The sequence below is a fragment of the Streptomyces odontomachi genome, from assembly GCF_024435355.1.
Taxonomy (GTDB): domain Bacteria; phylum Actinomycetota; class Actinomycetes; order Streptomycetales; family Streptomycetaceae; genus Streptomyces; species Streptomyces odontomachi.
Map to the genome: position 1 here is coordinate 172240 of NZ_JAMJWG010000015.1, position 57671 is coordinate 229910.

49 protein-coding genes and 2 pseudogenes (2 of these 51 only partly in view) are annotated in these 57671 nt (G+C 69.5%); 27 read left to right on the plus strand and 24 right to left on the minus strand.

Going from position 1 to position 57671, the window contains the following annotated elements:
- The 5 genes from NQO67_RS28120 to NQO67_RS28135 form a co-directional block, all read left to right on the plus strand.
- Nucleotides 1-3106: the 3' portion of a putative T7SS-secreted protein gene (locus NQO67_RS28120; protein ID WP_255953081.1), read on the plus strand. Its footprint begins 1907 nt before the window's first position; the window shows 3106 of its 5013 coding nt (coding positions 1908-5013); its start codon lies off the left edge, out of view; its stop codon occupies nt 3104-3106.
- Nucleotides 3107-3112: 6 nt separating this feature from the next.
- On the plus strand, nt 3113-3502 hold the full coding sequence (locus tag NQO67_RS28125) for a DUF7919 family protein (RefSeq protein ID WP_445195106.1): 390 nt from the start codon (nt 3113-3115) through the stop codon (nt 3500-3502).
- Nucleotides 3503-3532: 30 nt separating this feature from the next.
- Nucleotides 3533-3796 carry a YxzC family protein gene (locus tag NQO67_RS44885; RefSeq protein WP_508493676.1) on the plus strand — a complete coding sequence of 88 codons (264 nt, stop codon included), beginning with the start codon at nt 3533-3535 and terminating at the stop codon, nt 3794-3796.
- Nucleotides 3797-4123: 327 nt separating this feature from the next.
- Nucleotides 4124-4612 carry a hypothetical protein gene (locus NQO67_RS28130; protein WP_255953083.1) on the plus strand — a complete coding sequence of 163 codons (489 nt, stop codon included), beginning with the start codon at nt 4124-4126 and terminating at the stop codon, nt 4610-4612.
- Nucleotides 4613-4958: 346 nt separating this feature from the next.
- Nucleotides 4959-6017 carry an LLM class flavin-dependent oxidoreductase gene (locus tag NQO67_RS28135; protein WP_255953084.1) on the plus strand — a complete coding sequence of 353 codons (1059 nt, stop codon included), beginning with the start codon at nt 4959-4961 and terminating at the stop codon, nt 6015-6017.
- 26 nt (nt 6018-6043) lie between these two features.
- Here NQO67_RS28135 and NQO67_RS28140 read toward each other — a convergent pair whose 3' ends face one another.
- Entirely contained in the window at nt 6044-6523 is a 480-nt protein-coding gene (locus NQO67_RS28140) for a GNAT family N-acetyltransferase (RefSeq protein WP_374119180.1), read from the minus strand.
- Nucleotides 6524-6691: 168 nt separating this feature from the next.
- On the opposite strand from NQO67_RS28140, the gene NQO67_RS28145 reads away from it, so the two are divergent.
- Nucleotides 6692-7543, plus strand: coding sequence for a class I SAM-dependent methyltransferase (locus NQO67_RS28145; RefSeq protein WP_308295707.1), 852 nt, complete (start codon nt 6692-6694; stop codon nt 7541-7543).
- 237 nt (nt 7544-7780) lie between these two features.
- Here the strand turns inward: NQO67_RS28145 and NQO67_RS28150 are convergent, their stop codons facing one another.
- Nucleotides 7781-8467: an HAD family hydrolase gene (locus tag NQO67_RS28150; protein ID WP_255953086.1), complete on the minus strand. Its 687-nt coding sequence runs from the start codon at nt 8465-8467 to the stop codon at nt 7781-7783.
- A gap of 111 nt (nt 8468-8578) precedes the next feature.
- Complete coding sequence (locus NQO67_RS28155) at nt 8579-9106, minus strand: hypothetical protein (protein ID WP_255953087.1); 528 nt, start codon at nt 9104-9106, stop codon at nt 8579-8581.
- A gap of 282 nt (nt 9107-9388) precedes the next feature.
- Between NQO67_RS28155 and NQO67_RS28160 the strand changes: the two genes are divergently transcribed.
- Nucleotides 9389-9673: a DUF6881 domain-containing protein gene (locus tag NQO67_RS28160; RefSeq protein WP_255953088.1), complete on the plus strand. Its 285-nt coding sequence runs from the start codon at nt 9389-9391 to the stop codon at nt 9671-9673.
- 82 nt (nt 9674-9755) lie between these two features.
- Here the strand turns inward: NQO67_RS28160 and NQO67_RS28165 are convergent, their stop codons facing one another.
- Nucleotides 9756-9962, minus strand: coding sequence for a DUF397 domain-containing protein (locus NQO67_RS28165; RefSeq protein ID WP_308295708.1), 207 nt, complete (start codon nt 9960-9962; stop codon nt 9756-9758).
- Nucleotides 9959-10807, minus strand: a complete 849-nt coding sequence (locus NQO67_RS28170) for a helix-turn-helix domain-containing protein (protein ID WP_255953089.1) — start codon at nt 10805-10807, stop codon at nt 9959-9961. The genes NQO67_RS28165 and NQO67_RS28170 overlap by 4 nt, the downstream gene beginning before the upstream one ends.
- A gap of 303 nt (nt 10808-11110) precedes the next feature.
- Here NQO67_RS28170 and NQO67_RS28175 point away from each other — a divergent pair, with 303 nt between their 5' ends.
- Nucleotides 11111-11689 (plus strand): ATP-binding protein, encoded by a 579-nt coding sequence (locus tag NQO67_RS28175; RefSeq protein ID WP_374119177.1) that lies wholly within the window; start codon nt 11111-11113, stop codon nt 11687-11689.
- Between the two features lie 115 nt (nt 11690-11804).
- Here the strand turns inward: NQO67_RS28175 and NQO67_RS28180 are convergent, their stop codons facing one another.
- The 5 genes from NQO67_RS28180 to NQO67_RS28200 form a co-directional block, all read right to left on the minus strand.
- Nucleotides 11805-12203, minus strand: coding sequence for a hypothetical protein (locus NQO67_RS28180; RefSeq protein ID WP_255953090.1), 399 nt, complete (start codon nt 12201-12203; stop codon nt 11805-11807).
- A 162-nt stretch (nt 12204-12365) separates the two neighbouring features.
- The gene (htpG, locus tag NQO67_RS28185; protein WP_255953091.1) at nt 12366-14312 is read right to left on the minus strand and encodes a molecular chaperone HtpG; all 1947 of its coding nucleotides are present in this window, start codon (nt 14310-14312) and stop codon (nt 12366-12368) included.
- A 153-nt stretch (nt 14313-14465) separates the two neighbouring features.
- Entirely contained in the window at nt 14466-16436 is a 1971-nt protein-coding gene (locus NQO67_RS28190) for a caspase, EACC1-associated type (protein ID WP_255953092.1), read from the minus strand.
- Nucleotides 16433-16819 carry an effector-associated constant component EACC1 gene (locus NQO67_RS28195; RefSeq protein WP_255953093.1) on the minus strand — a complete coding sequence of 129 codons (387 nt, stop codon included), beginning with the start codon at nt 16817-16819 and terminating at the stop codon, nt 16433-16435. The genes NQO67_RS28190 and NQO67_RS28195 overlap by 4 nt, the downstream gene beginning before the upstream one ends.
- A 396-nt stretch (nt 16820-17215) precedes the next feature.
- On the minus strand, nt 17216-18727 hold the full coding sequence (locus NQO67_RS28200; protein WP_255953094.1) for a polysaccharide lyase 6 family protein: 1512 nt from the start codon (nt 18725-18727) through the stop codon (nt 17216-17218).
- 262 nt (nt 18728-18989) lie between these two features.
- On the opposite strand from NQO67_RS28200, the gene NQO67_RS28205 reads away from it, so the two are divergent.
- Entirely contained in the window at nt 18990-19583 is a 594-nt protein-coding gene (locus NQO67_RS28205; RefSeq protein WP_255953095.1) for a DUF459 domain-containing protein, read from the plus strand.
- A 46-nt stretch (nt 19584-19629) separates the two neighbouring features.
- On the opposite strand, the gene NQO67_RS28210 is transcribed toward NQO67_RS28205, so the two are convergent.
- Nucleotides 19630-19851, minus strand: coding sequence for a helix-turn-helix domain-containing protein (locus tag NQO67_RS28210; RefSeq protein WP_255953096.1), 222 nt, complete (start codon nt 19849-19851; stop codon nt 19630-19632).
- Nucleotides 19851-20342, minus strand: coding sequence for a DUF2975 domain-containing protein (locus tag NQO67_RS28215; protein WP_255953097.1), 492 nt, complete (start codon nt 20340-20342; stop codon nt 19851-19853). The genes NQO67_RS28210 and NQO67_RS28215 overlap by 1 nt, the downstream gene beginning before the upstream one ends.
- A 323-nt stretch (nt 20343-20665) precedes the next feature.
- On the opposite strand from NQO67_RS28215, the gene NQO67_RS28220 reads away from it, so the two are divergent.
- From NQO67_RS28220 to NQO67_RS28240, 5 genes are all read left to right on the plus strand, one after another.
- Complete coding sequence (locus NQO67_RS28220) at nt 20666-21523, plus strand: alpha/beta fold hydrolase (protein ID WP_255953098.1); 858 nt, start codon at nt 20666-20668, stop codon at nt 21521-21523.
- 531 nt (nt 21524-22054) lie between these two features.
- Entirely contained in the window at nt 22055-22684 is a 630-nt protein-coding gene (locus NQO67_RS28225) for a hypothetical protein (protein ID WP_255953099.1), read from the plus strand.
- 33 nt (nt 22685-22717) lie between these two features.
- Nucleotides 22718-23374, plus strand: coding sequence for a hypothetical protein (locus tag NQO67_RS28230; protein ID WP_255953100.1), 657 nt, complete (start codon nt 22718-22720; stop codon nt 23372-23374).
- A complete protein-coding gene (locus NQO67_RS28235; protein ID WP_255953101.1) occupies nt 23374-28200 on the plus strand; it encodes a putative T7SS-secreted protein in 4827 nt (1608 codons plus the stop codon). The genes NQO67_RS28230 and NQO67_RS28235 overlap by 1 nt, the downstream gene beginning before the upstream one ends.
- 58 nt (nt 28201-28258) lie before the next feature.
- Nucleotides 28259-28612, plus strand: a complete 354-nt coding sequence (locus NQO67_RS28240) for a hypothetical protein (RefSeq protein ID WP_255953102.1) — start codon at nt 28259-28261, stop codon at nt 28610-28612.
- A 149-nt stretch (nt 28613-28761) separates the two neighbouring features.
- On the opposite strand, the gene NQO67_RS28245 is transcribed toward NQO67_RS28240, so the two are convergent.
- Complete coding sequence (locus NQO67_RS28245; RefSeq protein WP_255953103.1) at nt 28762-29814, minus strand: SEC-C domain-containing protein; 1053 nt, start codon at nt 29812-29814, stop codon at nt 28762-28764.
- Between the two features lie 229 nt (nt 29815-30043).
- Here NQO67_RS28245 and NQO67_RS28250 point away from each other — a divergent pair, with 229 nt between their 5' ends.
- The 3 genes from NQO67_RS28250 to NQO67_RS28260 all read left to right on the plus strand — a co-directional run bounded on the left by NQO67_RS28250 (nt 30044) and on the right by NQO67_RS28260 (nt 32527).
- A complete protein-coding gene (locus NQO67_RS28250; protein ID WP_255953104.1) occupies nt 30044-30394 on the plus strand; it encodes a DUF6412 domain-containing protein in 351 nt (116 codons plus the stop codon).
- 344 nt (nt 30395-30738) lie between these two features.
- Nucleotides 30739-31533, plus strand: coding sequence for a YidC/Oxa1 family membrane protein insertase (locus NQO67_RS28255; protein ID WP_255953105.1), 795 nt, complete (start codon nt 30739-30741; stop codon nt 31531-31533).
- A gap of 124 nt (nt 31534-31657) precedes the next feature.
- Nucleotides 31658-32527 carry a fumarylacetoacetate hydrolase family protein gene (locus tag NQO67_RS28260; protein ID WP_255953106.1) on the plus strand — a complete coding sequence of 290 codons (870 nt, stop codon included), beginning with the start codon at nt 31658-31660 and terminating at the stop codon, nt 32525-32527.
- Nucleotides 32528-32788: 261 nt separating this feature from the next.
- On the opposite strand, the gene NQO67_RS28265 is transcribed toward NQO67_RS28260, so the two are convergent.
- Entirely contained in the window at nt 32789-33958 is a 1170-nt protein-coding gene (locus NQO67_RS28265) for a Gfo/Idh/MocA family protein (protein WP_255953107.1), read from the minus strand.
- 177 nt (nt 33959-34135) lie between these two features.
- Between NQO67_RS28265 and NQO67_RS28270 the strand changes: the two genes are divergently transcribed.
- Nucleotides 34136-34948: a hypothetical protein gene (locus NQO67_RS28270; RefSeq protein ID WP_255953108.1), complete on the plus strand. Its 813-nt coding sequence runs from the start codon at nt 34136-34138 to the stop codon at nt 34946-34948.
- Between the two features lie 102 nt (nt 34949-35050).
- Here NQO67_RS28270 and NQO67_RS28275 read toward each other — a convergent pair whose 3' ends face one another.
- Nucleotides 35051-35830 (minus strand): HAD-IIA family hydrolase, encoded by a 780-nt coding sequence (locus tag NQO67_RS28275; RefSeq protein ID WP_255953109.1) that lies wholly within the window; start codon nt 35828-35830, stop codon nt 35051-35053.
- Nucleotides 35831-36094: 264 nt separating this feature from the next.
- Between NQO67_RS28275 and NQO67_RS28280 the strand changes: the two genes are divergently transcribed.
- Nucleotides 36095-37996 (plus strand): serine/threonine-protein kinase, encoded by a 1902-nt coding sequence (locus tag NQO67_RS28280; protein ID WP_255953110.1) that lies wholly within the window; start codon nt 36095-36097, stop codon nt 37994-37996.
- Nucleotides 37993-40356, plus strand: a complete 2364-nt coding sequence (locus NQO67_RS28285; protein WP_255953111.1) for a serine/threonine-protein kinase — start codon at nt 37993-37995, stop codon at nt 40354-40356. Before NQO67_RS28280 ends, NQO67_RS28285 begins: the two co-directional genes overlap by 4 nt.
- A 90-nt stretch (nt 40357-40446) precedes the next feature.
- On the opposite strand, the gene NQO67_RS28290 is transcribed toward NQO67_RS28285, so the two are convergent.
- The gene (locus NQO67_RS28290) at nt 40447-42093 is read right to left on the minus strand and encodes an MFS transporter (protein ID WP_255953112.1); all 1647 of its coding nucleotides are present in this window, start codon (nt 42091-42093) and stop codon (nt 40447-40449) included.
- 249 nt (nt 42094-42342) lie between these two features.
- Here NQO67_RS28290 and NQO67_RS28295 point away from each other — a divergent pair, with 249 nt between their 5' ends.
- The 3 genes and pseudogenes from NQO67_RS28295 to NQO67_RS28305 form a co-directional block, all read left to right on the plus strand.
- A complete protein-coding gene (locus NQO67_RS28295; protein WP_255953113.1) occupies nt 42343-43296 on the plus strand; it encodes a DUF5996 family protein in 954 nt (317 codons plus the stop codon).
- 211 nt (nt 43297-43507) lie between these two features.
- A pseudogene (locus tag NQO67_RS28300) lies at nt 43508-44122 on the plus strand (SPFH domain-containing protein); the annotation flags it as partial.
- 165 nt (nt 44123-44287) lie between these two features.
- A pseudogene (locus tag NQO67_RS28305) lies at nt 44288-45112 on the plus strand (serine/threonine-protein kinase); the annotation flags it as partial.
- On the opposite strand, the gene NQO67_RS28310 reads toward NQO67_RS28305, so the two are convergent.
- Nucleotides 45109-45624, minus strand: coding sequence for an SMI1/KNR4 family protein (locus NQO67_RS28310; RefSeq protein WP_255953114.1), 516 nt, complete (start codon nt 45622-45624; stop codon nt 45109-45111). The pseudogene NQO67_RS28305 and the gene NQO67_RS28310 overlap by 4 nt on opposite strands.
- A 416-nt stretch (nt 45625-46040) precedes the next feature.
- Nucleotides 46041-47009 carry an AraC-like ligand-binding domain-containing protein gene (locus NQO67_RS28315; protein ID WP_308295709.1) on the minus strand — a complete coding sequence of 323 codons (969 nt, stop codon included), beginning with the start codon at nt 47007-47009 and terminating at the stop codon, nt 46041-46043.
- Nucleotides 47010-47295: 286 nt separating this feature from the next.
- On the opposite strand from NQO67_RS28315, the gene NQO67_RS28320 reads away from it, so the two are divergent.
- Entirely contained in the window at nt 47296-47679 is a 384-nt protein-coding gene (locus NQO67_RS28320) for a hypothetical protein (RefSeq protein WP_255953116.1), read from the plus strand.
- 535 nt (nt 47680-48214) lie between these two features.
- Here NQO67_RS28320 and NQO67_RS28325 read toward each other — a convergent pair.
- From NQO67_RS28325 to NQO67_RS28345, 5 genes are all read right to left on the minus strand, one after another.
- Entirely contained in the window at nt 48215-48946 is a 732-nt protein-coding gene (locus NQO67_RS28325) for a DUF7873 family protein (protein ID WP_255953118.1), read from the minus strand.
- A 120-nt stretch (nt 48947-49066) separates the two neighbouring features.
- Entirely contained in the window at nt 49067-51055 is a 1989-nt protein-coding gene (locus tag NQO67_RS28330) for a serine/threonine-protein kinase (protein ID WP_255953119.1), read from the minus strand.
- 148 nt (nt 51056-51203) lie between these two features.
- Nucleotides 51204-52976 carry a serine/threonine-protein kinase gene (locus tag NQO67_RS28335; RefSeq protein WP_255953120.1) on the minus strand — a complete coding sequence of 591 codons (1773 nt, stop codon included), beginning with the start codon at nt 52974-52976 and terminating at the stop codon, nt 51204-51206.
- Between the two features lie 381 nt (nt 52977-53357).
- Nucleotides 53358-53543 (minus strand): DUF397 domain-containing protein, encoded by a 186-nt coding sequence (locus NQO67_RS28340; protein ID WP_255953121.1) that lies wholly within the window; start codon nt 53541-53543, stop codon nt 53358-53360.
- On the minus strand, nt 53540-54364 hold the full coding sequence (locus NQO67_RS28345; protein WP_255953122.1) for a helix-turn-helix domain-containing protein: 825 nt from the start codon (nt 54362-54364) through the stop codon (nt 53540-53542). The genes NQO67_RS28340 and NQO67_RS28345 overlap by 4 nt, the downstream gene beginning before the upstream one ends.
- A 101-nt stretch (nt 54365-54465) precedes the next feature.
- Here NQO67_RS28345 and NQO67_RS28350 point away from each other — a divergent pair, with 101 nt between their 5' ends.
- Nucleotides 54466-55065: a hypothetical protein gene (locus tag NQO67_RS28350; protein ID WP_255953123.1), complete on the plus strand. Its 600-nt coding sequence runs from the start codon at nt 54466-54468 to the stop codon at nt 55063-55065.
- 48 nt (nt 55066-55113) lie between these two features.
- Here NQO67_RS28350 and NQO67_RS28355 read toward each other — a convergent pair whose 3' ends face one another.
- Nucleotides 55114-55848, minus strand: a complete 735-nt coding sequence (locus tag NQO67_RS28355; RefSeq protein WP_255953124.1) for a dienelactone hydrolase family protein — start codon at nt 55846-55848, stop codon at nt 55114-55116.
- A gap of 376 nt (nt 55849-56224) precedes the next feature.
- On the opposite strand from NQO67_RS28355, the gene NQO67_RS28360 reads away from it, so the two are divergent.
- Nucleotides 56225-56905, plus strand: coding sequence for a nucleoside-triphosphatase (locus NQO67_RS28360; RefSeq protein WP_255953125.1), 681 nt, complete (start codon nt 56225-56227; stop codon nt 56903-56905).
- 187 nt (nt 56906-57092) lie between these two features.
- On the plus strand, nt 57093-57671 hold the 5' portion of the coding sequence (locus NQO67_RS28365; RefSeq protein ID WP_255953126.1) for an endonuclease I family protein. The gene runs 264 nt beyond the window's last position; only the first 579 of its 843 coding nucleotides appear in the window; the start codon lies at nt 57093-57095; the stop codon falls past the right edge of the window.

The following is a 57671-nucleotide window of genomic DNA, read 5'->3' on the forward strand; positions in this document are numbered from 1 at the left end:
GGGCAAGCCGCTGCGCTTCACCTACGACACGGCACGCCGGGTCACGTCCTGGACGGACACCAACGCCCGCTCGTACACGTACGAGTACGACGACGAGGACCGCTGCGTCGCCGAAGCCGGCTCCGCCGGCCACATGAGCCTGCGCCTGACCTACGGCACCGACCCGGAATCCGGCCTCCGGGTCACCAGAACCACCACAGCCGACGGCCACACCCGCCACTTCCTGATCAACACGGCCAGCCAGGTCATCGCCGAGTCCGACCCGCTCGGCGCGGTCACCCGCTACCAGCGCGACCGCGCCAACCGCCTGCTGAGCCAGACGGACCCGCTCGGTCATACGACCGAGCTGCGTTATGACGCGGCGGGACGACTGACGGCGGTGGTCCGGCCGGACGGGCGGGAGACGCGGGCGGAGTACGAGCCGCTTCCGGGCTCGGGCCCGGAGTCGGGGGCGGATTTGCCCTCGGGCTCGGACGTGGGCACGGGTTGGCGCCCAGACGGCGGCTTACCCGTACGGGTCACCGGCCCCGACGGCCTGACGTGGCACCAGTCCTACGACACCCGCGGCAACCGCACCAGCGTCACCGACCCCACCGGTGCCACGACCACGTACGCCTACGACGAGGCGGGCCACCTCGCGTCGGTCACCGACGCCGCAGGTCACCGCACCCTGGTCCGCTGTGACCGGGCCGGCCTGCCCCTGGAGGTCGTCGACCCTTTGGGTGCGGTGACCCGGTATGAGCGGGACGCCTTCGGCCGCCCCGTCACGCTGACGGACCCACTCGGCGGGACGACGCGCCTGGAGTGGACGGTGGAGGGCCACCTGTCCCGTCGCACGGCGCCCGACGGCACGGTCGAGTCCTGGACGTACGACGGCGAAGGCAACTGCACCACGCACACCGACCCGCAGGGCGCCGTCACCCGCTTCGAGTACGGCCACTTCGACGTCCTCACGGCCCGCACCGACCCCGACGGCGTCCGCTACACCTTCGACCACGACACGGAACTACGCCTCACCCGCGTCACGAATCCCCAGGGCCTCACCTGGGACTACGCCTACGACCCGGCGGGCCACCTCATATCGGAAACGGACTTCGACGGCAGGATCCTGACGTACGAGTACGACCCGGCGGGCCGCCTGACGTCCCGTACGACGCCGCTGGGCGACCGCGTCACGTTCGACCGGAACGCGCTGGGCCAGGTCGTCCGCAAGACGGTGACCGCGGAGGCCACCGGCGCCGGCACGTCCGTCTCCACCTACACGTACGACCTCACCGACCAACTCGCGGAGGCCACCGCCCCCGGCACGAGCCTGACCCTTCTTCGGGACCGCTACGGTCGCCTGCGCTCGGAGACGGTCGACGGCCGCACGATCGCGTACGCCTACGACGAGTTGGGGCGCCGCACGGGGCGTACGACACCGTCGGGTGCGGAGTCCGTGTGGACGTACGACGCGGTGGGGCGCCCGGCCTCGTTGACGACGTCGGGCCGCAGGTTGACGTTCGAGAGGGACGTGGCGGGGCGCGAGGTGGGGCGGCGCATCGGGGAGGCGGCGTCCCTCCACAACACCTTCGACCCGTTGGGCCGCCTGACGACCCAGTCCGTGTACGCCGGGTACGGGGCGGACGGGGAGCAGACGGCCCACCGCACCTACACCTACCGCGCGGACGGCCACGTCACCGCGATCGACGATGCCCGCACCGGCGTCCGCCGCTTCGACCTGGACACGGCAGGCCGCGTGACGGCGGTGCACGCGGCGAACTGGTCGGAGCGGTACGCGTACGACGAGGCGGGCAACCAGACGCAGGCGACGTGGCCGGAGAAGCACCCCGGCCACGAGGCCCGCGGCCCGCGCACGTACGCGGGCACCCGCATCACCCGAGCCGGGGACGTCCACTACGAACACGACGCGGCGGGCCGCATCACGCTACGCCGCAAGACCCGCCTCTCCCGCAAGCCGGACGTCTGGCACTACGAGTGGGACCCCGAGGACCGCCTCACCGCGGTGGTGACCCCGGACGGCACCCGCTGGCGCTACACGTACGACCCGCTGGGCCGCCGTACGGCGAAGCAACGGATGGCCGCCGATGGCGAGACGGTGACCGAGGAAACCGTCTTCACGTGGGACGCCACGACCCTCTGCGAACAGGTAACACGCGGCGAGCCGCACCCGAACGCGATAACCCTGACGTGGGACCACGCGGGCCTACACCCGCTGACGCAGACGGAACGCATCACATCGGGGACCCCAGTCGTCTCCGCCCCTGACACCCCCACGTCCTCCCTGGCCACCCTCGACGGCCCTTCGCCGGCAACGGCATCGGAAGCCACCACGGAGGAAATAGCCTCCCGCTTCTTCGCCATTATCACGGACCTGGTGGGCACCCCCACCGAACTCGTAGACGACCAGGGCACGATCGCCTGGCACAGCCGCACGACGTTGTGGGGCACGACAACGTGGAACAGATCGGCGACGACGTACACCCCGTTGCGCTTCCCGGGCCAGTACTTCGACCCGGAATCGGGCCTGCACTACAACTACTTCAGGACGTATGACCCGGAGACGGCGCGGTATCTGACGCCGGATCCACTCGGACTGACTCCCGCTCCTAACCCAGTTTCCTATGTAGACAACCCGCACGTGTGGGCAGACCCGGAGGGGCTAAGCCCCTGCCCGTCCGAAATGGATCGTCGTCCCCGGCCCCCTTCATACGGACAGGGAAATGGAAACGACTGGGCGAGGAGTGTTTCTCGGCAAGGGCGATCTGACAACTCGGCGGTCATATCCGGACACGGATATTATGAATTTGGCGTTGGGGACATGCAGGTCCCAGGTGGAACCTGGCTCAAATTTTATGTGAAGGACGGCGAAAGGCTGTCTGATTCAATAGGTCATGCGATTGAAGTGGGAGAAAATAGGCTGCCGGCGGACACGTACGGTCCCGGAAAGATGCTCCCAGACTATATTGTGGACCGACCGAATGGTCTACGTATCAGTGGTAGGTCTATTACGGTGAATGCCCCAACCCGTCTTAGCGAGATCGTTAGTGAGGGTATGGGGGCCGTGCATGTAGTTATTTGTCGAGAACATATCAAACCCTGGTGAAGGTAAATGGCGTACTTTGCAGATCTAACTCCGTACGAATATTCTGACACTCGGGAAGGAATGGTGAATATCGGATGGCTCTCGCGTGACCACGCTTATCCTGTTGGAGATCCTCCGGAGGGGCTGGTCCCGGTGTTGGGCGAGTTGATTAAGAATCCGAGCAACGTGTATCGCGGGATGCATTTTTGCGAATTGTGTCCATCCTTTGAAGTAGCCAAAGAGACTACTTCTTGGAATGGGTATTTTGTTGGAAGCGGCGAGATTCGTGTGCCGGGCTTGGGTGGCATCGTGTACGTTGCCCCGGTAATGGTGGTGCACTATGTTGCTGATCATCACTATCTTCCGCCTTTGGAATTCCGTCAGGCGGCTAATCCGAGTTCGATATTGGAAATTTGAATGGCGTCGCGATCTTGAGGCTAATCTACCATGGTGAATAATGGAATATGTGATCAGATTCGAATCCACTTGAGTCGGCTCGTGGAAGGAGAAATTTCCCCCGAAGAGGCATCCAATTGGGCTTTGAGTGTCATGGAGCAGTATACTTCCGAGTCGATTGACCCGAAAGTGTGGCACGCCCTGGATCAACTCGCTGGCGCGGACTTGCTTGAGTCTCCTGGAAATTTTCTCCATGACGCGAAGGATTTCTCTAAATGGTATGAGGACTTTTCGCGGTCGGCTTCGGTTGATTAGGTTCATATTGAGATGGCTGTCCCCCCTGCGAGGCCGAATCTACCTAGTTCTTTAGGTCGATAAGCTGGATGCGAAGTTCGAAATCCACACGGCATCGGGGGTCGAGGCGCAGTGATTGGCCCTAAGTGCTTACTCGCGGTGGCGATGTTATTGCAGCTGGTGAGGCAGAAATAGCGGGTGGTTCCGGACCTATTTGGGAATGGAAATCAACAATATGAGCGGGCATTGTGGGCCGTCACTGGAAAGTCTCCAGAAAGGGCGAGAGGCGTTTGAACGTGCCGGAATCATATTTTTCCTAAGGAGTCCGAAGGTGACGAGAAGCAGCGTGTGAGGATCGAAGACCTTATTTATGGTTCCCTGGAGGAGCTGGAAATCGTGGTGTCCGGTGCATTGCCTCGGACTCTGAATGTTGATGGCTGGGAGACGTTGCGGGAGCTGTGCGCGGGAAAGATGATGCGCGGTGATGTGCCTCTGGATGTGAGGCAGCGCTGGGCCCGACTTGCGCTCGAAATTATTGATCGTCAGTACGTCGAAGCCGACGAGCGGAAGAAGGTGGCAGAAGCCGCCTACATCCGCGCATTCATGATTCGGGAGTTCGGTGCCGGAAGCTCGGGGCCCGCTACGGACCCTGCTGGGCTTCTGAGAGATGTAAGTGACGCCATTGGCGTGACAATTGAGGAGGCGCGGAACGAGGCGGAGAACTGGCGTTCACTAGAACCGGCTCGAATGCTGCGCTTGCGACGCATCAAGAATATGCTCACTGACACTCAAGGGCATGGAAGGGTTTGTGAGCCCAGACGACCCTCTCCGCCATGAAGCAGAGGGATGGCAATCATTGATTTCTGACCTTCCGTGAGGCGGCGCGTGGGGGGCCAAGATACCTGCGTCGCGGGATCGGAGCGTCTGCCGCAGCTGCTGGCTGGCTCCCGCGCAGGAAGCGCAGTCATCGGTCCGCGTTCCATATCTCAGGAAAGCAGGCTCCGTAGCCTGTACCACCTTGACAACATAGTCGTCGACACTCCGCGATATCATAAGGAGGTACGGCCCGGACCGCGTCAAGCCGTCCCGGTGTTTCGCCGACGCCGTTACGGCCATGGGCGTCAGCCCTGGGACCTTCCGGCATGAATAGACTCGATTCGTTCCTCGTACTCTCGGAGGTTTGATGCGTGCAGGCGTCGTGGTCGCCGCGCAACCCGGAGTGGAGGATCTCGCGGTGCGGGCCGAGGAATTGGGCTTGTGCAGCTTCTGGGTCAACGACACCCCGATGGTCCACGGCGACCCCTTCGTCGCCTTGAGCCTGTGTGCGAAGGCCACCCGTCGCATCCGGCTCGGTGTGGGCGTGACCTCACCCGCTTTGCGTTCGGCACCGGCCGCGGCGAGCGCCTTCGCCAGCCTCAATGCCCTGGCACCGGGCCGGATCATCTGCGGGGTCGGCACCGGAAACACCGCGAGGCGCACGCTGGGCATGCAGCCGGCCACGGCGGCCGCGCTGGAGAACTTCACCGCGGCACTACAGGATCTGTGTGCCGGGCGCTCGACCGCGTACCGCGAAGGTGATGAGGTCCGAGGCATCCGGTTCCTGCACAGCGGGGCGCACGTGAACACCGCCGATGCGATCGAGTTCGTCGTGGCCGCACTGCACGGGCCCAAGGCCGCCGCCGTCGCCGGCCGCCGCGGCGCCGGCCTCATCTCTTTCGGCCTGCTAGACCCCACCGCCTGGCACGCCCTGCACGACGCCCGCCGCACAGCCGCCCGCGACACGCTCCACGACCCCGCTGCTGCCCATCGGGACTCGTACGTGGTCACCGCGCTCCACCTGCTGCGCGATGACGAGGACTCCGACAGCGACGCGGCCCGGGATGCCACGGGTCACCTCGTTCTGTCGCTGCTGGACTTCGCCGCCGACACACCCGCCGTCGCCGGGCAACTGGGCCCCGACGAACGCGAGGCGGTGCGACGACTCCTCGACCGGCGTGGCACCACCGCCACCGCGCCGGACCGGTACACCAAGATCTACCCCAACTACCTCGGACGCATCGCACCGCAGGACCGGGACCTGATCCTGCCCTCGCTGATGAACAGCGTGGCCCTTGTCGGCACCCGCGACGACCTCCGCACCCGCATCGCCGCCCTGGAACGGGCAGGCCTTGACGAGCTCCTCATCCAGCCGGTGATCGACCCGCCCACCGAGATGGCCCAACTCGCCGAACTGCTCACCTGAGCGCGCCCGCCTGACGGCGATTTGCGTCAGCCTCCGGGGCGGTATTCCATGAGGACGTTCGCGCCGTCGCGCGACACCTCCTGGAAGCCGGCCTTCTCCCATGCACGCACTGCTCGAACGTTCCCCGTCTCGGGGTCGACGGTCACGCGCCGCCATCCGAGTTCCCCACAGAGATGCGCGGTGAGCGCGCGAGCGGCATCCGGTCCCAGGCCCCGGCCTTGCGCCTTCGGGGTCAGCGCCATGTCGATGCCACCTTCGGCCGGGCCAGCGTGCCAGTACTGGGCGTATCCCACCGGCACGCCTTGGGCCAGTACGAGGAAGGACTCCACACGCGGCCGGCGCCGCCCCACATACTTCTCGGCCACCTCAGCACGCGGTATCGGTACTCCACCCCAGTGCCGGACGAAGTCCGGGGCTGCGAACCATTCGGCCAACAGATCCAGGTCGTCCTCAGTCGTCGGGACAAGACGAGTCAGCACTTTGTCGAGAGCACATTTACCAACCATCCGCCGCTCCATCTGGGGATCTGCTCCACTTCGTGTGGTCGCGTACACAGGGTGACTCTTGATCTTCGCCGCATGGTGGGTGGTCTTGCTGGTCGTAGGCGGTCAGTGCGCGCATGAACCTGGCTCACCCCATCAGGCCCCTTGGAATCGGTCATCTAGGCTGGCGCGGTGACTGGTGAGCAGGAGCGGGTGCAGCCGTCGGGAGTGTGGGCCACGGCGGTGGGGGTGGCCAGGGTGCGGGCGTTGGAGAGCGAGCGGGAGAGCGCGTTGTTCCGCGACCCACTGGCAAAGGCCTTCGCCACCGCCGGCGGCCTGTGGCCCTCCTCGCCGCCGCTGCCCGACGACGAGGCCGCGCGCCGCCGCCGACTGGCCGTGTCGTTCTCCATCGTCATCAGGACGAAGTTCCTCGACGACCTGTTGCGGCAGGCCTCCGCGTCCGGGGTCCGGCAGGTCGTGCTGCTCGGCGCCGGCATGGACAGCCGAGCCTTCCGGATCGACTGGCCCGAGGGCACCCGGCTCTTCGAGGTCGACACCGCCGAGCCACTGGACTTCAAGGCTTCGGTGCTGCGCCAGGAGCGGGCCGTCGCACGCTGCGAGCGGATCACCGTCGCGGTGGACCTGCGGGAGGACTGGCCGGGCGCGCTGGCCGCCGCAGGGCATGACCCGGCCGTGCCGACCGTGTGGATCGCCGAAGGACTGCTGATCTACCTACCCGAGGACGCGGTGGAACTGCTGCTGGGCCGGATCAGCGCGCAGTCGGCGCCAGGCAGCCGGATGGGACTGACGTTGGGCTCGCGCGGTGTGATCGAGCGCTTCGGCGCGGACGCCAAGCCGGGATCAGCGGCGTCCATGTGGGTCTCGGAGATGCCCGACGACCCGGTGAGCTGGCTGGCCGGGCACGGCTGGGAGGCCGACAGCCACACCCTGCGCGAGCGCGCTGTCGCCTACGGCCGCCCGATCAGCACCCCGCCGCAGCGCGAGGAGCGGCCCGGCGGACTGATCTCGGCGGTCCGCCGGTAGAACGCGCCTCCCGGTTCCCGGTTGCCGGTTCCCCAGATGATCGATTCCTAGGGGGCCTGATGACTGGATCAGGTTCGTGTGCGGCCAGCCAGCCACGCGCGCACTGACCGCCTACACCCACTGAAGTTCGCCCGAGAATCGCCTGGCTGGACGGTGGTGTGGTCGACAGTCCTTGTTGAGGCTGACCGCCTCGCTCCCGAACCCCGCCACAGCGGTACCCCGCGTGATCGGGATGTGTCAGAAGAGGTCCAGGAGTTCCGTCAGAGTGGTGATGGAGGGAACATCCGAGACGGTCGTCGTCGAGTCCCGGCACAATGCGCGTCCCGCATAGCCGAGTCGGATCGCCGCGGCGACCAGGTCCGGATCGTCGTCAACGAACAGACACTGCGCAGGGGCGAGGCCCAGCGACGTGCTGGCGTGGTGGTACATGCGCGGGTCCGGCTTGTTGCAGCCGAGGACGGCGGAGATGGCGTATGCCTCGAAGAACCGGTCGATCCCGAGCCCGGCATGGAGGTCGGGCAGATTGGGCCAGGCATCGGACACCACGGCCATCCGCACCCCTCTCCGGCTCAACTCGCCCAGGGTCTGCTCGACGTCCGGGTACGTCTCCAGATACCGGGCCGGAGGGACTTCGCGGCGCAAGTCGGTGAGCAGTTGCGAGGTCGGGTCCACACCGAGGTGCCGGAGCATTACGCGGTGGTAGTCGTTGTAGTCAGGCGTCGACGGCGAAGCGGCGAAGAAGCGGTCTCCCGCGGTGATGGCTGCCGCGAACTGTTCGGGCGTGACCGAGGGAGCGTGGGCGAGCACGGACTGCTCGAAGTCTGCTCGGGGGTTCCAACGGCCGCCGATCGGCTGCATCAGCACTCCGCCTGAATCGAAGAGAACGGCACGGAGATCGTCAGGAGAGGCCGGCGCTGTCGTCATCCACCCAGTCTGGTGAACGAACGCCTGCTGGTCGACCCTCTTCCAGGGGCGGCTACCTTCCCATCGGACGTCACAGCCACGTCCGCCCGGTCGGTGGCGACATGACGAATCTCAGTCCTCGTCGGCCGGATCGACGTTCCATGTCTCAGGCAAGTTGGCTCCGCAGAAGACGCAGACGTAGTAGCCCTCACGAACAATGCTGTTGTCCTGGCAGTCCGGACAGCGCCGAAAATGCACCTCGTGTGTGAATGCGGATGGGCGACCCAGGCCGACGTGATCCAAAGACTCCGCAACGGCCGACCAGGATTCAACCTCCGGGCAATATCCGGTCGAGTGGTTGGTCACCTCACCGGCGACCCAACGGCCGGCCTCACGGACGAATCCGATCTCGCCGGCGCTCAGAACCCGATCGCCTCCGGCACAGGCGACGTGTTCGCTGCGACGCGGCGCCAGCCGCAGTACCCCGTCTGTGTCGACGACGAACGTGAAGGGTTCGGTCAGCTCCGTAGCCGAGCGCTCTTTGACCCAACCATCGAACTCGGCGGCCGTACGGATTGGCCGGCCCCCACATTCGGGTCGGGCTGCGGCCTTTATATCGGCCGGGCCCACGTATCGATAGCTCCGCCGTGGTCGGTTCATGTGGGCAATGTAGCGTCACGCCCCACGGCTCCGGCTACCGAAGCCGGCCTGGCAGAGCCGTTTCCTGGATCAGGCCCATCGCTTGGCTGTGAACCTGTCGAGGCAACGGCGAAGACTCGCCGGAGTCTGATCGAGTCGCCACTGCCCCCTCGCCCAGCGGCTGGAACGGACCGGGGCACTGACCAGCTTGGTGGGTCCAGGCGGCCGCGCCCCGGAAAAGGGGGGCTACAGCTCGGACTTCCTCGACGTGAGCAGTCGTATCGTGAGCTGGGGGAGGAACTGATGACGTCGTACGTGAAGGTGCAGTGGCTGCATGAGTTCGCAGAGGAGCCTGTGGAGCTCTTCAGTGAGCTTGACGGTGATCGCTACGAGGTCCGCAAGGTCGAGGTTTACCGGGATGGACGGCTCGATTGGGCTGATGCCAGTCGTCAAACGAACTCGATTGGCCTGGGAGAGGCCCCGGTCCCGGATCTGGAAGAGATCAATGTCCAAGAGGAGTTCCGCGCGAAGTCCATCACTGCCGCTGAGTTCGCGGCGGTATGGGTGCGCGCTCGTCGCATGAGGTGACGAGCAAGCAGGGTGCGGCTGGCGTCAACTCGGGCGGAAGCCATGCACTGATGGTAGACCGATCAGATGCGAATTCACCGCTTTACAGATCACCTCGCACTAGAGCGCGTAGGAACGAATTCCAGGCGCCGCACGAGGTTCGAACTACAGAATCGGTCATCTTTGAGTCACGTATGTAGCGTGTGTTGGCAGAGCGGGCACACTCGACGCATTCGCCACCTGCACCATTGCTGTACGAGGATTTGCTCCATATTAGAGTGCTGGGCGCTTTGTGCTGGAAAGATATCACTGTGTGTATTCCTTCAAAACGGACTTGACTAGTTGGGTCGAGCGCGGTGGGCTCAGGGCTGCTGCCCGTAGTCCGTCAAACGCCCGAGTGTATTCGCGTACGTGCTGCTCGCCCTCCAGATAGAGGGCGTCGGTGATGCCGTCCCGATAGACGAGGTCGGGGTCTTCGGGGTCGGGGAAACCGAGCATGGTGAATGAGCCCGTGGCCGGGTACGTGCCAGAGTCGAATGGTAGGACTTGGAGCGTGACGTTCGGCAATTCTACTGATGCCAGTAGACGTTCAAGCTGTTCCCGCATCAAGCCACGGTTGCCGATCACATTCCGCAAAGCTGCCTCGTTGACCACGAACCAGGAGTCCGGAGCGTCCGGACGCGTCAGCATGGCTTGGCGCTCCATGCGCACTCGGATCGCGCGATCCATGTCTTCGGGCGACATATGCGCGCCCGATGTGTGCAGCTCACCGGCATACGCGGGAGTCTGCATGAGGCCGGGTACCACCTCACACTGATACTGCCGAAACGTGGATGCGTCCTGTTCCAGCCCGATGTAGATCGAGAACCATTCCGGAACCCCTGAGCCGTGGACCTGCCACCAGCCGCGCGTCTTGGCTTGTCGTGCCAACGCCTTCAGGAAATCGCGGAGTTCGTCGCTGGTGTTGTAGAAGCGGCAGAGGGCGTCCACGTCTGAGGGCTGGACTCGGCCGCTGCCGGTCTCCATTCGGTTGACCTTCGAGCCGCTCCAGTCCAGGGCCTCACCCACTTGGGCGCACGTGAGGGAGTGCGTCTCCCTGAGTTTCTTCAGCTCGATCGATAAGCGACGACGCCGAGCCGTCGGTGAGCCGGCCATATCGGACTCCCAGATGTCTGTGACTGGACACCAGTCTCTATGCCGTGGCGAGCCTTGCCAATCACTCGATCGTGGGAATCCCGTTGTGCACATTGCAGATCGGGATGTGTCGCTGCCACTGTGATGAGCATGGACCGGGCCGCCGATGTCTCACAGCGCGGCCGGACAGGCCTGATCGATCGTGGGAATGCGCGAAGAACGGAGGCGATAGTTATGCAGCGAGCTTGCATGACTCGAAGGCCATGGAACGTGTCCTTCGCAGCCGAGCCAGAGGGCGTGGCGGCATTACGTCGGCTGACACACATGACGCTGGAGGAGTGGGGGCTGCACAGCGTCAGCGAAGCGGCTCAACTCTGTGTGGGGGAGTTGGTCTCCAACGTCATCACCCACGTGGGCAACGGTATCCCGGCGGCCCTCGGAATGCGGATGAGCGGTACCTGTCTTCGTATCGAGGTCCATGACCCAGACCTGGGCAGCCTGCCCACGGTGGTTGCCGCGGACTCGGATGCGGAGTCGGGCAGAGGTATGGCGCTCGTCGAGGCAACGGCTGACCGGTGGGGCGTGCAACTCCATAGCAACGGCAAGGTGACCTGGTGTGAACTGGCCACGGGGCTCAGCTCACCCACTGGACATACGGATGACCCTCGCGTGGACCGCGTCGAGGCGTTGGTCGGGCTTTACCAGCGGGACCGGATCTCGTGGAACTCTTCCCCTTCCCTCCTCGTCGTCCATGCCACGACGGAGGCGGCCGTCGAACTGATGGCGGACGTACTTCATTGGCTACGAGCGCATGGGCGTGATGCTGACACGGCTTTGGACCGGGCGCAGATGCGTTTCGAGTCCGTGCTGTTGTCTGAGGGCAATAGCGCCGGGGAGCTTTGAGTCGACGTTCTGCGCTGGGCCGGGGTTCAGGGGAAGGACGCGGACGAGGTCCTGGACCGCGCCCAGACCCGTTACGAGCAGGAGCGGGGTATCGGCTGATAGCGCGTATAACGCCCTATTCCGAAGTCCCCGGATAGCAGTCCGACTCCGTGGCGATGCGGATGCCGTTCGGGGGAACGTCCGGGCCGTAGGTGGATCGGAGGTCCCAGATCGTGTTTGCCTTGCCTTCGGCGACGCAGTTCGTGAGGCCGTTGCTGTAGCGGAAGTAGGCGACGTCGTCGTTGCGGGTGTTCACCGCGTAGTAGACGTCGGTGCGGGTGAACGACTGCCAGTCCGTGGTGACGTCCTGGAACTGGCCGACCTTGGTCTGCGACGCGTTGTACAGGCAGACGTACGGGTACGTGCAGCCCAGGGCGGCGGCCTGGGCCGGGGCGCCGGTGGTCATCACAACCGCGCCGGCCAGGAGGCCTGCGCCGGCCACGGTGCCCAGCGACGCGCGTAAATTCCTGATCATGTGTTCCCCCAACTTTCCGTGACATGGACAACCCCCCGAATCTAATCGGGGGGCTGCCGCGCCACAGGCGTTCACGGAAAGTGGGAGAGGGCGCTCCGACGGCGTTCCGGAGGCGTTCGGAGGCGCTCCGGTCGCCGGTCCGGCCGGAATGCCGGCCGGAAACTACAGCGTCCGCTCCAACCGGTCCGTCACCAGCTTCACGAAGCGTCCCGCGTCCTTCGGCTGGCCGCCCTCCGCGAGTACCGCGAGGGTGTGCAGGAGTTCCGCGGTCTCGGCGAGTTCCGTGTGGTCGGTTCGCTGGGTGTGGGCCTGCCTGAGGGCCTTCACGAGCTGGTGTTCCGGGTTGAGTTCGAGGATGCGCTTGGTCTGCGGGACCTCCTGGCCCATCGCGCGGTACATGTTCTCCAGCGCGGGGGTCAGGTCGTCGGAGTCGGAGACGACGCAGGCAGGAGAGACGGTGAGGCGGGCGGAGAGGCGGACTTCCTTGACGTCGTCGGCCAGGTGTTCCGTCATCCAGCCGAGCAGGCCGGCGTACTCCTCGGTCTGCTTCTCCTTCTCGGCGCCGGTCTCCTCGTCCTTGTCGTCGCCGAGGTCGACGGTGCCCTTGGCGATCGAACGGAGCCGCTTGCCCTCGTACTCCCCGACCGCCTCGACCCAGACCTCGTCGACCGGGTCGGTCAGGAGCAGCACCTCGACGCCCTTGGCGCCGAACGCCTCCATGTGCGGGGAGCTCTCGATGCTCTGCCGGGACTCGCCCGTCGCGTAGTAGATGTCGTCCTGGCCGTCCTTCATCCGCTCCACGTACGCCTTGAGCGTGGTCGGCTCGTCGGCGTCGTGCGTGGTCGCGAAGGACGCGGCGGTGAGGAGCGCGTCGCGGTTGTCGGAGTCGGTGATCAGGCCCTCCTTGAGGACCGCGCCGAACTCCCGCCAGAACGTGCCGTAGCGCTCCGGGTTCGCCTTCCGCATGTCCGTCACCGTGGCGAGGACCTTCTTCGTCAGGCGGCGCTGCATCATGCGGATCTGGCGGTCCTGTTGCAGGATCTCCCGCGACACGTTCAGCGAGAGGTCCTGCGCGTCGACGACGCCCTTGACGAAGCGGAGGTAGGGCGGGAGCAGGGCCTCGCAGTCGTCCATGATGAAGACGCGCTTCACATAGAGCTGGAGGCCGCGCTGGTAGCCCTGCGTGAACAGGTCGTGCGGGGCGTGGGAGGGGACGAACAGCAGCGCCTGGTACTCGAAGGTGCCCTCGGCCTGGAGCCGGACCGTCTCCAGCGGCTCGCGCCAGTCGTGGCTGATGTGCTTGTACAGCTCGTGATACTCGTCGTCGGACACCTCGTCGCGCGGGCGCGCCCACAGCGCCTTCATCGAGTTCAGCGTCTCGGGCTCGGAGGCGGAGGCGGGGGCGGCCTCGGCGTCTTCGGCGTCCCCAGCCGCCTCGGTGTCCGCGGCGTCGCGCTTCTCGGGCATGAGGCGGACGGGCCAGGTGATGAAGTCCGAGTACCGCTTGACGATCTCCTTCACCTTCCAGGTGGAGGTGTAGTCGTGCAGCTGGTTCTCGGAGTCCGTCGGCTTGAGATGGAGGATGACGGAGGTGCCCTGCGGGGCCTCGTCGACGGTCTCCAGCGTGTAGGTGCCCTCGCCCTGCGACGACCAACGGGTGCCGTGGGCCTCGCCGGCCCGCCGGGTGATCAGGGTGACCTCGTCGGCGACCATGAAACTGGAGTAGAAGCCGACGCCGAACTGGCCGATCAGACCCTCGGCCCCGGCCGCGTCCTGCGCCTCGCGCAGCTCCTTGAGGAAGGTGGCCGTACCGGAGTGCGCGATGGTGCCGATGAGCTGTGTGACCTCGTCGTACGACATCCCGATGCCGTTGTCCCGCACGATGAGGGTGCGGGCGTCCTTGTCGATCTCGATCTCGACGTGGAGGTCGGACGTGTCGGCGTCCAGGGAGTCGTCCCGCAGCGTCGCCAGACGCAGCTTGTCCAGCGCGTCGGAGGCGTTGGAGACGAGCTCTCTCAGGAAGACGTCCTTGTTCGAGTAGACCGAGTGGATCATCAGCTGGAGAAGCTGACGGGCTTCTACCTGGAACTCGAAGGTTTCGGTCGACATGGTCAGCGAGTACCTCACCGGTGCGCTAGCGCCTGAACTGGCCTGAACTGGTGAGGGCATTTTAGAACCCTTGCCTAGTTTGACGTACACCTGGCGCCGGGCGGCCGGGCACCTGGGCTGGGCCCGCTGACCGGGGCCCCACGCTCCCACGCCTCACGGCAGGCGGACGGAAAACCGGTACACGCGGGTGGACCGGTCGACGGCACCGTTGTCGTCGGACACCAGGTACAGGACGCGGCGCTTCGGGTGGGGTTCTCCCGGTGGTGCGGGAGCGAGCGCCATACCCTCCGTGTTCTCCACTATGCCCTCCGACCGGTGCCCCTCTGCCTCCGGCCGCCTCTGGGGGCAGTCGGCCAGGTCGAAAAGAGGCATCTTGAGGTGCCCGTAGCCCTCGTCCGTCCCTTCGCCGATCGACTTCCCGCTCACGTCGTCCGCGCCGTCGAGATTCACGCGGTAGACATGGATGGTGTTCCCCTTGCCAGCCATCCCGCCGCGTTCCAGGGCCAGGAGGTGGTCCTGGTCGAGCGCCACCAGTTCCGTGAGGAAGAGACCTTCGTCCGCCTCGTAGGCGTACTGGTGATCGGGGTGGTAGGCACCGCCGGCGTTCCCCCTGTACCGCTGGATGCGCAGTGCCTGTTTCCCGTGGATGTCGTCGTCGGTCGCCAGGGTGGCCTCCAGGCCCACGAAGAGGAACCTGCCGTCCGCGGTGGCCGTCAACGACTCGACGTTCCGCGAGAGTGCCGCCTCACCCACCGGGGGGAGATGGAACGCCCGGGGAAGTTCGATCTCGCCCAGCTCGTTCCCGGTGGCGAGGTCGAACCTGCGGACCGCCGGAGGGGCCTCACTGCTGACCAGGATGGTCTTCCCGCCCCTCTCCAGCACCAGGCCCTCACCGTCGAAGTGCCGGGGGTACGCAGTGCCGTCCTTCCGGTGCAGGTACCTCACCCGGTCGATCGAGGGCGCGAGGCTGTCCGAGTCGCCCAGCGATATGGGATAGACGCGCCCGGGATCGTCGTCTCCGAGGACGTAGCCTGCCGAACGCCCGCTCAGCGCGAGCGCGGACAGCCCCTTTATCTGCTCGCCGTTCAGCTCCTTGCCGTCGAGGGCGGCGGAGGTGTCCTGAAGGATGACGTCGTCGTTGCCGCAGGGACCTGGCGCGGACGTCTCTTCGACGGTGAGTCGTGCGTCCCGCTTCCCGTACCAGTCCCCGGCGGCGAACGACGACACCACGAGCACCGAGGCCAGCGACAGCGCGATCAGCGACCTCGACCGCGTCCACAGGCGCGCCGTCACCTGAACGGGGCCCGCCTTCGACAACCTCGGATTCCGGATGAAGGGGAGATCCCCCACACCGTTGGTGTCCGCCCGCTGCGGTACCGGAAGCTTGCGCGCCCGCATCGCCCGGACGAGTTCCTGGTGCAGCTCATTGAGCGTGAGCATCGGCTGTTGGGCGAGGCCCGCGCAGCCTTCCCTGAGCACCTTGATGAGTTCACCGGTGAACGCGGTGTACTTCTCGCCGCGCGGGGCGAGGGCGAGTTGGTTGCTGGGGGTCGACGTCAGGACGTACGAGCCCTCGATGGCGATGATGTCGCCGGTCACCACGTCCGCCGCCGACATCTCACCCAACGCTCGGCCGCTGTAGCAGCAGTCCAGGACCAACACGCTGCGCCTGACAGCCTGCCTGCTGCGGACCAGGGTGCGCCGCACCAGTTCGTACTGGAGCGCCCGGGCCGGCCTGTTCGGTTGCGACACCGGCAGGGTGAGGTAGAGCTCTCCGTCGTGCATGTCGAGCAAACCGTGCCCGGCGTAGTAGACGAGCAGGGTGTCCTCGGCCGCCTCGGCCGCCTTCTCGATCGCCTCGGTGATCTCCCACTGGTTCCTCGGGTTCCGCAGAACCGTGCACCGGCCCTTGGGAATGCCCCACACGGACTCGTCCCGCAGCACCTCGAACAACGAGGTGAGGTTGTTCGCGACGCCGGGCAGGGGAGCGAGGTGCCGGTACTCGTCGACGCCGATGAGTACACAGGCAGAGCGCGCGGGGTCCACCCGCTGGGTCGGCGCCACGTTCCCGTTCCGGCCGGAGGCCTCTTCGGCGGGCATGGCGTCCCCCTCGGCCGCCGTCATTCCCCGCCCTCCGGGTCCGCGCTTGCTTCCAGCCCCTCCAGAGCCCTCAGGACCATGCTGAGGTCGTCCGGATCGGCAGCAGGCAGCGTGACCTTCACACCGTCGCGCTCCACGGTGATCGAGGAGCGGGAGCCATGTGCGGCGCGCCAGGCCGTGATCGACACGGCCAGTGCGCCCCATTGCGGCACGGCGTCGACGACGAGCTGGATGACGTCGAAGGCACCGGCGCCCATCGCGTACTCATGGCCTTCGGACTCGGCAACCGGTGGTGCCAACGCCGTTCCGTGCGCCGCCAGTTCGCGTCGCCCGCGTTCCAGCCACCTGTACAACGATCTCAACTCGACACCGTCGTGCGTTCCTTGCAAGGAGATCTCGATCTTCATTGGTCGCCTCACTCACTTGCACGGCCTGTCAGCCGACCCGTGCTGTTCCCGGCGGGCACTCGACGAGGACGTGCGGACCCGGGGTGACGGAGAGCCTCTCGTCAGCAGGCTGCCACACCGGACACCGACCCCTCCCCGGTCACCGCACTCGTCCGGTCCTGTCGAGTTTGGCACCGACGCCCCGGCCGGACGAGGCGGCGCGTGGCGCCGGTGCGACCGCCGCGTTGGGCGGGCGTCGGGTTCCCCTGCTCGGGGGACGGGCGGTGATGTCCGCGTCCCCGGAGCCGGGGGCTTGCCGGTCAGGGCGGGTATCGGCGTCGAGCCGGGACCGTGGCCGGCCCGCGGCTTGCGTCACCGGCGCGCACCTGTGGATGTGACCCGGGCACGGCCGATCTTTCAGCGCCCGAGGTCCGACGCGTCCGCATCAGGGCCGACGTCGGTCGCGGTCAGCGGGCCACGGGTCACCGCTTCGGTGGTGTACTCGTCGGCGCCGGTGTCCGGCACTCCGGCCCTGGCCTGGCCGTCCATGTCGTCGGTGACGAAGTCGTAGGGTCCGGTGCCGGCGTCGACCGCGGGGCTGTCCGCGGCGATCCGGTACAGGGTGCCGTCCTCGGCGAGCAGCGGGTCGGTGACCTGGACGCCGTCGTCCGGCACGTCGCCGACGGTGGCGGAGCCGGTGGGCCAGGCGATGTTGCCTGCGTACGTCATGTTCTTCGGCGCCATCAGCTCGTTGAACAGCTTCCCCTCGCCGCCGGTCACCACGTTGTCCGCGATCACCGAGTCGACCGGGGCGAGGTCGTAGTCGGCGCCGACCTCGATGTTCGACACGTCGTTCACGAAGGTGTTGTGCACGATCGTCGCCCGGTACACCCGAAAGTGCGAGCTGAGGGCGCCGGAGGTGTCCACGTCGCCGCCGTCCACCTGGAGTGCCGCGTCGTAACCCGAGCCGGTCAGGCCCTCGAAGTAGTTGTTGTAGATCTTGTGGTCCTGGCCGTAGATCCGGATGCCGCCGGTGCCCGCCTTCCCGCGGCCGAGGAAGAAGTTGCCGTAGAACTCACCCCGGTTGCCGTGCCGCTGGGACAGCACGCCCTGCGAGGTGAGGAACGTGTTGTACCGCACCACGTTCTCGTTGCTCTTGACGGAGACGATCTCGGGATCGCCGTCGCAGTCCTCGAAGAGGTTGGACTCGATGACCGTGTGCCCGTCCGACCGGGAGATGTCGCTCTGGCCGACCCGGATCGCCTCCATCTCGTTCTCGGCGCGCGGCCCGATGTCCCGGAAGTAGTTGTGGTCGATCCGGTCGTACTGGGACTGCTGGGTCTCCGAGCCGTCGATGGTGATGAAGTTGCCCAGCTGGTGCTTGTCCTCGAAGAGGTTGTGGTCGATCCGGTTGTGGTTGCTCTCCTCACCCTGGATGATCACCCACTTCAACGATTCCTCTTCGGTGAGGTGGAAGTGGTTCCGGGTCAGCCGTACGTGGTTCGAACCGTCGATCTTGAGCGTGTCGCTGTTCGTCCAGGTGAGGCCCTCGAACGTCACGTACGACGAGTCGCTGACCTCCAGCTGCCCCTCGGTGATGGTCGCCTCGCCGCGGTGCTCGGCCACGATCTCGATGGGGGCCGACTCGGTGCCGTGCCGGCCGCTCAGCTTGCCGATCTCGTACTCGCCGTCCGCCAGGACGATGCGGTCGCCCGCCCCGGCGTCCGCCATGGCCTCCGCCAGTTCGTCGGAGTCCTGGACGACGACCTCGTCCTGCGTGGCGGCCTCGTCCTGCGTGGCGGCCTCGTCCTGCGTGGCGGCCTCGCCCCTGGTGTCGGCTGCGCTGGCGTTACCGGTGAGGCCTAATCCGGCCACCACCGCGGCGGCAACGCCCGCCGCGATCAGCCGGCCGTGCCCGATCCGCTTCATTCGACCCTCCACCTCGTCATTCGCTTTCGTGACGCGTCGTTCGTCATGCGTCGTCCGTGGTCCGTTGCCCGTCATTTGTCATGCGTCGGGCGCCACCCTGCCCCGGGCGTCTCGAGACCTCTCCCGAAGCTCGCCCGCTACGGTCCGCCCGATGTGCCTCACGACCTTGAACGAGCCACCCGAAATCGGGCGACGACCAGCGTGACGCGGGGGTCTACTGGGTCCTTTCCCGGCCACTCCCACCGTGTGGAGGTCGTTTCACGTGACTCGGGACCTGCGTGTGTGCTTCGTCGGTGACTCCTACGTCGCCGGGTTCGGCGATCCGCTCTGCCTCGGGTGGACGGGCCGGCTGACCGCACGGGCGCTCGCTGAGGGGCAGCCGCTGACCTGCTACAACCTGGGCGTGCGGCGCCAGACGTCCTCCGATGTCCTCGCCCGCTGGTACGGCGAATGCGATCAGCGGCTCAGGGACGGCACCGATCTGCGGGTCGTGGTGTCGTTCGGCGTCAACGACGCCACGGAAGAGAACGGCCGGCCACGCGTGGCCCCGGACGAGTCGTCGGCCAACCTGGCCCGGCTGCTCGGCCGGGCGGCCGACCGGGGGTGGCGGGTCCTGGTGGTCGGCCCGCCACCCGTCGACGAGGCCGAGCACGCTTCCCGTACGGCACGGCTCGACGAGCGGTTCGCCGATGTCTGCCGTGCCGCAGCGGTCCCTTACGTGTCCGTCCACCGGCCGTTGCTGGCCAGTGCCGTGTGGATGGACGAAGTACGCACCGGCGACGGTGCACACCCGGGCAGCGGCGGTTACGACGAACTGGCCGCCCTCATCGCACCCCGCTGGCGTGACTGGATCTGATCGCGCGCGATCAGTCTCGCGGCCATCACGCCCGCCCTGGGGCACGTCATCCGCCCGCCGCGTCCCCCGCCTCCCAGCGCAGCAGGTCGCCCGGCTGGCACTCGAGCACCTCGCAGAGCGCGGCGAGCGTCGCGAAGCGCACCGCCTTGGCGCGGCCGTTCTTGAGGACCGCCAGGTTGGCGGGGGTGATCCCTATGCGGTCCGCGAGCTCACCCACGGACATCTTCCGCTTGGCCAGCATCACGTCGATGTCGACGGCGATCGGCATCAGATCACCTCGTCCAACTCGGCCTGCATCTGCGCCGCCTCGACGTCGCGCGCGACGGCCTGGGCGAGCAGCATCCGCAACACGAGGACGATGAGCGCGACCCCCAGGATGGCCACGCCGATGCCGCCCATGATGACGGTGACGCCCGGGTCGTCCCGCTGGCCCGGCGCGTTGACGGCCGTGACCACGAACCACATGAGGGCAGCCGCCACGATCGCGCCGATGACGCCGTCCACGTACCGGAAGGCGGCGTGGGAGAACACGGTTCCGCGTCGCACCATCGCCACCAGCCGCCATACGCAGACCACGGCGACCTGGACCGACACCATGCCCAGGATCGTGATCACGCGAAACGCGGTCAGCGGGAGTGACCCGTCCTCCGGGTCGTTCCCGCTGGCCAGCGTCCACACCATCCCCGCCTGTATGCACACGGTGCCGGCGAGCACCACCGCGAGCACGGCGCGCAGCGCACGCACTGCCAGCTTTCCCATGACCCACCCCTCTACCACTCCATCGAATAACGATGGGAATCTATCGAAAATCGATAGATGAAGCAAGGGTTGGGTCTGGGGCCGGGTCCGGGGTGGAGGGTGGGTGCGCGGGGCAGGTCGGGCTTCGCGGAAAAAGGTTGGCGGGGACGGCGTGCGAGTTGGTAGCTTGCCGGCCAGCCGTGAACGTCGTGCAAGGAGGTGAGACCCGTGAACGCTGTATCGCTGTGGGTGCTCCCCTCTTCTTCACGGTTGCTCATGCGCATGTGACACAGGTGTCGCTGGGAGCGCCTCGACAACAAGGCACTCCCGAAAGGCAACCACCTATGTACTCTTCAGCTCGTTCCGAGCACTCCGAGCACTCCGAGCACTCCGAGTATTCTGCGCATCCCATCCATTTCACCGCGGAGACGTCGTCGAACGGTGTCCTCACGCGCGACTTCACCGTGGGCGAGGTCCCCGGCGTGCTCTGGTCGCCGGCGCCCGGCTCCGATCGTGCGCCCCTGGTGCTGATGGGGCACGGCGGCGGCACGCACAAGAAGGCACCGGCGATGTCGGGCCGGGCAGAGCGCCTCGTGACCGGTTGCGGGTTCCACGTCGCCTGCATCGACGTGCGCGGGCACGGCGACCGGCCACGTACGGCGCACGACGAGAAAGAGATCGCCGAGCTGTTCCGGGCGCGGGAGGCGGGCGAGCCGGAAGGGCCGATCGTCGTCCGCTACAACGCCCACCTGGCGGAGCACACCGTTCCCGAGTGGAGGGCGACGCTGGACGCCCTCCAGGGACTGCCGGAGATCGGCGCCGACGGACCGGTCGGCTACTTCGGCCTGAACATGGGCACCGCGATCGGGGTGCCGCTGACGGTGGCCGACTCCAGGATCACCGCCGCGGTCTTCGGCCTGCACTGGCCCGATGCCCTGGCCGAGCTGGCGAAGCAGATCACCATCCCGGTCGAGTACACGCTCCAGTGGGACGACGAGCACATCCCGCGCCAGTCCGGCCTGGCACTGTTCGACGCCTTCTCCTCGAAGGAGAAGACGTTGCACGCCAATGCGGGCAGGCACAAGGAACTGCCCAGGTTCGAGGCCGACAGCGCGGTACGGTTCTTCGCCCGGCATCTCGGCCAGCCGGTCCAGCCGGTCCAGCCGCGCCAGCCGGTTCAGACGGTCACCTCACCGGTCTGACGGCCGTCACCTCACCGGTCTGACGGCCGTCACGGCATCCGCCTGATCTGACGTGTGTCGGCGCCCGGCCACCAGCCGGGCGCCGACATGCGTCGGTGCGCGTCGGACCCCGTCTCACCTGGCCATTCAAGATTTCCCCAAGGTCTCTTCCAGCTCCCGCTGGCACGGTCGTGTCCGACCGAGCCCCTCCCTGGGACGGACATCGGCTGTCCGTGACCGCCGGAGGCAAGCACGCAGACGCACCGCCTGCCGGCTTGCGGCACCGACGCCCCGGGAGCGGGCCACAGCCGAGTCCGATCGGGGGAGCAGTCGATGGCTGACCATGGGGGACGGCCGGCCTCTCGATCGGGCGTCGCACGGTCCCGGCTCGCGGACTACGTGGACATGGTCGCTGCGGGCCGGGAGCCGGCGCCGGAACCCGGGGCTACAGGGGCCCCGCGCGCGAGCCGTCTGATCGGCCTGGCGGATCTGGGCGGCAGCGGTCCGTCCTCCTCGGGTGCTACGGGGGATACGGGCACTTCGAGGGCTCAAGTGCCGGCCACGCCGGTGAAGGCGCCGGCAGGACCGCCACCGCCGCGGCCTGCCGCGCCGCCGGCCGACGGCATCGAGGGCCCGGACGAAGCCCGGCGCCGGCTTGGGTTCGCGGCGCTGCTGGGTGAGTTCCGTCGCAGAGCGGTGCTGGTGCCCGTGGGCGTCGAGCCGGACAGGAACCGTCCTCGCGACGAGGACGACAGCGGGGACGACGGCGGGGATGACAGCGGGGACGACGGTGGGGACGGCAGCAAGGACGGCAGCGAGGGCGGCGGTGGCCTGCTGAGCGCCGATCTGAACGGTGTCCGCTGGATCCTCGCCTTCTCCGACGAGGCGGCGCTGGCACGGTTCGCGCTGGCGCGCGGCGAGGGGGACCGGGCCTGGCCGTACCGGCGGATCTTGGGCGCACTGCTGTTGGACGTGGCGGTGGGTGCCGCGGGGGTGCCGTGCGGGGTGGCGCTGGATGCCGCCGACGGGGTGGACGGAATGGTGTTCCCGCCCGTACGGGGCATCGTGCCGGACGCCGTCGCGGTGGACCGACCCACCGCAACCGCAACCGGAACCCCCACCGCAACCGCTGGCACCGGCACCGGCACCGGCACCGGCACTGGCACCGGCACCGGCACTTGAAGGAAATGTCGCTGATGGACGGGGGAATCTGCGGTGACGACCAACGACGGGGACAAGGATCTCGCCACCGGTGGCCTTGATCTGATCGTGAAAGGGCTGAACGACGCGCTGGGCGAGCTGAGAGCACTCGGCATGGTCGGTATGGCCGAAGCGGGACGTGGGTTCGGCAACATCGCGCTGTCCGGCGTCGAGCTGGGGCACGCGGGTCTGACGACGGCGTTCGCGTCGTTCTGCGACCGCTGGGACTGGGGAGTGCGCTCGCTGGTCGACGAGGGCAACGACCTCGCGGAGGGGGTGGGCCTGGCCGCGGGCACGTTCCACGACACCGACGAGTACCAGGAGAACTCGCTGAAGGCCCTGGTGAACTCGGTGATCGGCAATCCGCACGCCACCGAGGACCAGGTCTCCGCCATGAGCTGGGGCGAGATGGCGAGCCAGAGCCTGCAATCGGACTACAGCCCCGAGTCCTTCCAGAAGGCGCTGGACAACAGCGAGCAGGCCGGCAAGGACGCCCTCCGGTCCATGCTGACCTCGCCCACCTCGGGGCTCGGGCAGGCGGTGAACCTGGTCGAGTCGGCCCTGGGGGCGTCGGACGAGTGGATCGACGACGCCTTCGGCCCCGGGCCCGAAGCCCGCGCCGCCGCCACTGAGCAGCAGGCCGAGGCAGCCGGTGGCGGGGGTGAGAACTGATGGGCGTCTTCGACGACATCGGCCAGGGCCTGAGCAGAGCCGGTGACAGCATCAGGGAGGGCGTCGACGACTCGGTTCGCAGCGGAATGCAGCACGTCGCCGAGGCGGGACGGGCGGTGGGCCAGGGCCTGGACCGGGCCACCGACAACGCCGGCGGGCTGCTGGCGCGGACCGGCTTCACCGACGCCGCCGACGCGGTGCGGGGCTGGGGCGACGAGGCCGCCTCCGACCTGGGAGCCACCCCTGCCGAACGGCAACTCGGCCAGACGGAGGACCCCAAGGAACTCATCCACGGTGGCCCGGAGCGGATCCGGGCGAGCAGTCAACATCTGCGGGACTTCCACAAGGCCTTCGACAACGTCGGCCAGGGCATGCGCAAGGTGAACTCCAGCCACTGGAAGGGCTGGGCCGGCGAGACCTTCCGGGAGAAGTTCCAGACCCACCCCACGAAGTGGCTCGAGGCGGCCGACGCCTGCGAGCGGGCCGCCGGGGCGCTGGAGGCCTACGCGGACACCGTCAAGTGGGCGCAGGCCAAGGCGCAGGAAGCCATCGACCTGTACAAGTCGGGCGCGCAGGCGTCACGGACGGCGACGGACGCGTACAACGCCCGTGTCGACGCCTACAACGCGAAGGTGCGGTCCCGGCAGGACCCCGGGCCCCGGCCCGAGTCGTTCACGGATCCCGGCACGGCGGACATGCAGCGGGCCCAGGAGTTGCTGGCCGACGCGCGCCGCGGCCGTGACGAGGCCGCGTCGCGGGCGGAGTCCGCGGTACAGGGGGCCCTGGCGCACGCCCCTGCCGCGCCGCCGCCGGCCAGCCGGCTCGGCAACCAGTTCCTTGACGTCCTCAAAGCGACCAGCACCGAGCTCAACCGCGTCCCCGGCGGCACCATCAGGGGCGCGGCGGGGCTGGTGGGCTTCGTGACCGGGCTCAACCCAACAACCCCCTACAACCTCGGCCACCCGGCGGAGTGGTTCCAGGGCGTCAGCACGACCCTCGCCGGCCTGGTCTCCACCGCCTCCCACCCCGAACGCGCCGTCAAGACAGCCCTCGACAGCCTCGCCAAGTCTCCCGGCGACTTCGGCGGCCGGCTCATCTTCGAGGCCCTCGGTACCAAAGGCGCCGGATTCGCCCGCACCGGGCTGCGCCTGGGCGTCGACGGCCTGCGGGACGGCGTCAACAGGCTCCTGGGACGTGGGGTCCGCAAGGAGGTGGAGACCAGGCCGGAGGTCGGCGCCCGCCAGACGTGCCAGAAGACCTGCGTCAAGGACCCGATCGACGTCGCCACCGGCCACATGCTGCTGCCGCAGGTCGACATCCGGCTGCCGGGAAGCCTGCCGCTGGAGTTCAGGCGGCAGTTCGAGTCGTCGTACCGGATCGGGCGATGGTTCGGCCCGACGTGGTCGTCCACGATCGACCAGCGCCTGGAGATCGACGCCATCGGGGTCGTGTTCGTGGGCGAGGACGGGCTGCTGCTCTCCTACCCGCACCCCGCCCCCGGTGTGCCCACGCTGCCGCACCACGGCTCACCATGGCCCCTGGACCGAACCGAGGACGGCTACACCCTCACCGACCCGGACACGGGGCAGGTCCGTCACTTCGTCGACCAGGGCGACGGCCTGGCGATCCTGGAGCAGATCGACGACCGCAACGGCCACTGGGTCACCATCGCCCACGACCCCGACGGCACGCCGCTCTCCATGACCCACAGCGGCGGCTACCGCCTGTCGTTCACCACCGCCGACGGCCATGTCACCGCGCTGCACCTGGCCGGTGCGGCCCCTGACGGCACCGACCAGGAACTCGTCCGTTACGGATACTCGGCGGAGGGCCATCTCGCGGAGGTCACGACGTCGTCCGGCCTCCCCACCCGCTTCGGCTACGACGACCAGGGCCGCCTCACCTCCTGGACCGACACCAACGACACCCACTTCACCTACGCCTACGACGACCAGGACCGCTGCACCCACCAGTCGGGCAGCGCCGGCCACATGCAGGCGACCTTCGCCTACGGCGCCACCGACCCCGCCACCGGCCACCACACGGTGACCGTCACGGACTCCCACGGGCACCGGACCCGGTACCTGATCAACGAGCGCTGCCAGGTCATCGCCGAGTCCGACCCGCTCGGCGCGGTCACCCGCTACACCCGTGACGGCCGCCACCGCCTGCTGTCCGTCACCGACCCGCTCGGCCACACCACGCAGGTCGAACACGACGAGGCCGGTCAACCGGTGACCGTCGTCCGCCCCGACGGACGTGCCACCGGAGCCGGGTACAACGATCTGGGCCTGCCCGTGAAGATCGTGCACCCGGACGGCACGGTCGTACGCCAGACCTACGACGAGCGCGGCAACCGCACCTCCGTGACGGACCCTTCGGGCGGCACCACCCGGTACGCCTACGACGAGGCGGGCCATCTCGCCTCGGTCACCGACGCCGCCGGCCACCGCACCCTGGTCCGCTGCGACCGCGCGGGCCTCCCGGTCGAGATCACCGACCCGCTCGGTGCCGTCACACGCTACGACCGTGACGCCTTCGGCCGCCCGAGCCTGATCACCGACCCGCTCGGCGCGACGACCCGCCTGGAGTGGACGGTGGAAGGCCACCTGGCCCGCCGGACCGCTCCGGACGGCGCGGTGGAGTCCTGGACGTACGACGGCGAGGGCAACTGCACCACCCACACCGACGCGGCCGGCGCCGTCACCCGCTTCGACTACGGCGACTTCGACCTGCTCACCGCCCGCACCGACCCCGACGGCGTCCGCTACACCTTCGACCACGACACCGAGTCACGCCTCACCCGCGTCACCAACCCGCAGGGCCTGACCTGGGACTACACCTACGACCCGGCCGGGCGCCCGATAGCGGAGACGGACTTCGACGACCGCACGCTGACGTACCGGTACGACGCCGCAGGGCGCCTGGCCTCCCGCACCAACGTCCTCGACGAAACGGTCACCTTCGAACGCGACGTGCTGGGCCGGGTCACCCGCAAGGACGCCGCGGGCCGGGTCACCACGTACGCCTACGACTTCACCGGCCGCCTCGCGCAGACCACCGGCCCGGACAGCAGCCTCACCGTCTTGCGCGACCACCTCGGGCGGGTCCAGTCGGAGACGGTCGACGGCCGGGTCCTGACGTACACCTACGACCAGCTGGGCCGCCGCACGGGCCGGGTGACGCCGTCCGGCGCCGCGTCCACCTGGACCTACGACGCAGCGGGCCGCCCCGAGCGGCTGACGGTCGGGGACCGCACCCTCGACTTCGGCTACGACGCGGCGGGCCGCGAGGTGGCCCGCCGGCTCGGCGAGGCGGTGCGCCTGGAGCAGTCCTTCGACCCGGCCGGCCGCCTCACCGCCCAACTGCTCACCGCGCCCGACCACCCCTCCCGCCCACTGCGCAGCCGCGCCTACCGCTACCGCCCCGACGGCCACCTCACCGGCATCGAGGACCGCCTGGCGGGCACCACCCGCAGTTTCGACCTCGACCCGACCGGCCGGGTCACCGCCGTGCACGCCGCCGGCTGGACCGAGCGGTACGCCTACGACGAGGCCGGCAACCAGACCAGCGCGTCCTGGCCGGACCGCCACCCCGGCCACGAGGCCACCGGCGAGCGCACCTACGAGGGCACCCGCATCACCCGCGCGGGCCGGGTCCGCTACGCACACGACGCCCTCGGCCGCATCACCCTGCGCCAACGCACCCGCCTGTCCCGCAGGCCCGACACCTGGCGCTACGAGTGGGACCCGGAGGACCGCCTCATCGCGGTCGTCACCCCCGACGGCACCCGCTGGCGCTACACGTACGACGCCCTGGGCCGCCGCACCGGCAAGCAACGCCTCGCCGCCGACGGCGAAACGGTCGTCGAGCGCACCGACTTCACCTGGGACGGCAGCACGCTGTGCGAACAGACCACGACGAGCGAAGCCGTGCCGCAGGCGGTCACCCTCACCTGGGACCACCGCGGCCTGACACCCCTGGCCCAGACCGAACGCATCGCCCGCGCCGTCCGGCCCACACCCGACGGAACCCTGCCCGCCCCCCGGCCGGCCTCCGGCCTCTCCCTCCTCGCCGAGGACGAGGACGACCCCATCGCCCCGGTCGAGGACGACGAGACGGCGTCCCGCTTCTTCGCCATCGTCACCGACCTCATCGGCACCCCGACGGAACTCGTCGCCGACGACGGCACGGTGGCCTGGCACACCCGCGCCACCCTGTGGGGCACGACCACATGGAACCGCACGGCCACGGCGTACACCCCGTTACGTTTCCCGGGCCAGTACTACGACCCGGAGACGGGCCTGCACTACAACCACTTCCGCACGTACGACCCGGAGACGGGGCGGTATCTTTCGGCGGATCCGTTGGGGCTGGCACCGGCGCCCAACCCGACGCTTTATGTGGGCAATCCGCATAGGTGGGCTGACCCGCTCGGCCTCACCGCTACAGGTTGCCCTCCTGGTTACTCCGGCAAAAAAGGGAAGGAGGGTGAAGCAAGAGCTATCCAAGAGCTTCAGGATCGAGGTTACACGATCATGGGTGAGCACGTGAAGCTTGAAGCGAAAGACGGAACCACATCATACGTTGACATAGTCGCTACCGGAAATGGGCCCGGTCTTGGCGCACCCGAATTTTTCGAGGTCAAGAATGGTCCGGGAGCTACGCTATCGCGACCCCAGAAGATTGTGTATGGACAGCTTGCGGATGCCGGGGGTGTGATTTTGCGGAGCGACAAGCTGACTGATTGGGGCCTGGAGCCTGGTGATCTACTTGGGCCGTCCGACGTCAAGATGATTCTTTATGGTGGGGCGAAGGCGTGGTGACAGGGGCCGGCATGTATGTGTTGACAGCGTAGAGATCCGCTTGTTCGCGAGGTGAGGGATGAGCTACGACCTGGCGGTCTGGCAAGGGAACGTACCGTCAAGCAATCGTGAAGCAGTCAAGATGCACGAAGACCTGTACCGTAAATATCTCGACGACGGCGAGGTGTGTCCTACGGTAAGCGCTATCGCCGAACTTTTGGCCATCCTTAGTGATCGCTGGCCCGACAGGGATGCTGGGGAAGACACGCCCTGGGCTTCCACGCCACTTTCTGGTGGAGCGAGTGGGCCATACGTTTACATCACGCTTGCGTGGAGTGGTGCGGACGTGGCGTCTGCCTATATAGCGCAGGTGGCCAACAGGCTGGGCCTGGTCTGCTTCGACCCGCAGCTGAAGGCGCTTCGGTTGGGTTAGGAAATGCTGCGGCGGCATTTTCGTCAGAATTGCCGGTCGGGCTGGTGCGGTCTGGTGGCGCAGCCGGACCAGCGCCGTAGTGCCCCACCAGGTTCCCTCACCGCCCGGACAACCGCAGCATCACCACTCCTCTGCACCCGGCTCCCGGATCAACGGGCCCCGTGGCACCCCCCGTACGTCTCACCCGACCCGCACCAGCACCCGTCCCCCTCCGCCGGCGGCCACGCCACCGCCAACCCGCGGGCCGCGAGGGTGGTGGCGTACTGGGGGAGGAGGGAGGTGTCCGCCGGGGTGGAGGACTCCGAGGCGGCGAAGGCCTCGTAGGAAGGGACCGTCGCGGAGACGATGCCCAGGTTCGGGGTGCCCGAGGCGGCGAGCTCGCGCAGGGAGGACTCTATGGTCGCCAGGTGCTCCTGGTGGGAGGGGTACTCGGCGGCGAGGGTCGGGTACGCCGTGACGAGTTCGTGGAGTTCGTCCTCGGGCCAGTGCAGGACGGCCACCGGGAAGGGGCGGGAGAGCGCCGCGCGGAAGGCGCCGAGCTCGGCGCGCAGGCGGGAGATCTCGGCGCGGAGTTCCGCCGGGTTGTCGGAGCCGAGCGCCCAGATGCGTTTGGGGTCGTGGAGCTCGTCCAGGGAGACGGGCGCGGTGTGCAGCTCGTCGGCGAGCAGGTCCCAGGCGTCGTGGTCGGCGCCCAGCATGCGCCGGACGCGGTGGCGGCCGAAGAGGAGCGGGTGGGTCTCGGGGACGGGCGATGCATCGGCCGCCTCCACCAGCAGGGCCACGGCCTGCGTGAACGTCTCGTGGGCCGCATCGAGTTCGTCGTGGGCCTCCAGGGCCTCGGCGACGATCACCCACGGTGCGGGGTTGCTGGGCGCGGCGGCCCGTACCCCCTCGATGATGGCGCGGGCCTCGGCCTCGTGGCCGTACTCCCACAGGTTGGCCGCCTTGAGCGCCTTCACCAGCTGGGGCTGTTCCAGCTCGGCCGGCGCTTCGGGGGAGAGCAGCCGGTCGTAGAGGGCCGTGGCGCGGTCACGGGCGCCGGCCAGTTCCAGATGGGCGCCGGCCTGGAGCAGCAGGCGCTCGGTGTCTTCGGGGTAGAGCCCGGCGGTGCGCTCCAGGCGTTCGGCTTCGGCGATGTGGTCGATGTGGTCGCTGGGGTCGATGCGATCGGCGTGGTCGTCGGCAGGCATGTCGGGGCGCATGGGGAAACCGTACTGCCGGATGGGTGCGGCTTTGCCTGAACGGGGGTGTGGGGAATCTGCGAGGGGTGCGGGTGCCATGCGACTCGGCCGGTCCCGACCCCCCGGGGCTTCTCGACGGGACCGCGATCTCCACCGTGAGCATGACGACCGAGCCCGTCCTCAGGAGTACGGTGACCGGACGTCTCGTGCGACCGGTGGCGAGCGGCGAGTGGCGAAAGGGGGAGCCGGCATGACGTGGACGCTGCGGACGCTGGTGCGTTCCCAGATCGCGGCGCGTTCGCTGCTGCGCCCCGCCGCGCTGCTGCTGTTCCTGCTCGCCGAGACCGTCCTGGTCGCGTGGGCCGACTCCGGTGCCCTCCAGGTCGCCGTGGCGCTTGCCGCCACCGCAGCGGCCGGTTCGGCGCTCGCCCTGTGCGTCGTGCTGACCGCACGCTGCGCCCCGGTCGTGCCGCAGGCCCTGGTACGCACCGCCATACGCGACCGTGAACAGCGCACCGCCTTCCTTCCGCAGCGCGATCCCGACGCCGCCGGGCGCCCCCGGCCGCGAGCGCCAGGCCGCCTCTTCCTGACGGCCGCGTAAGGGCGCTTTCCCGCTGTCCACTGCCTGAAGGGCTCCCCCCACTGCCCTGAGCGCGTGGGTGGGTCCCTCAAGGTGCCCCCACGGATACGCCCCGGGCCGCGCCCGGGACCGCACCCGGTCCACCCCGGACCGCGCCCGGTCTCCTTCGCGCCCAACTCACCGACGTCCAGCAGGACGTCCAGCCCCGTGCGCAGCCGTCACACCGGTGCATCACCTGTCACTCGTGTCACCCATGTCACCTGTGTCACCCATGTCACCCGTGCCCTTCGCGTTGTTCGTGCCGCCGTGTCCTTCGGGTCACCTGCCGCGAGCCCGAAGGGGAACCCCAGGGAGGGGCTGCGCTCATGTCCGTCTTCGCCACCGTCCTCGCCGGCTTCGCCGGCCTGGTCGGGCACCTTGCCGACCTTCTGGAGCCGCTGTCCGGCTCGTCCGCGACCGCGGTCGCGATCGTCCTGTTCACCGCCTTGATACGGCTCCTGGTGCATCCGCTGGCCCGGGCCGCCGCCCGTGGCCAGCGGGCCAAGGCCGCCCTGGCGCCGCGGATCGCCGAGCTGCGCAAGGTCCACCGTCGCAACCCCGAGCGGCTCCAGCGGGACATGCTGGAGCTGTACGCGAAGGAACGGGTGTCGCCGCTCGCCGGCTGCCTGCCGAGCCTGCTCCAGATCCCGGCGTTCCTCCTGCTCTACCAGCTGTTCTCGCGGACCAGCATCGACGGCGAGGCCAACGCCCTGCTGAGCCACCGGCTCCTCACCGCGCCGCTCGGCGCACGCTGGACCGACGCGCTGGGCGACTCGGGTCCGTTCGGGACATGGGGTCTGGTGTACGTCGTGCTGTTCGCGATCGTCGCCGCGGTGGCGACGTTCACCTACCGCCGGGCGCGCCGCACCATGGCGGCGGACGGCGCGGGCACGACGGTGCCGGCGCCGCAGTCCGGCACCCCCGGTCTGGCCGCGGTGACGAAGTTCATGCCGCTCACCGGATACCTGACCCTGGTCACGGTGGCCGTGGTACCGCTCGCCGCCGCGCTGTACGTGGTCACCAGCAGCACCTGGACGGCGGCGGAACGGGCCCTGCTGTACCGGGACACGCCCGACGCGGCGGACGGTACGGCCGCCGCGTCGGCGCCGCGTGCGACGTGAGGCCGGGCGCCGGGCGCCGGGCGGACGTTCCAGCCCGTGGGCGGGGTATTGCGGAGGGGGACGTCCACCTTGGAGGATCGGCCAAACATCGGATCGCCGGGGGAATCGAAGCGAGGAGAAGATCATGAAGTTGCTGCGTGTCGGTGCGGTGGGCGAGGAGCGTCCGGCGCTCGTCGACGCCGACGGCACCCTGCGCGATCTGTCCGGGGTCGTTCCGGACATCAGCGCCGCGCTGCTCGCCGAGGACGGCGGGCTGGCACGCGTCCGGGCCGCCGCCGACGGCGGTGGGCTGCCGGTGCTCGCGGCCGGCGACGCGGACGCGGAGGTGCGGATCGGGGCGCCGCTGACCGGCATCGGCAAGGTCGTGTGCATCGGTCTGAACTACCACGACCACGCTGCCGAGACGGGCGCCGAGCCGCCCGCGGAACCGGTGATCTTCTTCAAGGCCGCGGACACCGTCGTCGGCCCGAACGACACCGTGCTGGTGCCGCGTGGCTCCAAGAAGACCGACTGGGAGGTGGAACTGGCGATCGTCATCGGTCGTACGGCCCGCTACCTTCCGTCCCACGAGGAGGCACTCGCGCACATCGCCGGTTATGCGGTGTCCAACGACGTCTCCGAGCGCGAGTTCCAGATCGAGCGCGGCGGGACCTGGGACAAGGGCAAGAACTGCGAGACGTTCAACCCGCTCGGCCCGTGGTTCGTGACGGCCGACGAGGTGCCCGACCCGCAGGCGCTGGCGCTGAGGACCTGGGTCAACGGAGCGCTGAAGCAGGACGGCAGCACCGCGGACCAGATCTTCCCGGTCGCCGAGATCGTGCGGTACGTCAGCCAGTACATGACGCTGTACCCCGGCGACGTCATCAACACCGGAACCCCGGCGGGCGTGGCGATGGGCCAGCCGGAGCCGAAGCCGTACCTGCGCGCCGGTGACGTGGTGGAGCTGGAGATCGGCGGCCTCGGACGGCAGCGGCAGGTGTTCGGCCAGGCCTAGGCCCTGTCGTCAAACTCCCGTCGTTGCCCGAAGGGCGGCCCGGCGGCGTCAGGTGCGTGCTCTGGGGGTCCCCCCTGCTCGAAGAGCTTGGGGGAGTGCCGGGCGCGAGTCCGCGTACGCATGGGGGCACCTCCCACGCCGTTCAGGCAGTGGGGGAGTACGTGGGCTTGTGCCCGGTGCGGCGAGAGTGCGTGCATGACGCCGCCGGGCAGACGGGAGTTTGACGACAGGACCTAGGAGACAGGAGTGGCGGCTCGGCCGTCACTCCCGCGTCGGCAGTTCGACGACCGTGTTCGTCTCGGCCGAGCGGCGGGCCGCCTGGAGCACCTCCAGCGCGGCCGCCGCCTCCAGCGGCGGTACCGGATTGGGCGCGCCGGTGCGGAGCGCGGCGGCGAGCAGGGCGTAGTACTCGGGGTATGCGCCGGGGAGCGTGGGGTACGGGCGGCCCGGGTCCGTCAGGAGGGAGCCGGGCGAGCCGACGTAACCCCACTGGGACTCGGGTTCCGTGCCCCAGCCGGGGAGGTCGGACGTGGCGTCGGACGTGGCGTCGGACGAGGTGTCGGACGAGGTGTCGGACGCCGCGGCGAGGCCGGCCGCGGCGGGGCGCCGGCCCGCCCGCAGGGCGTCCTCCTGGGGGTCGAGTCCGAACTTGACGTAGCCCGCGCGTGACCCGAGCACCCGGAACCGCGGGCCGAGCTGTGCGGTCGTGGACGAAGCGAACAGCTGGGAACGGACGCCGTTCACATGGGTCAGCGCGATGAACGTGTCGTCGTCGGCCTCCGCCCACGGCCGCCGTGCCTGCGACTCCGCGTACACCCGCGCCACGGGCCCGAACAGCACCAGCGCCTGGTCGACGAGATGGCTGCCCAGATCGTAGAGCAGACCTCCGATGTCTTCGGGGTCGCCGGACTCGCGCCAGCCGCCCTTGGGCTCGGGCCGCCAGCGTTCGAAACGGGACTCGAAGCGCCACACGTCGCCCAGGGCACCGTCGGCGATCAGGCTCTGGACGGTGCGGAAGTCGCCGTCCCAGCGACGGTTCTGGAAGACCGAGAGCAGCAGCCCGCGCTGCTCGGCGAACGCGGCCAGCTCGCGGGCCTCGGCGGCGGTGGCGGCGAGCGGCTTGTCCACGACGACGTTCAGGCCGGCCCGGAGCGCGGCGGTGGCGTGCGTGACATGGGTCCGGTTCGGGGACGCGATCACGGCCAGGTCGAGTTCGTCCGCGCGGGCGAAGAGATCGTCGACCGAGTCGGCGAAGCGCACGTCGGGGAATTCCGCGCGGGCCTGCTGGCGCCGCTCCGGGCTGGTCGTGACGATCGTGTCGAGGACGAGGCCGTCGGTGGCGGCGATCAGCGGGGCGTGGAAGACGGAGCCCGCGAGACCGTAGCCCACGAGGGCGACGCGCAGCGGAGAGCCGGAGTCGGTACGTGCCATGTCCCCCACTTAAACAGGTGGTGGGACGCGGAGCGGGGCGGGGGTGTCACGACCTCGGCGGAGGGTGCCGCCCGCACCGCCGAACGGACGCACCCCACGCGCGGCGCCGCCGGGAGCGGAGGAGCGTGGGGCCAGGGGAGTCCGCTCCCAGCCTCCAGCGAAGGCCAGGCCCAGCAGGTGAACACGGATCCGCGAGCGCCGTCGGGAGGGCCCGCACGGCTGCCTCCGCACCGCGCGCCGGGGCCCGCGCGCCGGTCGTCCGGGCGGCACCCCGCGCTTCCGCCACGGCTGTCGGCACGGCAGCGCCGGGGCCTCGCCGTCGCCGTCGGTGCCGCCGTGCTCGCCGCGATCAGCGTCGTGTCGGTGCTGCTGGCGCCGGACGCCGGGGGCCCGCACGGTGCCGCCCCGGCGCGACCCGCTGCACCACGGCTGGCCTCCTGCGCACGGGCCGGAGGACAGGCGAAGGGCTTCCCGGTCGACGCCCGGATCCATGGCGGAGCCGACACCTACGAGGCGGGTGGCCCGTTCCGCACCTGGGCCATCGACCTGGTGAACCGCACGTCGGCCGTCTGCCGGAACATCCACCCGGTCGTCGTCCTGGTCGACGGGGCGCGGGCGCTCCGTGCCGAGCAGGTGCGGTTGGAGTTCCACGACGGGACGCGGTGGCGCGCGGTGCCGGTGACGCACACCGATCGGGACGAGAACGTGGCCCCTTTCGGCGCGGTGGACCCCGGTGGCCCCGGGCCCTCGGGCCCGAGCCCGGCGGCGTCCGGTCCGCCGGCGCCCCCGCCCCCCGCGTCCGTCGCCTTCGCCGGATTCGCGCTGCGGCCGGGTGCCACGGTCACCGTGCGGGTGCGGCTGGAGCTGGCCGCCGGCACCGAGCCCACCGACGTGACGGCCGTGGCGGCGGTCGTCCAGCGGCACGGCGACGACGGGGACTGGGTGGGCGAGTCGGCCCGGTACCGGTTCGAGGTCGTCGCCGGCTCGTGAACGCGGCCGCCGGAGCGGGACCGTGCCGTCGGGCGGGGTCGTGCCGTCGGGTTGGGGTCGTGCCGTCGGGACGAGGCCGTGCGGTTGGGGGTGTGAGCGGCGTCAGATGAGCTCGACGATGTCCGCGATGGATTCCTTGACGTGGGTGGGCCGGAACGGGTAGCGGTCGACGTCGTCCCTGGTGGTCAACCCGGTGAGGACGAGGAACGTCTCCATCCCGGCCTCCAGACCGGCCAGCACGTCCGTGTCCATGCGGTCGCCGATCATGGCGGAGCTCTCGGAGTGCGCTCCGATGGTGTTCAGCGCGCTGCGCATCATCAGGGGGTTCGGCTTGCCGATGAAGTACGGCTCCCGGCCGGTCGCCTTGGTGATCAGCGCGGCGACGGAACCGGTGGCGGGCAGCGGCCCCTCGTTCGACGGGCCGGTGTTGTCCGGGTTGGTGGCGATGAACCGCGCACCGCCGCTGATCAGCCGGATCGCCTTCGTCAGCGCCTCGAAGGAGTAGGTACGGGTCTCGCCCAGGACCACGAAGTCCGGTTCGGCGTCGGTCATCACGTAGCCCACGTCGTGCAGCGCCGTGGTCATGCCGGCCTCGCCGATGACGTAGGCGGTGCCGCCGGGGTGCTGCTTGTCCAGGAAGTCGGCGGTGGCCAGCGCCGAGGTCCAGATGTTCTCGACCGGTACGTCGAGTCCGATGCGGTTCAGCCGTGCGTGCAGATCACGCGCCGTGTAGATGGAGTTGTTCGTGAGCACCAGGAAGGGCCGTTCCGACTCGCGGAGCCGCTTGACGAAGGCGTCGGCCCCGGGCACCGGGACGCCCTCGCGCATCAGCACCCCATCCATGTCGGTGAGCCACGATTCGATGGGCTTGCGCTCTGTCATGGGTGCGGACTCCAGCCGTTCGCAGAAACGTTCGCGGAAACTACGCAGCCCATGCTATTCGCCTCCCCAGCAGGCCCGACCGGCGATGAACGGCCTCGTCTGACCGACCGCGCGGGAGCGGGGCCGCTCCCGCCGTCCCGGGGCGTCGACGGCTGGCTCCGACCGGTGTTCCGGCGCTCAGTAGGCTGTGCCCGGCACGAAGCCGTGCCGGCATGCTGTGCCGAGCGCACGGTGGCGAGCGAGGGCGTTGGGGGGGGGAACGCTATGCCGAAGGTCACCGCTTTACGGGCGGAGGATCCCGAGGCGGTCGGCGGGTACCGGCTGACGGGCAGGATCGGCGAGGGCGGTCAGGGCAGCGTCTTCCTCGGCTTGCGCCCGTCCGGTGAACGCGTCGCCGTCAAACTGCTGCACGCCCGGCTCGCGGGGGACGAGGCGGCGCGGGCGCGCTTCCTGCGGGAGGTCGCGGCGGCGCAGCGGGTGGCCAGGTTCAGTACCGCACGGGTGCTGGACGCCGACGTGGTGGGCGACCGCCCGTACGTGGTGACCGAGTACGTCGACGGGCCGTCGCTCCAGTCGGCGGTCGCCACGGACGGCCCCCGCTCGGACGGCTCGCTGGAGCGGCTGGCCGTCGGTACCGCGGCGGCGCTGGTCGCGATCCATCAGGCCGGGATCGTGCACCGTGACTTCAAGCCGGGCAACGTGTTGCTGGGCCCCGACGGTCCGCGGGTGATCGACTTCGGGATCGCCCGGCTCTCGGACGGCGCCGACCCGGTCACGCGCACGGCGCACTCCGTGGGCACCCCCTCCTACATGGCGCCCGAGCAACTCCGCCGCGGCCCCGTCGGACCGCCGGCCGACCTGTTCGCGTGGGGCGTCACGATGGTCTACGCGGCCGTCGGCACGCCCGCGTTCGGCAGTGACGCGGTGCCGGCGGTGATCGGGCGCATCCTGCGCGCGGAACCCGACCTGTCCGGGGTGCCACGGCCGCTGCGCGATCTGGTCGCGGAGTGCCTGGCCAAGGACCCGGCCGCCCGGCCCACCGCCCGGCAGGTGCTCGACCGGCTGGTCGGTCCCACCGGCGCCACCGTCCCCACCGGACAAGTCGACGCCGGGCAAGCTGACGCCGGGCAAGCTGACGCCGGGCAAGCCGGCGCCGCGCAGGCGACGACGCCCGGGGCGCACACCACCCCGCCCGCACGCCCTCCGCTGACCGTCGTCGACCCGGCGCCGCCCGACCCGCACGCCGCAGCGGCCACCCTGACCGCCGTGCCGCGGCCGGCCGGCGCACCGGCGGCGACCGGCGCACCGGCGGCGACCGGCGCACCGGCGGCCGGCGGGCCGACGGCCGGCGCACCGGCGCACGGAGCCGAGGCCGGGACCCGCCGGCCGGTGCCCGGCCGGCTGCGCCGCCGCTGGACCGACGGGACCCGGCGGCAACGGCTGTTGCTCGCCGGCACCGCACTGGTGACCGCCCTGGTGGTGGGCGCCGGCGTGGCACTCGGCGCCGTGTGGCTGTTCGCTGACGAGCCGAAGAAGTTCGCCACCGTGGCGCACGGCTGCGACATGGTGTCCGCGGCCACCTTGGGGAAGTGGGTGCCCGACGCCAAGGTCCGCCTCGGCGACGACGATGCGATCGAGAGCAAGAAGACCCTGTTCTACGACAGCACCGGGTGCGAGTGGGGTTCGCAGGGCCAGCCCCGGATCCGGGGCACGCTGAACGTCTCCGTGAGCGTGGACCACGACGTGTCGCAGGAGGTGGCCGACGAACTGGGCGACGGCGGCGCGCCCGACGGCGTGGACCGGGCGGCGGACGCCCAGCGCGAGAGACTGGACAGCGCGCGCAAGAACGCCAGGACCCCGGGCCAGGGCTCGTACCCGGTCGTCGACGGCACCCCGGTCACGGTGCGGGGGATCGGCGACGAGGCGTTCGCCTACTCCATCGTCGGCAAGGACAGCGACACGTCCGACGTGATGACGGTGAAGCTCGAGGGGCGCTGGGGCAACGCCGCGATCACGGTGGAGTACGACGCCACCCGGTACGACGCCGCACACCACGGCTCCGCCGTGTCCGAGTCGACCGCGCGCGCCGCTGCCGAGGCCGCGGCCCGCGACGTCGTGCGCTACCTCACCGACTGCACCACGTGCACGCGAGGAACGGGGACATGACCGCACACACCACGCCCTCCGTCGCACCGCTCGGGTCCGGCGATCCGCAGTGGCTCGCGGGCCGTCGGGTGCTGGGCAGGTTGGGCTCGGGCGGTCAGGGCAGCGTGTTCCTGGCCGCGGGGACCGACGGCGAGCGGGTGGCCGTCAAGGTGCTGCACGCCCGCTTCGGCGCCGATCCCAAGGCCCGCGCCCGGTTCATCAGGGAGGCCGAGGCCGCCCGCCGGGTCGCCGGGTTCTGCACGGCCCGGGTGCTCGCCGCCGATCTCGACGGCGACGTGCCGTACATCGTCAGCGAGTTCATCGACGGCCCGTCACTCCACGACCATCTCACCCGGCACGGCCCGCAGTCGGGCGGTGGGCTGGAGCGGCTGGCGATCGGCACGCTGACCGCGCTGGCGGCCATCCACCACGCGGGGATCGTGCACCGGGACTTCAAGCCGGCCAACGTCCTGCTGTCGCCCGAGGGCCCGCGGGTGGTCGACTTCGGCATCGCCCGTCTCCTGGACGCCACGGTGACGCTCACCAGCCAGGTGATCGGCACACCTGCCTACATGGCACCCGAGCAGCTGGGCGGCTCGGAGGTCGGCCCGGCCGCCGACCTGTTCGCCTGGGCCGCCACCCTGGCCTGTGCGGCGACCGGCCGTCCGCCGTTCGGGACCGGCGACATCGCGGAGATCGTCACCGCCGTCCTGGACGACGAGCCGGACCTGACCGGGCTGGCCGGTCCGCTGCGCCCCGTCGTCGAGGTCTGCCTGGCCAAGGACCCGGCCGCCCGGCCCACCGCGGCGGCACTGCTCACGCACCTGCTCACCGACCTGCCCCCGTCCGGCGACGACCCCGCCGACGCCTTCCGCGGCGGCGCCGGTACCGGTGTGCCCGCCGCACCCGGTGGCCCGGACCACCGCGACCCCACCCGCGCCGCGGCCGACCGGTTGCTGACCGAGCTGCTGCCCACCGTGACGGCGCCCGTGGCGACGCCACCGCCCGGATCGGGGCGGTCGGCAACCAGGTCGGCGACCGTCGCGTCCGCGCACCCTGGCAGCGCAGGCAGCGCAGGCAGCGCAGGCAGCGCAGGCAGCGCAGGCAGCGCAGGCACCGCCCCATCCGGACGCCCCGCGACCACCGCACCCGGCGGGCCGGAGGCCGTGTCCGGGCGCCCCGGCACCGCCCCGCCCACGGTGCCGGACCGCCCGGCCACCGCGACGGCGCCGGTGCCCGAGCCCGCCGGGCCGAGCCGTCGCGGCCTGCTCGTCGGGGCGGGCGCCGCCGTGCTGCTCGCCGGCGCAGGTGCCGTCGGCGTGCCGTACCTGCTGCGCCAGGACGACAAGGCGAACGCCCTGGACGAACGGACGCGGTGGAGCCACGACCTGCACGGCAACCCCGTGGCCGGCATGCGGGCGGCCGGCGGCGCGGTCGCCGTCGTCCTCGACGCGGGCCCCTGCCTCGCCCTGGACGCGAAGACGGGAAAGCAGCGCTGGGCGCACGACGGCTCGTTCAGCGACCTGGCGCACTCCGCGCACGGGCTGTTCGCCGCCGGCAAGGAACGCGTCGTGGGCGTCGACCCGGCCAAGGGCACCCTCCTGTGGTCCGTGCCGGGGGACTCGGCGGGCCGCGTCACGGCCATCGGCGACCTCGTCCTGACCGCCACCGCCGACGTCGCCGGCGAGGAGTCCGACCACGTCACCGTCACCGCACGGGCCGCCGCCGACGGGAGCCGGCGGTGGAGCCGCCGGCTGCCCGTCACCCATGCGTCCGCGGCGGCGGGCGTCCCGGACCGGGGGACCCTGGCGGCCTCCGCCGACACGGTGGTCGTCACCGTCGGCCTCTCCGTGCACGGGTTGTCGACCGGGAGCGGCGAGCACCGCTGGCGGTTCGACCTGCGCAAGGAGAACGAGCTGGGCCGCCGCCTCCCCGGCGCCCTGGCCGGTACCGTCTTCGCCGTCAACAGCGGCGCCGACCAGCCGGTCTACGGCATCGACACGGTCACCGGGAAGGTCGGCTGGCGGTACTCCAAGGGCGGGGAGACCAATGAACGGTCCCTGGCGGCCGATGGCCGGCACATCTACCTCGTCGGCTACTACCTCACCGCCGTCGACGCCCGTACCGGACGTGAGAGCTGGCTCGTGGACTCCGGTCTCGGGGAGACGTGGGGACCGTTCGACGGCGTGCTGTACTCGAGCGGCATGGCCGACGACCGCGCCACCGTGGCGGCACTCGACCCCGCGAAGGGCACGGCCCTGTGGAAGGGCGAGACCGACGGCGAGGTGACCGCGCTCGCCGCCGACGACTCGACGGTGTTCCTGGCGGCGGGCGGCACCGAGGAGAACAGGAACCAGACGGTGCGCGCGCTGCGCGCCTGACGGTGGTGCGCGCGGGGAGGCCCGCTCGAGGAGGCGCACCGGAGACGACGCGCCCCCCGAACGCGCCCCCGGGCCCGGCCGGCGGCCGCATCACGTTCCGCCGCGCGCCTCGCCCACCTCCGCCTGCCCGTTCCGCGCCCGCCACACGTCGTGTCCCTCCAGCGGGGGCGCCCCCACCGGGCAGGTGTGCCGGCACTGCGGCCTGACCCGGGCCTCCGCCTCCACCGGCACACCGGGCTCGGCCGCAGCAGGCGGTCCCGGTGCCCGCACCCGCCACGCCGCGATCAACGACCCCACCACCAGGATTCCCGCACAGACCGGCATGGCCCGGCGGAAGACGCTGTCGAACTTGTCGGCCGACCGGTACGCCTCCGGGCTCGCCCCCGCGATCAGCGGCAGGGCGGCCACCGCGAGCAGGCCGGCCGCGCGGGCCACCGCGTTGTTGATGCCGCTGGCGATACCGGCCCGTGCGGTGTCGACGGACGACAGGACCGTCGCGGTCAGCGGGGCCACCAGGGCCACCAGGCCGAGGCCCATCACCAGCAGCCCCGGCAGCACGTCGGCGAAGTAGGCGGCGTGCCGGCCGATGCGCAGCATCATCAGCAGCGCGACGGCGCAGATCAGCGGCCCCACGGTGAGCGGGATACGCGGCCCGATGCGCTCGCCCAGCTCGCCGGACTTCGCGGAGAACAGCAGCATCAGCACGGTGGTCGGCAGCAGCGCGAGCCCGGCGGCCAGCGCGGAGTAGCCCGCCACCACCTGGAGTTGCAGGGCGACCAGGAAGAAGAACCCGCCGAAGGCGGCGTACACGCAGACCGTCACCAGGTTGACCGAGGTGAACAGCCGGGAGCGGAAGATCGACAGCGGCAGCATCGGGTCCGGGCTGCGCCGTTCCACCAGGATGAACGCCACCCCGGCGACCACGCCGCCGACCCCGGCCCACACCTGCCCCGCGATCAGCGCATACGTCACCAGCGTGAGCGCCAGCGCGCAGAGTAGCGCGCCGAGCACGTCGAAGCGCCGCCGGTGCGCCGTCGGGTCGCGTGACTCCGGTACATGGCGCAGGGCGATCGGCACGCAGATCAGCGCGAACGGCACGTTCAGCCAGAACACCCAGCGCCAGCCCGGCCCGTCCACCAGCCAGCCGCCGACGAACGGCCCGATCGCCGCGCCCACCCCGCCGAACCCGGACCACAGCCCCACCGACCGCGCCCGGTCGTCCGGATGGAAGCTGGCCTGGATCAGGGCGAGCGAGCCCGGGGTGAGCAGGGCACCGCCGATGCCCTGGAGGGCGCGGGAGAGCACCAGCACCGTGATGTTCGGGCTCAGCCCGCACAGCAGCGACCCGATGGCGAACCACACCACCCCGACCACGAAGATCCTGCGCCGCCCCATGCGGTCCCCGAGCGCCCCGCCCAGCAGGATCAGCCCGGCCAGGGTCACCGTGTAGGCGTTGACGGTCCACTGGAGCGCCCCGAACCGCGCGTTCAGGTCCCGACCGATGTGTGGCAGCGCGACATTGACGACCGTCGAGTCCAGCAGCGCCATGCTGGAGCCGAGCACGGTCGTCACGATCAGCCAGCGGCCGGTGCGGCTGGCCAGGCGGACGGTGCCGGGGGCGGCGAAGGACCCGGGCCCGGTGGAGGCCTCTGCCGTGGCTCCGGGACGGCGGGCGGCGTCCCGGTCGGTGGCTCCCCCGACGCCCCGATGGGCGTTTTCGGAGCTTTTGTCTTCCATGACTGGATCATCCCAGGCGGTCGAGGTGCCGCGACCGACCGTCGCCACCCCGGCGCCGGAGCGAAGCCCCCGCTCTGGCGCCCCTCTGGCGCCCCGCTCGGGCGGCGTCCTCTGGCGTCGTTCCTCGTTCCGGCGGGCGCGATGCGCGGGGATGAATGGAAAGGTCGCAAACGGAAACGCGGAACAAGGGGAGCAAAGGCGACATAAGGCGCACGGCGTGGACGTGCGAATGCGACGCGGAGGCCCAGGATGACCGACACCCGGCAGCCCGCCATGCAAGGCGTCGAGGAGTGGCCGACCCTTCCGCTCGACGAGTGGGCCGACACTCGCGACACCCTGCACATGTGGACCCAGATCGTGGGAAAGGTCCGGCTGGCGCTGGCGCCGATGACCAATCACTGGTGGCAGGTGCCGCTGTACGTGTCCACACGCGGCCTGACCACCTCGGCGATCCCCTACGGCGACCATAGTTTCGAACTGGAATTCGACTTCCATGATCACCAGCTGTACCTGCGGTGCAGCACCGGCGAACACCGCCAGGTGGCCCTGGAGCCGAAGCCCGTCGCCACCTTCTACCGGGAGACCATGGACGCGCTCGACTCGCTCGGCATCGACGTCCCGCTGTGGCCGCACCCGGTCGAGATCGAGCACGCGATCCCCTTCGCCGAGGACACCGAGCACGCCTCCTACGACCCGGAGCACGCTTACCGTTTCTGGTTGCAGCTCAGTGACGCGGACCGGGTCCTGCACGAGTTCAGGTCCCGGTTCATCGGCAAGGTCAGTCCCGTGCACTTCTTCTGGGGCGCGATGGACCTCGCGGTCACCCGGTTCTCCGGGCGCACGGCACCCCGCCATCCCGGCGGCGCCCCCAACGTCGGCGACTGGGTCATGGTCGAGGCCTACTCCCACGAGCTGTCCAGCTGCGGCTTCTGGCCCGGCGGCTCGGCCGAGGGCACCTTCTACTCGTACGCCTACCCCGAGCCCGAGGGCTACGCACGGCACTCGGTGTCCCCGGCCGCCGCCGGCTACAGCCGCGACGCGGGCGAGTTCCTGCTCCCGTACCAGGCGGTGCGCACGGCCGCGGACCCGAACCGTGCCCTGCTGGACTTCTGCCAGAGCAGCTACGAGGCCGCCGCCGACGCGGGGAGTTGGGACCGCGGGGCGCTGGAAGACCGGCCGGAGCGGCGGGCGGCGCCGCGCTGAGCCGGAACCAGGACCGCGACCGGGACCGGAGCCAGAACCGGAACCGGAACCGGAGCCGGAACCGATCGCCTGCGGCGCCTGATCGACCGGACGGCACCTGTGCCAGAGGTGGATCTGAAAGACTTCCGGCGTGCTTATTCCACAGGCGTTGGGGGCGTTGGGGGCATTGGGGGCGCAGGGAGGCGTGGACTCGAGCGGGGGCGGATTCGGGATAAGCGTGTCGCTCGTCGTCCTGATCGTCCTGGGAGTGCTTGCCGTCCTCCTCCTTTTCAAGTCGATCCATGTCGTCCCGCAGGCCAGCTCGGCCATCGTGGAGCGCTTCGGGCGCTACATCCGCACGCTCCACTCCGGTTTCCACATCCTCGTCCCGTTCGTCGACTCCGTCCGCAACCGCATCGACCTGCGGGAACAGGTCGTGGCGTTCCCACCGCAGCCGGTGGCCACCGAGGAGAACCTGCTCGTCGACATCGACACGGTCGTCTACGTGCAGGTCACCGACGCACGAGCCGTGACCTACGAGGTCGCCAACTACATCCAGGCCATCGAGCAGCTCGTCCTCGTCACGATGCGGAACGTCGTCGGCGGAATGGACCTGGTACGAACCCTCGCCTCCCGCGAAGAGATCAGCGCGGCCCTGCACGGGAATCTCGACGAGGCCACCGGCAGGTGGGGGATCCGGATCAACCGTGTCCATGTGAAGGGGATCGAGCCGCCGGCCTCCGTCCGGGACGCCGCAGGTGTCCGGCAGTCCGCGATCCTCCGGGCCGAGGGCGAGAAGCAGGCCGCGCTGCTGAAGGCGGAGACGGAACGTGCCGTGGCCGCCATCCTCGACGGCGACGGCGACGGCGACGGGGGCGACCACAGTGTGGGCGGTGGCGGGCGCCATGCAGGGCAGCGCGTGCCGACGCCGCGCGCCGCGGCGGACGCGCAACCCGTTCACGAGCCCCTGCGGAAGGACGACCCGCGTCGCATCGGCCGCTACCAGCTGACGGCTCGACTGGGCCAGGGCGGGATGGGCACGGTCTACCTCGGCCGGTCCCCGGGGGAACGCCTGGTCGCGGTCAAGGTCGTCCAGGCGGAGTTGGCCGCCGACGCCACGTTCCGGCAGCGGTTCACCCGCGAAATCGAAGCCGCCCGGCTCGTCGGCGGGTTCCACACCGCACCCGTGGTCGACGCGGACCCCTCCGGCGACCCGCCCTGGCTGGCCACCGAGTACATCCCGGGGCCCGCACTGCACGACGTCCTCAGGCAGCACGGCGCCCTGCCCGTCCGGACCCTGCACACCCTCGCCGCGGGTGTCGCCGAGGCGCTGGAGGGCATCCACGGGCGCGGCATCATCCACCGCGACCTCAAACCCAGCAACATCATCATCTCCGGCGCGGGACCGCGCGTCATCGACTTCGGCATCGCCCGTGCCGTCGACAGCACCGCACTCACCCGCACCCACCACGTCGTCGGCACGCAGGGTTTCCTCGCCCCCGAGCAGTTCACCGGCGCGGGGGTCACCCCCGCAACGGACCTGTACGCCTTCGGCATGGTGCTCTGCCATGCCGCCGGAGCGGCGCCGTTCGCGGACGGCGAGCCCCTTGAGAGGGCGCTCGGCCTCATGCCGGCGTTCCTCCAGGAGATCGTCAAACGGTGCCTGGACCCTGATCCCACACGCCGTCCGACCCCCACCCAGGTCCTGGAACACCTCTCCCGGAACGCCTCGTCGTCGGAGAGCTGGCTGCCGCCCTACGTACGCACGATGGTCGACCTGCACAACGACCCGACCGTCACCACACCGAACCGGCCGGCGCCGCGGCGGCGGCACTAGGTCCTGTCGTCAAACTCCCGTCGTTGCCCGAAGGGCGGCCCGGCGGCGTCAGGTGCGGCGAGTGGGGGTACCTCCCACTCCCGGTCGTGGTGCAGCTCGACGACCTCCGCCAGTTCGAACCACGGATGCCGGTCGAGCAGGCCGAGCGAGTCGTCACCGTCCGCCACGCGGTAGAGAGCCCGCAGGTCGTCCGGCAGTGGCACCCCGATCTCCTGCTCCAGCTCCTCGAACTCGTCGTCGTCGAGCGGCGCGGGCAGCACGTCGCCGAAGGCGGTGAGCCGGCCCTCTTCCCAGCCGAACGCCCCGGCACGCAACTCCAGCAGCCGCCACAGCAGCCGCACCGCCTCCTCGGGGTCACCGGCCTGGGTCGGGTCGGCCGGACCGAGCTGGGCGTCTCCGGGGTCGGCGGGGAGGCGGTCCGGGTCCAGCAGGTAGCGGTGGGCGCGCTGGTCGAACCGGTTCTCCGGGCGGATCACACGGCTGACGAACGCCTCCACGTGGCCGTCCGCCATCACATGCAGCCGGACGCTCAGCGAGTGGCTCTCCCCGTAGCCGTTCTCGTACGGGTCCTCCTACGGACGCCCGTAAGGGTTCTCGTACGGACGCTCCCCATCGGCCCGCAGGGTGTGGACCTCGGCGTGGTGCAGCTCGCGCTCAAAGGTGTCCAGGCGGTTCAGGGGGCGGCAGGGAGATGCCCGTTCCTGACCGCCGGTTCCCGGTCCGCGAACTCGTACGCCAACCCATGGCCGCCGTAGCCTCCGTCACCGAAGACCTCAAGACCGCCGACAACGGAAGGCCCGGAGGCGCACCGCAGCGTCAGGCACGTCGTGCCGGCGACCGGCGTCGACCTGCGCGGTCGCCGCCCGCGGTGTGCCGTCGACGTGCGCAGAAGCGGTGACGTGCGCGGAAGCGGTGCCGCGGCCCGGGGTCAGGTCGAGTGTCTGACGGAGCGCTCGGCGGCGGACTCCGGCCGGCCTTGCCTGAGGCGTCGGATCTCCGCGGGGCTGTGGCCGAAGCGCGACCTGAACGCACGGCTGAGGTGGCCTGGGTCGTGCAGGCCCCAGCCGGCTGCGATGGCGGCGACGGTGCGCCGGGCGAGGGCAGGATCCAACAGGTCACGGCGGATCCTGCGGAGTCGTTCCTCTCGGAGCCAGACGGTGAAGGTGCAGTCCCGATCCGCGAAGAGCCGGTGCAGCGTGCGGGGTGAGATTCCGAAACGGCGCGCCACGGATTCCACACACAGTCTCGGATCGGCGAGGTTGGCCAGTGCGTACGCGGCGATCCGATCGGTCAGTCCGACGGGCGCGTCAACGCGTTCGGGGCTGGTCTCGGTGAGGGCGGCGACGAGCAGTGACGTTAGGGCGTCGCCGAACCGGACACCGGAGGGGCCCGGCAGATCGGCCAGCTGATCGCCGAGTCCGGTGAAGAACGCGCTCACTATGGCCCGAATTCCGCTGTCGCCGGGGACCGGGGTGGCCGTCAGGCGGCCGAGCGCTTTCGCCCGTGGACCCAGTAACGTCCACGGCATCGTGAGGACCACGATGTCGCACGGATCGTCATACCGGGCCCCATAGGGCCGGGTGGTGTCGAAGAACACCAGCTCACCGGGGCCCGCCTGATGCCGGCGGCCGTCCTGTTCCACGAGCACCGTCCCGCGACGGTGCAGCGTGACCTTGAAAAGGTCGGGATCGGTCGAGGTGATCAGCCTATTTCGCCGGTCGACCCGCCCCTGCGCGCCGTGGATATGGGTGACCAGTACCTCTCCTGCCTGCGCCGACCTGACATGCGTTTCAAAAGGCACGTCGACGCGCGGTGTGAGCTGTAACGGCACCATGATCGAAGAAACCGCGACCTGCATACTCTCCGCGCTCGTGAAAACGGCTTTCGTGCTGCCCATTCCAACGCCCCCCCCGGCGCTCTGGAATCACGTGACGTCCCCCCGTGCCCCGCTACTCACTCTGCACCGTACGGACGGATGGATACGGAATCCGGCGTGATCAGGCGCGGAACGGCGAATGGGGTGACGCATTCTGGCGACTCTCGGCTGACACCGTAATTTACGGTCATTCCGTTGAGAAGCCCACCAGCACGGCACGATCCGGTGGATCCGCCGTGCGGCTTCGAGCGAACTCGTCACCACCAGCAGGAAAGACAACGGCAATGCATTCCCGAACGGAGAGACAATGAAGATCGCCCACAAGCTCGCCACCGCAGGACTGCTGTTGGCCTCCCTCGCCGTCGTGCCGGCCACGTCCGCCAGCGCGCACGCACCGCATGGCAGCAGCTCCCTGGCAGCTGACTGCTGGGACTTCACCGACACGACCAACAACTCCGACGCCTACTACACCGTCACCGGGACCTTCGGCCTCAAGACGGGTATCGGCGCCGGCTGCTCGAACGTCACCGTGGTCACTGCGGGCCAGGGCTTCTACGCCTGGTGCGAGATGCACAACCCGTCCTCCGGCTACACCTGGGTCTACGGGCGACTGGAGGGCACCCAGACCATGGGCTGGTTCTCGCGGGCCAGCCTCCACAAGGTGTCCGGCACGCTGCACAGCTGCGTCTGAGGTCCTCCAGACGGGCGTGCGCGTGCTGCTCGGGGCACCCGCACGGGTGCGAGGGCCTGCGCGGATGCGGGGGCCTGCGCGGATGCGCACACGTGGCGGGGCCCGGGAGTCGTATCCAGCTCCCGGGCCCCTGGGGATGCCACCCAATTGCGCACGCCGGTGGCGTTTAAGAGGGCGGATCAGTCGTCAGGCCGTCGTGTTCTTCCTTTGAACTACCGCGCCAGGGTAGAGGCGCAGGCGAGAGTCGAACTCGCATCCGACGGCGGTCGTCCGTCCCCGCTTGATCCGGCGATCGGCGGCGATGCTGAAGCTTGAGCGAGAGTCTGAGTGTGATCGCGGGTGCCTCTGCCGTGTTGGGCTACCCCGGCCCGTGGTGCCGGGGGAAGGACTCGAACCTTCACCGTGACCGCGTCGTCAGGCTGAACCTCAGTTTCAGCTTGTGCTCACGCGGACCGGTCCTCAATCCGGACCGCGCTTTCTGCGTACCCCCGCGTTAGCAGGCGGGGGCGATCATGGATGCTACCCGTGGGCCCCGTCAGCCGAACAGGTAGCCGAACACCGCGTCGCCGACGCGCTGGTCGGTGACCTCGGCGCCGTTGGCCTCCTCGCGGGCGAACTTCACCGCCTGCTGGAGCTTCTCGACCCGCTCCAGCAGCTCGTTCACCCGCCGCGCGGGGAGCGCGCCGGAGAACTTCACCGTCGTCCAGTAGCCGATGGGCACGTCCTCGTAGTACACCTCGACCTGGGCCGGGTGCTTCTCGGTCGCCTCGGCCTTGACGTGGTTGCGCGGGACCTTCTTCGTGCGGATCGTGCGCACCGGGTCCGTCTTCCACCAGTCCGTGGACGGGTCGAGGGACCAGGACTCGGCGGCGTCGAGCACGGGGAGCTTCTTCACGAAGGTGTGCAGGTCAGTGAGCTGCTTCTCCAGGAAGAGCAGATAGCTGACGGGGACGTCGGCGACGATCGTCCGTCCGTCGACGGTGACGTCCGCACGGGCCGTGCAGTTGGCCCAGTCCTTGGTGGCGGTCACGTCGAACAGCCGGGTCAGCGACGTGGACATCTCGCGCAGCACGTCCTCGGCCTGGATCTGTACCCGCGTGGACTCGGGCGGCAGCTGCTCGCCCTCCTCGTCCTTCGGCTGGTACGTCCGCGCGATGCCGGCCAGCAGCGCGGGCTTCTGCACCTTGTGGTGCGCCGCGGTGATGTCCTGGAACGACTTGCTCTTGACGCCCTTTTCCACCGCGATGATCTGATTGAGCTTCGCCACTTCGGTCCCCCTTCGAACAGCAGGGAACATACCTCACGGCACGCGGCACGCTCGTACGATTTTCCGCCCGTGGACCGGGCCGCGGCCGACCACTCCTCGGCGCGCCCCGCTGCCGGGACCTCAGCACGACGACGTGAGTTCCGGCACCCTGGGCGCCGACTGTCCCGTGATCGGCTTCAGGTGGCGGTCGTAGATCTCGGCCCACTGCGAGGTCCGTCCCGGGGACTTCATGACGGCCGCCAGCGCCGTGCACACCTCCCGGTGCAGCCCCCGCTCCTCGGGGTCCATCGCCACGCCGTAGTTCTCCGAGCCGCCGAGGCTGGACAGCGCCTTGGTCTTGTCGGCGTACTTGTGGGCGAGTCCGGCGACGATGACATCGTCGGTGGCCACCGCGTAGACGTGGGACTTCGGGTCCAGCAGCGCCGACACGCACTTCTCGTAGCCGTCCCTGACCTCCGTCCGGTCGCCCAGCCCCTCGTCCTCGAGCCACGACACGTAGGCGGAATTCCTCGCGGTGCACACCGTCGTGCTGTCGTCGTTCTGGAGGTCGCTGAGGTCGTTGTACCGCCGGTTCTTCCGCACCAGCAGGCCCTTGAGAGCCTCGTAGTAGGAGCCGGCGAACTTCACCCCGTCCGTCTTCTCGCGCTCTTTGCTCATGCTGTACGTGGCCAGTACGAGATCGACCTTGCCCTGCCGCAGGTAGTCATCGCGGTTGTCGGAGGTGACGGGGACGAACTTGACCTGCTTGCGGCTGAAGTCCAGTTCGTCGGCGATGGCATAGGCGAGGTCGACCTCGAAACCCCGATAGGTGTCGCCGGTCCGCACGCTCAACCCGGGCTGGTCGTCCTTGACGCCGACCCGCAGCTCGTCATGCGTGTCACTGAACCTGGGCCCGCCGGTCGCCGCACCCTTGTCCGAGCCGGCGGCTTCGGAGGTGCCCGCCAGCTTCACCCAGGTGAACCACGCCGCACTCGCGAGCAGCGCGGCACAGGCGACGGTCGCCGTCACCTTCCACCGGCCCCGGCGCCGACCCGCCCCCTCGGACCTGACCCCGCCGGACACCGGCCCGCCCCGGGCGGCGCCGGCCGACTCGGCCGGCTTCGGAGGGGCGGCCCCGGCCGGCTGCACGCCAGGGGTGTCCCGAGCCGCGACCCCCTCGGTGACGGCCCGCAGCATCCGCGCCGCCTCGGCGGCGTCCGGACGCCGGCCGGGGTCCTTCCGGAGCAGCGCCTCGATCAGCCCGCCGAGCGGCCCGGCGTACTTCATGGGAGGCATCGGCGCCTCCCGTACGGCGATGAGGACCTCGAAGCTGGAGGCCCCGTCGAAGGGGCGCCGGCCCTCCACCATCTCGTACAGCGTGACGCCGAGCGCCCACAGGTCCGACGCCGCGGACGCCGGGACCGGGTTCTCCGGTGTGTGGCTGAGCAGTTCCGGCGCCAGGTACTGCGGCGTTCCGATGATCTCGTGGGACCGGGTGACCTGCGAGGCGCCCTCGAAGGTGGCGATCCCGAAATCCATCAGGAGCGCACGCCCGTTGGGGCGGAACAGCACGTTGTGGGGCTTCACATCGCGGTGCAGCACGCCGGCCTCGTGCACGGCGGCCAGCCCGCGCAGCACCTGGAGGCCGATCCGCGCCGCGTGCGGGACGGACAGCTGCTGCTGCTCGCGCAGCAGGTCGGCCAGGGAGCGGGAGTCGAGCAGCTCCATGACGATCCAGACCTGGTTGCCGTCCTCGATCACATCGTGCACGGCGACCACGTTCTGATGCCCGATCCTGGCGATGGCCTGCGCCTCACGGCGCGCCCGGCTCACCCACTTCGCCTGGTCGTCGGGCCCCGCGGAGCCCGGGTACAGCAGCCCCTTGACGGCCACCTTCCGGTCCAGGGTCGTGTCGAGGGCCTCCCAGACCACGCCCATCCCACCACGCCCGAGCTGGCGCAGTAACCGGTAACGGCCCGCGATCACCGTGTCCGGTCCGTCGGCCGGTCCGTCGGCCGGCCTGTTGCCCGGCTCGTCGGCCGGTCTGTTGCCCGGTCCGTCCGGCCCGCTGTCCGGCCCGCCCTCCGGCCTGTCGTCCGGACCGCTGCCGGCCGTACCCTCGCTGCGCATCCGACCCCCAGGGGTTGTCGATAGGGACAGAACATTAGACGCACCGGCGCCTATCCAGGGCTTTATCGCGTTGCCGCGCGAGGAGCCGTGCGGTTGCCACGCAAAGAGCCCGTGGGGAGTCTGGTTGACCCGCTTCCTGGACCGGCTGTCAGGCCAGCAGGGGCAGATACCTGTGCAGCGTCGCGGACATGGTCCCGTCCGCCACCATCTGCTTCAGCGCCACGTCGACCTTGTCCTTGACGGGATCGCCCTTGCGTATGCCGATGGCGTAGGGCTCGTTGGTGAGTCGGAGACCGGCCAGTTTGAACGTGCTGGGCTCCAGGAGGGCGGTGTAGGCGAGGGCCGTGTCGTCGGCCGTGACGGCGTTCACGGAGTGTTCGGTCAGGTTGTGGACACAGCGTTCGACACTGGTGTCCGTGTGCAGCGTCGCCTTCGGCCCGAACGTCCGCCGGAAGCCCGCAGCGGCCGAGGAGCCCCCCACCGCGCAGACCTTCTTCCCGCTCAGGTCCGTCCCCTTGTGGACGTCGGGGCCGTCCGCCGGCAGCAGCAGGTCCTGGTGACCGGTGAGATACGGGCTGGAGAAGGCGATCTGCGCCGACCGTGCGGCGGTCTGCGTCAACCCGGCGACGAGGTCCACGGTGTCGGTCTGAAGCGCCTCCAATCGGTGGCACGCGGAGACCTCCTTCCAGACGATCTCGTCGCGTGCGTACCCGAGCTTGCCGGCGACGTACGTCGCCACGTCCACGTCGAGCCCCAGGTAGTCGCCGTCGGGCTGCTTCATGGCCAGGCCGGGCCTGTCGAGGGTGACACCGATGGTGATCTTCTTGCCGGTCACGTCCTTGGAGCCGCCTGTGGTGATGCCCTTGCCGCACGAGTCCTTGGAGCTGCTGGCGGCGTCGGTCCCGGCCCCGGAAGACGGCGAGGAGCCGGTACCGCCGGCGTGCGCGTCGTCGTTCCCGCCGCCGCCGTCATGAAGCAGGGCCCCCACCAGAACGCCGGCCAGGACCGCCGACGAAGCGGCAATGGCCAGCGCGTATGCCGAGCTGCGTCGCAAGGCCGGCTTCTTCGGCGCGGGCCGCGGCGCAGCTTCGGGCGCCGGCCCGGCGGCTGCCCCGTACGCTTCCCCCCTTTCCCCCCTTTCCTCCCCCTGGAGCAGGGCAAGCAGTTCGGCCGGGGATGGCCGGCCGGCGGGATCCTTGAGCAGGCACTTCCCGATGACGGAACGCAGGCCCGGGGGTACGGCGCTGAGATCCGGATCGTCGTGGACGATCTTCATCGCGACCGTGACGGGTGGGGTGCCGGTGTCCGAGTCGAACGGTCCCCGGCCCGTCGCCGCATGGGCGAGGACCCCGCCCAGCGCGAACACGTCGGCCGCCGGCCCCACCTCGCGCGGTGTGCTCAACTGCTCCGGCGCCATGAAGGACACCGTGCCGAGGATGTTGCCGGTCCGGGTGAGCGGTTCCGCGGCCAGCATCCGGGCGATGCCGAAGTCGATGACCCGGGGGCCGTCGTCGGTCAGCAGCACGTTGCTCGGTTTCAGGTCACGGTGCACCAGACCGGCCCGGTGGATGTCGCGCAGCGCCTCGGCGAGCCCCCGCCCGAGCGTCCAGACGGCGTCCTCCTCGAAGGCGCCCGCGTCGCGCACCCGCTCCGCAAGGGTCGGGGCGGCGAAGTACTGCGTGGCCATCCACGGCGGGTCCGCATCGGGATCGGCATCCACGACCGACGCGGTGAACGCCCCGCTCACCTGCCGCGCGGCGTCGATCTCCAGTCGGAAACGGGCGCGACGGTCGGGGTCGTCGACGAACTCCCCGCGAATGATCTTGAGGGCGACCCGTCGTCCGGACGGCGACACGGCCAGGTGGACGACTCCCATGCCACCCGCACCGATACGACGCTCGATGCGGTACCCCCCGATCACCGGAGGAGTCTCCTCACCCTGCCAATCCAAGACTCCCCCTGCGCCCTTCCGCGACGGTCCCGACCCTCCTCCCGCAGTAACGCGCCCGGAGGGGCTGGCGGTTCCGCCGTCTTGCCGTCCTTGGAGCCTCTTCACGGAGTCGGGGTGGATTCCCGGAGCGGAAATAATTCCCGGAGGGGAAATCGGGTTGGTAGCTGCCCGGCCCGTGGTCGGAAAGCGATCCGGCAGGGCAGAGGAACTTGTGAAAGGCCGAATCAGGCTACTCGGGCCGACGCATCCGTGGACGCACGGGGCTGAGAACCCCTTGGATCAACTTCAACGCTGAGCGCCCCGCAGCGGACCTGAATTGGCCCACCGGGGGCGCCCGGACACCTACAGCGTTCAGCCCCGCGAGGCGTACGGCAGGAACGCCGTCCAGGCCGCGGGGGAGAGGTCGATCCGGGGCCCCTGCTTGTCCTTGGAGTCCCGGACATGGACTATCTGGGGGCAGGTGGCGATTTCAACGCAGTCGTCGCCATCTTGGCCGCTGTAACTGCTCTTGAACCAGGCCAGTTCGGAGAAGTTCATAGAGATCCTCGCAGTCGTTTGAGCAACTCTGCGGACTCTATGCTGTCGAGAGCCTGCGCGCGCAGCCTGGCGTAGCGCATCTGGAGCACGCTGATCGCCTCGGGGTCTGTGACTAACTCGCCCGTGCGCTGCCCCTCCGCGTAAGCGAACCACTGGTTCTCTGGCGTTTCCAGCAGCCTGATCGGCCCGTTGACCCCAGGATGCACACCCATGCTCATCGGAAGCACCTGGATCTCGACATTCCGCCGGGCTGAGAGATCGAGAAGGTGCTCCAGCAGTTCCCTTGTCACCTCCGGCCCGCCCGTCTGCCGTAACAGCAAGTGCTCGTCGAGGACGAAGCTGAACGACGTGTGTGGGCGCTCCAGCAGGAGCTTCTGGCGTTCTTTGCGAGCCTCGAGCTTGGTCTGAATCCCTTCGTCGCTCAATGGCGGTAGCCGATGCTCGAACAGGGTGCACGCGTACGCGTCCGTTTGAAGAAGCCCTGGCACCACCCGACACTCGTACGTGTAGAGACAGATCGCCTCCGTCTCCAGATCCGCCCACCGTTGGAACCACATCGCCAACCCCGGACGCTTGCGCGACACCTTCTCGAACACCCGCTGCACGAGTTCCGGTTGTCCCAGGGCCTCCCCGGCCGCCGTCGCGAACTCCATGTCCGGCATCCGGCGCCCCAGTTCCACGGACGCAACCGTGTGTTTGGAGAACCGTACGAGCCGGCCGAACTCCTCGCGGCTGAGGCCCGCCTGCTCCCGTAGTCCCTGGACCATCGCGCCGAACATGCACATGCTGTCCGTCGGTTCCGGGTCCGAAGCCTTGGTCATACTCCAACGCCCCTCTGGTCTGACAAACTGTCACGAACGCAAACAGCCGGTGACCGAATGGGGTTACGGAACGAGGACGGTACGGGGAGGGCATTTCGGCCATGGGCACGGACGTCTTCGCTCTGATCACCGACTGGGAGCCGATGGTCGACGCGTTCCGGACGGCCGGGGACTTCGAGTTCTACTGGGACGCGAACGCACGGCAGAACGACAGATTCCTTGCAGCGCAGGCCGCGGGCACATCGTTCGACCTGGACGCGGAGCCGGAGCTGCTGCCGTACGCCCGGGAGCACCACATCTTCGGCGGCTTCGGATTCGTCGCCGTCGAGTGGTACTTCGACAAGCTGCGCGCGAGTCTGCCGCCCCACCTGCGTGAACCGCTGGAGACCTTCGTCCGCACCCTCTACGCCGAGGATCCGCGCGACTGCGACGACCTGGCAGCGGACGGTGCGACGGGGCGCGACTCCAGCGTGTTGTACGCGTTGCGCCCGGCGTCGGTGCGGAGGGCTGTGGAGCGGTTCGAGGCGGTGCCGTGGGACGAACTGCGGGAACTCGACCGGCGGGAGACGCTGCCGGAGCTGGACGAGGAACGGTACGTGCCGTGCTTCGGCGCGTTCGAGGCGGTGTTGCGGCAGCAGCGCGCGTGGTTGGGCGACGCGGCCGAGTGCGGCAGGGGAGTGGTCGCCGTCATCAGCCAATGAGGGCGGAGCCGCGGGCAGCGTCAGAGCCCCGTTCAGTCGTCCTGCGTGTCAGTTGCCGGCCAGTGTCCGATCCAGGAGGAGCAGCAGACGGTCCCAATGACGCTGAAGCCCAGAGGGGCTGAATGCCGCGGTGTCGGACATGGTGAAGCCGTGGACGGTGTGGGGATAGATCTCGGAGGTGTACGTGACACCTGCGGCGTCCAGGACCTGGTTGAGCTCGCCGAGCGTATCCGGCGTCAGGTCACCTTCGGCGTGGCCGAAGTGGACCCTGGCCGTGAGCGCGGAGAGCAGATCGCGCCCTGCGGCGGCCACGGGACCGTGGAACGCTGCGACGGCGGCAACCTGCTCGGGATGGGCTGCTGCGGTGTGTACCGCGTAGAGGCCGCCGATGCAGTAACCGGTCACCGCGACGGGCCCGGGGGCTACCTCAGGCTGGCTGGTGAGGAAGCCGAGATAAGCGTTGGCGTCTTGCAGGACACGTTCGCTGGTGTGCGCCTGGATCAACGGCATCAGCTGGTCCATGAGCTGGGGTCGGATGTCTTCTCCGATGTGCTCGGGAAGATCGATCACCGGCGACGGGCCGTGCCGGTAGAAGACGTTCGGGACGAGTACGTAGTACCCGTGCCCGGCTAGTTCGCCGGCTATGGCGTGCAGCACGGGCCGGATGCCGAAGCCGTCGGGGTACATCAGCACTCCGGGGTGGCGCTCGCCGTGGCTGGGGAAGGCGGTGAACGCGTCGGCCGTGCCGTCCGCGGTGCGAATCTGCTGAGTCTTGACGGGCACTGAATCCTCCGGTCGTAGTTGATTGGTCGAACGTGTGATCAACACGACGAAGGTGGGTGGACCTCGCGTAGCAGTGCAAGCCTCGTGACCGAGCAGAGGGCCCCCTTCGGCCCGCGTGGCGCTCAGAGGAGCACCGGGTCACCAATCCGTGTGTGGCGCAATGCCGTCCCGGTAGTCATGACCGACGAGCCTAGCCGATCTCCCACGCCGGCACGCAGGACCACCGGGCCGCGCCTGTACTCGCCACCCCGTACAAGGCGACGTTCTGGCAGGTCACCCTGACGCCCCGCCAGATTGGCGGGCATGAGCCAAACCGCCGCCCCGCCCACCATCCCCGACGCCTCCGACGCCCCCAACAGGCCCTAGGCTCCGCATCGTGACGGTTCTGATCACGGTGTGGGGAGCATCGCCGGGCGTCGGCAAGTCGACGCTGTGTGACGGGCTGTCCCGATGGCTGGCCGGTGCCGGACTGCGCGTCGATCACTTCCGCGAAGAAGAGATCCTGACCCGACCGCAGTTCGCCGCGGTGGCCGCGGAGTTCACGGCGGACGGAACGGTGCGGCTGCCGACGTTGCTCGCGGCCACCGCGCGGTTCGTCGACGCGGTCGCCGCGAGCGGCGATGACGTGGTGGTCGCGGACGCGCTGATGCCGTACGTGCCGACGTTGCTGGCCATGGGGCACGGTGAGGAGACGATCGACGCCTTCATGGCCGACCTCACCGAGGTACTCGCCCGGGTTCAACTGGTCATGGTCTTCCTCGACGGGAACGCCGGGTCCGCGTTGTCCAGAGCCGCCACGCGGGAAGGCGAGCAGTGGCTGGACTGGTACGTCGGGAAACTCGCCGGATACGAGGTGAGTCCGCCGGTCACCGACGTGGCCTCCGCCGTGCAGTACCTGCTGCGTGAGCGTGCGGTGACCCTTGGCGCAGTCCGTCGGAAGGGCTGGAGTCTCGTCGTGATCGAGCGGGCCGATGAACTGCCGCCTGATGGCGTGCTTCAGGTTGCGCAGCGGGGCTTGACGCCATGGCTCGGGGAGCAGACCGACACGCGCGGATAGGGCGGTCCGGGTGCTGCGACTCGGCCGGTGCCGCCCGGCAGCCCCAACCCCCCTCATCTCACCTGCACCGCACCGAAGTTCGTTTTGCGCCATCTGTTGGCGACCGGGGACCTGTGACAGAGTCGCTCACGATCGAATGTTCGTCCGTGCCCCGAACGGACGGGGCATCATCGAGAGGACCCCCCACATGTCCCGAACGCCTCTCCCCATACCCCGCACGGCGACACTGGTCGCGGCCGCGGTGGCGGCCTGCGCATCCGTCGCCCTGCTGCCGCCCCAGGCGGCACCGGCGGCACCGGCCGCCCCCGCGACGTCGGCGACGTCGTCCACGACCCCCGCCTCCGTCGTGGCCGACTACTACGCCGACGCCGAGGGCAAGACCGGCGCCGCGCTGGCGTCGGCGCTGCACACCATCATCAGCGACCAGGACACCGTCACCTACGACGGTGTCTGGGACGCCCTCGTGGACACCGACCGCGACCCCAACAACTCGTCGAACGTCATCGAGCTCTACACCGGCAAGTCGATCGCCGCGTCCGACCACGGCGGCAACGTGGGCCAGTGGAACCGCGAGCACGTGTGGGCCAAGTCCCACGGCGACTTCGGCACGGCCACCGGACCGGGCACCGACCTGCACCACCTGCGTCCGGCCGACGTGCAGGTCAACTCCATCCGCAACAACAAGGACTTCGACGAGGGCGGCTCCGCGGTCGACGGCGCGCCCGGCAACTACACCGACGCCGACAGCTTCGAGCCGCGCGACGCG

Bases quoted from the DNA above. Each gene is read 5' to 3' on its own strand.
- NQO67_RS28125 (WP_445195106.1), top strand. From the start codon at position 3,113: ATGGCGTACTTTGCAGATCTAACTCCGTACGAATATTCTGACACTCGG.
- NQO67_RS44885 (WP_508493676.1), top strand. From the start codon at position 3,533: ATGGTGAATAATGGAATATGTGATCAGATTCGAATCCACTTGAGTCGG.
- NQO67_RS28135 (WP_255953084.1), top strand. From the start codon at position 4,959: ATGCGTGCAGGCGTCGTGGTCGCCGCGCAACCCGGAGTGGAGGATCTC.
- NQO67_RS28140 (WP_374119180.1), bottom strand. From the start codon at position 6,523: ATGGTTGGTAAATGTGCTCTCGACAAAGTGCTGACTCGTCTTGTCCCG.
- NQO67_RS28150 (WP_255953086.1), bottom strand. From the start codon at position 8,467: ATGACGACAGCGCCGGCCTCTCCTGACGATCTCCGTGCCGTTCTCTTC.
- NQO67_RS28155 (WP_255953087.1), bottom strand. From the start codon at position 9,106: ATGAACCGACCACGGCGGAGCTATCGATACGTGGGCCCGGCCGATATA.
- NQO67_RS28160 (WP_255953088.1), top strand. From the start codon at position 9,389: ATGACGTCGTACGTGAAGGTGCAGTGGCTGCATGAGTTCGCAGAGGAG.
- NQO67_RS28170 (WP_255953089.1), bottom strand. From the start codon at position 10,807: ATGGCCGGCTCACCGACGGCTCGGCGTCGTCGCTTATCGATCGAGCTG.
- NQO67_RS28175 (WP_374119177.1), top strand. From the start codon at position 11,111: ATGACGCTGGAGGAGTGGGGGCTGCACAGCGTCAGCGAAGCGGCTCAA.
- NQO67_RS28180 (WP_255953090.1), bottom strand. From the start codon at position 12,203: ATGATCAGGAATTTACGCGCGTCGCTGGGCACCGTGGCCGGCGCAGGC.
- htpG (WP_255953091.1), bottom strand. From the start codon at position 14,312: ATGTCGACCGAAACCTTCGAGTTCCAGGTAGAAGCCCGTCAGCTTCTC.
- NQO67_RS28190 (WP_255953092.1), bottom strand. From the start codon at position 16,436: ATGACGGCGGCCGAGGGGGACGCCATGCCCGCCGAAGAGGCCTCCGGC.
- NQO67_RS28195 (WP_255953093.1), bottom strand. From the start codon at position 16,819: ATGAAGATCGAGATCTCCTTGCAAGGAACGCACGACGGTGTCGAGTTG.
- NQO67_RS28200 (WP_255953094.1), bottom strand. From the start codon at position 18,727: ATGAAGCGGATCGGGCACGGCCGGCTGATCGCGGCGGGCGTTGCCGCC.
- NQO67_RS28210 (WP_255953096.1), bottom strand. From the start codon at position 19,851: ATGCCGATCGCCGTCGACATCGACGTGATGCTGGCCAAGCGGAAGATG.
- NQO67_RS28215 (WP_255953097.1), bottom strand. From the start codon at position 20,342: ATGGGAAAGCTGGCAGTGCGTGCGCTGCGCGCCGTGCTCGCGGTGGTG.
- NQO67_RS28220 (WP_255953098.1), top strand. From the start codon at position 20,666: ATGTACTCTTCAGCTCGTTCCGAGCACTCCGAGCACTCCGAGCACTCC.
- NQO67_RS28235 (WP_255953101.1), top strand. From the start codon at position 23,374: ATGGGCGTCTTCGACGACATCGGCCAGGGCCTGAGCAGAGCCGGTGAC.
- NQO67_RS28240 (WP_255953102.1), top strand. From the start codon at position 28,259: ATGAGCTACGACCTGGCGGTCTGGCAAGGGAACGTACCGTCAAGCAAT.
- NQO67_RS28245 (WP_255953103.1), bottom strand. From the start codon at position 29,814: ATGCGCCCCGACATGCCTGCCGACGACCACGCCGATCGCATCGACCCC.
- NQO67_RS28250 (WP_255953104.1), top strand. From the start codon at position 30,044: ATGACGTGGACGCTGCGGACGCTGGTGCGTTCCCAGATCGCGGCGCGT.
- NQO67_RS28255 (WP_255953105.1), top strand. From the start codon at position 30,739: ATGTCCGTCTTCGCCACCGTCCTCGCCGGCTTCGCCGGCCTGGTCGGG.
- NQO67_RS28260 (WP_255953106.1), top strand. From the start codon at position 31,658: ATGAAGTTGCTGCGTGTCGGTGCGGTGGGCGAGGAGCGTCCGGCGCTC.
- NQO67_RS28265 (WP_255953107.1), bottom strand. From the start codon at position 33,958: ATGGCACGTACCGACTCCGGCTCTCCGCTGCGCGTCGCCCTCGTGGGC.
- NQO67_RS28275 (WP_255953109.1), bottom strand. From the start codon at position 35,830: ATGACAGAGCGCAAGCCCATCGAATCGTGGCTCACCGACATGGATGGG.
- NQO67_RS28280 (WP_255953110.1), top strand. From the start codon at position 36,095: ATGCCGAAGGTCACCGCTTTACGGGCGGAGGATCCCGAGGCGGTCGGC.
- NQO67_RS28285 (WP_255953111.1), top strand. From the start codon at position 37,993: ATGACCGCACACACCACGCCCTCCGTCGCACCGCTCGGGTCCGGCGAT.
- NQO67_RS28290 (WP_255953112.1), bottom strand. From the start codon at position 42,093: ATGGAAGACAAAAGCTCCGAAAACGCCCATCGGGGCGTCGGGGGAGCC.
- NQO67_RS28295 (WP_255953113.1), top strand. From the start codon at position 42,343: ATGACCGACACCCGGCAGCCCGCCATGCAAGGCGTCGAGGAGTGGCCG.
- NQO67_RS28310 (WP_255953114.1), bottom strand. From the start codon at position 45,624: ATGGCGGACGGCCACGTGGAGGCGTTCGTCAGCCGTGTGATCCGCCCG.
- NQO67_RS28315 (WP_308295709.1), bottom strand. From the start codon at position 47,009: ATGGGCAGCACGAAAGCCGTTTTCACGAGCGCGGAGAGTATGCAGGTC.
- NQO67_RS28320 (WP_255953116.1), top strand. From the start codon at position 47,296: ATGAAGATCGCCCACAAGCTCGCCACCGCAGGACTGCTGTTGGCCTCC.
- NQO67_RS28330 (WP_255953119.1), bottom strand. From the start codon at position 51,055: ATGCGCAGCGAGGGTACGGCCGGCAGCGGTCCGGACGACAGGCCGGAG.
- NQO67_RS28340 (WP_255953121.1), bottom strand. From the start codon at position 53,543: ATGAACTTCTCCGAACTGGCCTGGTTCAAGAGCAGTTACAGCGGCCAA.
- NQO67_RS28345 (WP_255953122.1), bottom strand. From the start codon at position 54,364: ATGACCAAGGCTTCGGACCCGGAACCGACGGACAGCATGTGCATGTTC.
- NQO67_RS28350 (WP_255953123.1), top strand. From the start codon at position 54,466: ATGGGCACGGACGTCTTCGCTCTGATCACCGACTGGGAGCCGATGGTC.